The sequence below is a fragment of the Arthrobacter sp. 49Tsu3.1M3 genome, from assembly GCF_900168135.1.
GTDB lineage: Bacteria > Actinomycetota > Actinomycetes > Actinomycetales > Micrococcaceae > Arthrobacter.
The window spans coordinates 1-56,724 of record NZ_FUZD01000026.1 but is presented as its reverse complement, the minus strand read 5'-3'; the positions used below and the strand labels follow the sequence as shown (position 1 = coordinate 56,724).

The 56,724-nt window shown below is 68.2% G+C and carries 52 protein-coding genes and 2 pseudogenes (1 of these 54 only partly in view); 19 read left to right on the top strand and 35 right to left on the bottom strand.

Features of this window, described 5'->3' with window-relative positions; genetic code table 11:
- Positions 1-160: the 3' portion of a hypothetical protein gene (locus B5X90_RS19255; RefSeq protein ID WP_256860340.1), read on the top strand. The gene continues 494 nt to the left of window position 1, outside the view; the window shows 160 of its 654 coding nt (coding positions 495-654); the start codon falls outside the window, past its left edge; its stop codon occupies positions 158-160.
- Positions 161-462: 302 nt separating this feature from the next.
- Here B5X90_RS19255 and ccsB read toward each other — a convergent pair whose 3' ends face one another.
- Genes ccsB through B5X90_RS19230 form a run of 5 tightly spaced genes read right to left on the bottom strand, consistent with a single transcriptional unit; the run spans position 463 to position 5,421 of the window.
- Positions 463-1,578, bottom strand: coding sequence for a c-type cytochrome biogenesis protein CcsB (gene ccsB / locus B5X90_RS19250; RefSeq protein WP_079555517.1), 1,116 nt, complete (start codon positions 1,576-1,578; stop codon positions 463-465).
- Complete coding sequence (locus B5X90_RS19245) at positions 1,578-3,365, bottom strand: cytochrome c biogenesis protein ResB (protein WP_079555516.1); 1,788 nt, start codon at positions 3,363-3,365, stop codon at positions 1,578-1,580. The genes ccsB and B5X90_RS19245 overlap by 1 nt, the downstream gene beginning before the upstream one ends.
- Positions 3,365-4,120, bottom strand: a complete 756-nt coding sequence (locus B5X90_RS19240; RefSeq protein ID WP_079555515.1) for a cytochrome c biogenesis CcdA family protein — start codon at positions 4,118-4,120, stop codon at positions 3,365-3,367. Before B5X90_RS19240 ends, B5X90_RS19245 begins: the two co-directional genes overlap by 1 nt.
- Before the next feature lie 12 nt (positions 4,121-4,132).
- Positions 4,133-4,753, bottom strand: coding sequence for a TlpA family protein disulfide reductase (locus B5X90_RS19235; RefSeq protein WP_079555514.1), 621 nt, complete (start codon positions 4,751-4,753; stop codon positions 4,133-4,135).
- Positions 4,754-4,755: 2 nt separating this feature from the next.
- Positions 4,756-5,421 carry a histidine phosphatase family protein gene (locus tag B5X90_RS19230; RefSeq protein ID WP_079555513.1) on the bottom strand — a complete coding sequence of 222 codons (666 nt, stop codon included), beginning with the start codon at positions 5,419-5,421 and terminating at the stop codon, positions 4,756-4,758.
- Positions 5,422-5,634: 213 nt separating this feature from the next.
- On the opposite strand from B5X90_RS19230, the gene B5X90_RS19225 reads away from it, so the two are divergent.
- From B5X90_RS19225 to B5X90_RS19215, 3 genes are all read left to right on the top strand, one after another.
- Positions 5,635-6,183 carry a YceI family protein gene (locus B5X90_RS19225; protein ID WP_079555512.1) on the top strand — a complete coding sequence of 183 codons (549 nt, stop codon included), beginning with the start codon at positions 5,635-5,637 and terminating at the stop codon, positions 6,181-6,183.
- A 218-nt stretch (positions 6,184-6,401) separates the two neighbouring features.
- Positions 6,402-7,076, top strand: a complete 675-nt coding sequence (locus B5X90_RS19220; RefSeq protein WP_256860339.1) for a hypothetical protein — start codon at positions 6,402-6,404, stop codon at positions 7,074-7,076.
- A 216-nt stretch (positions 7,077-7,292) separates the two neighbouring features.
- Positions 7,293-8,198 carry a Yip1 family protein gene (locus B5X90_RS19215; RefSeq protein WP_079555511.1) on the top strand — a complete coding sequence of 302 codons (906 nt, stop codon included), beginning with the start codon at positions 7,293-7,295 and terminating at the stop codon, positions 8,196-8,198.
- Between the two features lie 62 nt (positions 8,199-8,260).
- On the opposite strand, the gene B5X90_RS19210 is transcribed toward B5X90_RS19215, so the two are convergent.
- Positions 8,261-8,956 (bottom strand): redox-sensing transcriptional repressor Rex, encoded by a 696-nt coding sequence (locus B5X90_RS19210; RefSeq protein ID WP_079555510.1) that lies wholly within the window; start codon positions 8,954-8,956, stop codon positions 8,261-8,263.
- Between the two features lie 74 nt (positions 8,957-9,030).
- The gene (locus B5X90_RS19205; protein ID WP_079555509.1) at positions 9,031-9,303 is read right to left on the bottom strand and encodes a glutaredoxin family protein; all 273 of its coding nucleotides are present in this window, start codon (positions 9,301-9,303) and stop codon (positions 9,031-9,033) included.
- Between the two features lie 130 nt (positions 9,304-9,433).
- On the opposite strand from B5X90_RS19205, the gene B5X90_RS19200 reads away from it, so the two are divergent.
- Positions 9,434-10,252 (top strand): HAD family hydrolase, encoded by an 819-nt coding sequence (locus B5X90_RS19200; protein ID WP_079555508.1) that lies wholly within the window; start codon positions 9,434-9,436, stop codon positions 10,250-10,252.
- Positions 10,253-10,446: 194 nt separating this feature from the next.
- Here B5X90_RS19200 and B5X90_RS19195 read toward each other — a convergent pair whose 3' ends face one another.
- The 3 genes from B5X90_RS19195 to B5X90_RS19185 all read right to left on the bottom strand — a co-directional run bounded on the left by B5X90_RS19195 (position 10,447) and on the right by B5X90_RS19185 (position 12,299).
- The gene (locus B5X90_RS19195) at positions 10,447-10,545 is read right to left on the bottom strand and encodes a 30S ribosomal protein bS22 (RefSeq protein WP_003792170.1); all 99 of its coding nucleotides are present in this window, start codon (positions 10,543-10,545) and stop codon (positions 10,447-10,449) included.
- Positions 10,546-10,750: 205 nt separating this feature from the next.
- Complete coding sequence (locus tag B5X90_RS19190) at positions 10,751-10,972, bottom strand: helix-turn-helix domain-containing protein (protein WP_018775046.1); 222 nt, start codon at positions 10,970-10,972, stop codon at positions 10,751-10,753.
- Between the two features lie 199 nt (positions 10,973-11,171).
- Positions 11,172-12,299 (bottom strand): 3-deoxy-7-phosphoheptulonate synthase, encoded by a 1,128-nt coding sequence (locus B5X90_RS19185; protein WP_079555507.1) that lies wholly within the window; start codon positions 12,297-12,299, stop codon positions 11,172-11,174.
- 396 nt (positions 12,300-12,695) lie between these two features.
- Here B5X90_RS19185 and B5X90_RS19180 point away from each other — a divergent pair, with 396 nt between their 5' ends.
- Positions 12,696-14,039 carry an alpha-hydroxy acid oxidase gene (locus tag B5X90_RS19180; RefSeq protein ID WP_079555522.1) on the top strand — a complete coding sequence of 448 codons (1,344 nt, stop codon included), beginning with the start codon at positions 12,696-12,698 and terminating at the stop codon, positions 14,037-14,039.
- A gap of 106 nt (positions 14,040-14,145) precedes the next feature.
- Here the strand turns inward: B5X90_RS19180 and B5X90_RS19175 are convergent, their stop codons facing one another.
- The gene (locus tag B5X90_RS19175) at positions 14,146-14,709 is read right to left on the bottom strand and encodes an ArsR/SmtB family transcription factor (protein ID WP_079555506.1); all 564 of its coding nucleotides are present in this window, start codon (positions 14,707-14,709) and stop codon (positions 14,146-14,148) included.
- An 81-nt stretch (positions 14,710-14,790) separates the two neighbouring features.
- Positions 14,791-16,014, bottom strand: a complete 1,224-nt coding sequence (locus B5X90_RS19170; RefSeq protein ID WP_079555505.1) for an acetoin utilization protein AcuC — start codon at positions 16,012-16,014, stop codon at positions 14,791-14,793.
- Positions 16,015-16,131: 117 nt separating this feature from the next.
- Between B5X90_RS19170 and B5X90_RS19165 the strand changes: the two genes are divergently transcribed.
- Together B5X90_RS19165 and B5X90_RS19160 are read left to right on the top strand one after the other, a co-directional pair.
- Positions 16,132-17,562, top strand: a complete 1,431-nt coding sequence (locus B5X90_RS19165; protein WP_079555504.1) for a TrkH family potassium uptake protein — start codon at positions 16,132-16,134, stop codon at positions 17,560-17,562.
- A gap of 40 nt (positions 17,563-17,602) precedes the next feature.
- Complete coding sequence (locus B5X90_RS19160) at positions 17,603-18,241, top strand: potassium channel family protein (RefSeq protein WP_026266712.1); 639 nt, start codon at positions 17,603-17,605, stop codon at positions 18,239-18,241.
- An 84-nt stretch (positions 18,242-18,325) separates the two neighbouring features.
- Here the strand turns inward: B5X90_RS19160 and proC are convergent, their stop codons facing one another.
- From proC to B5X90_RS19125, 7 genes and pseudogenes are all read right to left on the bottom strand, one after another.
- Positions 18,326-19,159 (bottom strand): pyrroline-5-carboxylate reductase, encoded by an 834-nt coding sequence (gene proC, locus B5X90_RS19155; protein WP_079555503.1) that lies wholly within the window; start codon positions 19,157-19,159, stop codon positions 18,326-18,328.
- 502 nt (positions 19,160-19,661) lie between these two features.
- Positions 19,662-20,962: pseudogene (locus B5X90_RS19150) on the bottom strand (RNA polymerase sigma factor).
- Positions 20,963-20,984: 22 nt separating this feature from the next.
- The gene (locus B5X90_RS19145) at positions 20,985-21,326 is read right to left on the bottom strand and encodes a YciI family protein (RefSeq protein WP_079555502.1); all 342 of its coding nucleotides are present in this window, start codon (positions 21,324-21,326) and stop codon (positions 20,985-20,987) included.
- Positions 21,327-21,440: 114 nt separating this feature from the next.
- Complete coding sequence (locus B5X90_RS19140; protein ID WP_079555501.1) at positions 21,441-22,445, bottom strand: Ppx/GppA phosphatase family protein; 1,005 nt, start codon at positions 22,443-22,445, stop codon at positions 21,441-21,443.
- A 92-nt stretch (positions 22,446-22,537) separates the two neighbouring features.
- Entirely contained in the window at positions 22,538-22,981 is a 444-nt protein-coding gene (locus B5X90_RS19135; protein WP_079555500.1) for an SseB family protein, read from the bottom strand.
- Positions 22,982-23,097: 116 nt separating this feature from the next.
- Positions 23,098-25,836 carry a type I DNA topoisomerase gene (topA, locus tag B5X90_RS19130; RefSeq protein ID WP_079555499.1) on the bottom strand — a complete coding sequence of 913 codons (2,739 nt, stop codon included), beginning with the start codon at positions 25,834-25,836 and terminating at the stop codon, positions 23,098-23,100.
- Positions 25,837-26,051: 215 nt separating this feature from the next.
- On the bottom strand, positions 26,052-26,753 hold the full coding sequence (locus B5X90_RS19125; RefSeq protein WP_079555498.1) for an ArsR/SmtB family transcription factor: 702 nt from the start codon (positions 26,751-26,753) through the stop codon (positions 26,052-26,054).
- Positions 26,754-26,832: 79 nt separating this feature from the next.
- Between B5X90_RS19125 and B5X90_RS19120 the strand changes: the two are divergent.
- Positions 26,833-28,098, top strand: a pseudogene (locus B5X90_RS19120) (MFS transporter); the annotation flags it as partial.
- A gap of 51 nt (positions 28,099-28,149) precedes the next feature.
- On the opposite strand, the gene B5X90_RS21740 reads toward B5X90_RS19120, so the two are convergent.
- Positions 28,150-29,829: a DUF7059 domain-containing protein gene (locus tag B5X90_RS21740; RefSeq protein ID WP_079555496.1), complete on the bottom strand. Its 1,680-nt coding sequence runs from the start codon at positions 29,827-29,829 to the stop codon at positions 28,150-28,152.
- Between the two features lie 90 nt (positions 29,830-29,919).
- Entirely contained in the window at positions 29,920-30,699 is a 780-nt protein-coding gene (locus B5X90_RS19110; protein WP_079555495.1) for a MerR family transcriptional regulator, read from the bottom strand.
- 191 nt (positions 30,700-30,890) lie between these two features.
- Between B5X90_RS19110 and B5X90_RS19105 the strand changes: the two genes are divergently transcribed.
- Both B5X90_RS19105 and B5X90_RS19100 read left to right on the top strand, forming a co-directional pair.
- Positions 30,891-31,349 (top strand): hypothetical protein, encoded by a 459-nt coding sequence (locus tag B5X90_RS19105; protein WP_079555494.1) that lies wholly within the window; start codon positions 30,891-30,893, stop codon positions 31,347-31,349.
- A 110-nt stretch (positions 31,350-31,459) separates the two neighbouring features.
- Positions 31,460-32,005: a DUF6023 family protein gene (locus B5X90_RS19100; RefSeq protein ID WP_256860337.1), complete on the top strand. Its 546-nt coding sequence runs from the start codon at positions 31,460-31,462 to the stop codon at positions 32,003-32,005.
- A gap of 34 nt (positions 32,006-32,039) precedes the next feature.
- Here the strand turns inward: B5X90_RS19100 and B5X90_RS19095 are convergent, their stop codons facing one another.
- Positions 32,040-32,933, bottom strand: a complete 894-nt coding sequence (locus B5X90_RS19095) for an oxygen-dependent tRNA uridine(34) hydroxylase TrhO (protein ID WP_079555492.1) — start codon at positions 32,931-32,933, stop codon at positions 32,040-32,042.
- Positions 32,934-33,050: 117 nt separating this feature from the next.
- Between B5X90_RS19095 and B5X90_RS19090 the strand changes: the two genes are divergently transcribed.
- Together B5X90_RS19090 and B5X90_RS19085 are read left to right on the top strand one after the other, a co-directional pair.
- The gene (locus tag B5X90_RS19090) at positions 33,051-33,743 is read left to right on the top strand and encodes a GNAT family N-acetyltransferase (protein ID WP_079555491.1); all 693 of its coding nucleotides are present in this window, start codon (positions 33,051-33,053) and stop codon (positions 33,741-33,743) included.
- Between the two features lie 193 nt (positions 33,744-33,936).
- A complete protein-coding gene (locus B5X90_RS19085) occupies positions 33,937-36,363 on the top strand; it encodes a DEAD/DEAH box helicase (protein WP_079555490.1) in 2,427 nt (808 codons plus the stop codon).
- A 212-nt stretch (positions 36,364-36,575) separates the two neighbouring features.
- Here B5X90_RS19085 and B5X90_RS21735 read toward each other — a convergent pair whose 3' ends face one another.
- The 8 genes from B5X90_RS21735 to ssd all read right to left on the bottom strand — a co-directional run bounded on the left by B5X90_RS21735 (position 36,576) and on the right by ssd (position 44,164).
- A complete protein-coding gene (locus B5X90_RS21735) occupies positions 36,576-37,112 on the bottom strand; it encodes an Rv3654c family TadE-like protein (RefSeq protein ID WP_256860341.1) in 537 nt (178 codons plus the stop codon).
- Positions 37,112-37,582: a TadE family type IV pilus minor pilin gene (locus B5X90_RS19075; protein WP_079555489.1), complete on the bottom strand. Its 471-nt coding sequence runs from the start codon at positions 37,580-37,582 to the stop codon at positions 37,112-37,114. Before B5X90_RS19075 ends, B5X90_RS21735 begins: the two co-directional genes overlap by 1 nt.
- Positions 37,579-37,863: a DUF4244 domain-containing protein gene (locus tag B5X90_RS19070; RefSeq protein WP_079555488.1), complete on the bottom strand. Its 285-nt coding sequence runs from the start codon at positions 37,861-37,863 to the stop codon at positions 37,579-37,581. Before B5X90_RS19070 ends, B5X90_RS19075 begins: the two co-directional genes overlap by 4 nt.
- 297 nt (positions 37,864-38,160) lie before the next feature.
- Positions 38,161-39,867 carry a hypothetical protein gene (locus B5X90_RS21320; RefSeq protein ID WP_179129225.1) on the bottom strand — a complete coding sequence of 569 codons (1,707 nt, stop codon included), beginning with the start codon at positions 39,865-39,867 and terminating at the stop codon, positions 38,161-38,163.
- 335 nt (positions 39,868-40,202) lie between these two features.
- Positions 40,203-40,778: a type II secretion system F family protein gene (locus B5X90_RS19060; RefSeq protein WP_179129223.1), complete on the bottom strand. Its 576-nt coding sequence runs from the start codon at positions 40,776-40,778 to the stop codon at positions 40,203-40,205.
- 43 nt (positions 40,779-40,821) lie between these two features.
- A complete protein-coding gene (locus B5X90_RS19055; protein WP_179129221.1) occupies positions 40,822-41,721 on the bottom strand; it encodes a hypothetical protein in 900 nt (299 codons plus the stop codon).
- A complete protein-coding gene (locus B5X90_RS19050; RefSeq protein ID WP_079555485.1) occupies positions 41,718-43,058 on the bottom strand; it encodes a TadA family conjugal transfer-associated ATPase in 1,341 nt (446 codons plus the stop codon). The genes B5X90_RS19055 and B5X90_RS19050 overlap by 4 nt, the downstream gene beginning before the upstream one ends.
- Positions 43,055-44,164, bottom strand: a complete 1,110-nt coding sequence (gene ssd / locus B5X90_RS19045) for a septum site-determining protein Ssd (protein WP_079555484.1) — start codon at positions 44,162-44,164, stop codon at positions 43,055-43,057. Before ssd ends, B5X90_RS19050 begins: the two co-directional genes overlap by 4 nt.
- Before the next feature lie 135 nt (positions 44,165-44,299).
- Here ssd and B5X90_RS19040 point away from each other — a divergent pair, with 135 nt between their 5' ends.
- Both B5X90_RS19040 and B5X90_RS19035 read left to right on the top strand, forming a co-directional pair.
- A complete protein-coding gene (locus tag B5X90_RS19040) occupies positions 44,300-46,042 on the top strand; it encodes a bifunctional 3'-5' exonuclease/DNA polymerase (protein WP_079555483.1) in 1,743 nt (580 codons plus the stop codon).
- A 143-nt stretch (positions 46,043-46,185) separates the two neighbouring features.
- Positions 46,186-46,446, top strand: coding sequence for a YegP family protein (locus tag B5X90_RS19035; RefSeq protein ID WP_079555482.1), 261 nt, complete (start codon positions 46,186-46,188; stop codon positions 46,444-46,446).
- Between the two features lie 33 nt (positions 46,447-46,479).
- Here B5X90_RS19035 and B5X90_RS19030 read toward each other — a convergent pair whose 3' ends face one another.
- From B5X90_RS19030 to B5X90_RS19020, 3 genes are all read right to left on the bottom strand, one after another.
- Positions 46,480-47,160, bottom strand: a complete 681-nt coding sequence (locus tag B5X90_RS19030) for an NUDIX hydrolase (RefSeq protein WP_079555481.1) — start codon at positions 47,158-47,160, stop codon at positions 46,480-46,482.
- Positions 47,157-47,927, bottom strand: coding sequence for an endonuclease III (nth, locus tag B5X90_RS19025; protein ID WP_028278262.1), 771 nt, complete (start codon positions 47,925-47,927; stop codon positions 47,157-47,159). The genes B5X90_RS19030 and nth overlap by 4 nt, the downstream gene beginning before the upstream one ends.
- A 96-nt stretch (positions 47,928-48,023) precedes the next feature.
- A complete protein-coding gene (locus B5X90_RS19020; RefSeq protein WP_079555480.1) occupies positions 48,024-49,451 on the bottom strand; it encodes a hypothetical protein in 1,428 nt (475 codons plus the stop codon).
- Positions 49,452-49,882: 431 nt separating this feature from the next.
- Between B5X90_RS19020 and acs the strand changes: the two genes are divergently transcribed.
- The 3 genes from acs to B5X90_RS19005 all read left to right on the top strand — a co-directional run bounded on the left by acs (position 49,883) and on the right by B5X90_RS19005 (position 53,683).
- Positions 49,883-51,913, top strand: a complete 2,031-nt coding sequence (acs, locus tag B5X90_RS19015) for an acetate--CoA ligase (RefSeq protein WP_079555520.1) — start codon at positions 49,883-49,885, stop codon at positions 51,911-51,913.
- A 228-nt stretch (positions 51,914-52,141) separates the two neighbouring features.
- Entirely contained in the window at positions 52,142-52,618 is a 477-nt protein-coding gene (aroQ, locus tag B5X90_RS19010) for a type II 3-dehydroquinate dehydratase (protein WP_079555479.1), read from the top strand.
- Positions 52,619-52,645: 27 nt separating this feature from the next.
- Positions 52,646-53,683: a DUF2332 domain-containing protein gene (locus tag B5X90_RS19005; protein ID WP_079555478.1), complete on the top strand. Its 1,038-nt coding sequence runs from the start codon at positions 52,646-52,648 to the stop codon at positions 53,681-53,683.
- 48 nt (positions 53,684-53,731) lie between these two features.
- Here B5X90_RS19005 and B5X90_RS19000 read toward each other — a convergent pair whose 3' ends face one another.
- Positions 53,732-54,916, bottom strand: coding sequence for a MarP family serine protease (locus B5X90_RS19000; RefSeq protein WP_079555477.1), 1,185 nt, complete (start codon positions 54,914-54,916; stop codon positions 53,732-53,734).
- Positions 54,917-55,130: 214 nt separating this feature from the next.
- On the opposite strand from B5X90_RS19000, the gene B5X90_RS18995 reads away from it, so the two are divergent.
- The gene (locus B5X90_RS18995; RefSeq protein ID WP_011693220.1) at positions 55,131-55,808 is read left to right on the top strand and encodes a Crp/Fnr family transcriptional regulator; all 678 of its coding nucleotides are present in this window, start codon (positions 55,131-55,133) and stop codon (positions 55,806-55,808) included.
- A 450-nt stretch (positions 55,809-56,258) separates the two neighbouring features.
- Here B5X90_RS18995 and B5X90_RS18990 read toward each other — a convergent pair.
- Positions 56,259-56,724, bottom strand: a 466-nt coding sequence (locus tag B5X90_RS18990; protein ID WP_143264821.1) for an IS3 family transposase, incomplete at its 5' end; no start/stop codon positions are given.

Genomic DNA, 56,724 nt, shown 5'->3' with positions numbered 1-56,724 from the left:
GCATGGCCTGCCCGAACCCCGAATCAACGTGCCCATGTTCGATGAGACCGGCGGTTGGATCCAGGACCCGGACCTCGCCTACGAAGAAGAAAAGATCGCGATACGACGGCGGGCATCACGCCAGTCCGGCCCAGCGTCGCAGCGACATCTTCCGGGATGAGAACGCCAGGGACGCCGGGTGGTGCGTGGTCGTACTGACGCAATGGCACCTGACGCCGCCCGGCCCTGGGATGGAGCCTGCCGCGGTTACCCGCGTGCGTGCGGCGCTAACGGAGCGCGGCTGGACTCCCGGCCCAGGCCGGAAGCCGGTGCGACGTCAACGTCCCCGTCCGCAACCGCACCCACCTGACACCAATGGCCGCTAAGCACGGCGGCATAGCGGCCATCTGTGGCGAATCGATGGGCGCGGGCCCGCACGGCCCGGGAGCGCCCGGCCTGGGTGCGGTTGGGCTGCGGTGCGGCTTACAGTCCCGAGTAGGAGTGCAGGCCGTTGAAGAACTGGTTCACGATCGTGAAGTTGAAGACCACGCACAGGTAGCCGACGATCGACAGCCAGGCGGCACGGGTTCCGGTCCAGCCCCGGGTGGCGCGGGCGTGCAGGTATCCGGCGTAGACCACCCAGATCACGAATGTCCAGACTTCCTTCGTGTCCCAGCCCCAGAACCGGCCCCAGGCTTTCTCCGCCCAGATGGCGCCGAACATGAGCGTAAACGTCCAGCCGACGAACGCGATCGCGTTGATGCGGTAGGACAGGTTTTCCAGGCTCAGGGCGTTCGGGACCAGGCGCATGAAGCCCAGCTTGTCGGCTCCGCCGGCGGCGATGGTCTTCTGCCGGTGCGACTGCACGAGCTGCAGCGCGGACATCGCGAAGGTCAGGGTGAACAGGGCCGAGGACATTACCGCGATGGAAACGTGGATGATCAGCCAGTAGCTCTGCAGCGCCGGCACGAGGTGGCCCACGGGGGTCCAGAAGGCGATGGAGGCGGCAACCAGCATGATGATGGCCAGGCCGATCACAAACGTGCCCAGGAAGCGCAGGTCGCGGCGGATCAGCACCAGCAGGAAGACGGCCACGGCCACGAACGCACCCGTGGTGAGGAATTCGTACATGTTGCCCCACGGCACCCGGCCAGCACCGAGCGCGCGGGTGATCACGCCGGCCGCATGAATCGCGGCGCCGAGGACGGTCAGCGCGACGGCGACGCGGGCGGGGGCACGCCGCTCGCCGGCGTAGCGCATGCTGCCGTCGGCGGTCTGGCCCGCGCCTGCGGCGGTGCCGAGGCGGGAGGTGGCCGACGTCGGACGCTCGGCCCGGCCTGCCGGGCCGCTGACGTCCGCATCGGAGCGGGCGACGTCGGCTCCGGCGGCCCCGGCGCCGACGCCAACGGGAACGCGCGCGGCATTGGCCTCGGCCGCCCCGGAGAGCTCCGCGGCCTTGAGGTCCACCGCACGCAGCGTCTTGCTGCTCTTGGCCAGGTCCCAGGCGAAGGCGATGAACGCCACCGTGTACGTGCCGGCGGCCAGCAGCATGAACAGCTCGCTGTACTGGCCCATTGTTTCGTTGATCGAGAACGGCATTACTGATCCTTCTTCGACTCGGAAGAGCCGGCTGTTGACTGGATGAAGTCTTCTGCGGGTTGTTCAGGAGCGGCGTGCGCGCCGCTGGCACTCGTGCTGCCTGTTGCCGTGCTGGCCTTATCCGCCCGGTCATTATCCGCTGTTGCGCTGGGAGCGGGCTGGGAGCCGGTCGCGGCCTCATCGCCCAACAGCCAATCGTCGGAAAGGAGTTTGCGGATTGCCGCGGCCTCCCCGGCCAGGCGGTGGTCCTCACCGCGGGCCAGGAGACCGTACTCCACCATGGTGCGGCCGTCCTCGTGGGTGCCGGTGCGGACCCAGACGCGGCGGCGGTTCACATAGAGCGAGGTCACGAGCCCGGCCACGGCCAGGAGCGCGAAGATCAGGGCGTACAGCTGGCCGGGGTTGTGGTGGATGTCCACGCCGATGTAGCGCTTGACGCCGTCGAAGCTGATGGAACCCTTGCCGTTCGGCAGCGTGTAGCTGCTTCCGGGCGCCAGGACGATGCCCTTGGTGTCCAGGTTCCTGGCGTTGAGCGGCGTCAGTTTCTTGACGTCGAGCTCGAAGACGTTCTGCGGGGAGCCCGCGTCCAGACCGAGATCGCCGAAGTAGGAGTTCAGGGTCAGCTGCGGGTTGATGAGCTCCGGATCACCGCTGAAGGACACGCCCTTGTCGGTGACGAACGCCGTCGGCAGGAAGAACCCGGCGAAGGCGAGCTGTTCGGGTTTGGCGTCCGGAACCTTGATGACGACGGAGGAGTAGTAGTTCTCGCCCTGGAGCTTGGCGACCACGGGCCCCTGCATGGCAACATTGCCTGCGCCGTCGCGGATCGTGACGACGGGAGCGTAGCCGTTGCCAGTGAGGTACACACTGGTGCCGCCGAGGCTGAGGGGGTCGTTGACTTTCAGCACCTCCTTCTTGGCGGGTGCGTCCGGGTTTTCCTTCGTGGTCACCGCGGCGGTGAAGTCGATGGGCTGACCGAACTTGCCCTTTGATTCACGGTCGAAGGTGATGTCGAACTTGTCCAGCTGGACCGAATAGGGCTGCAGCTGGCTGCTCTGGAAATTGGTGCCGGGGGTGAACTGGTCGTAGCCGACGAGGGTATTGACGAACGTGTCGCCTTCCACCAGGATCCGCTGCCCGCTGTAGCCGAAGAGGCCGCCGGCCGCCACCGAGACCAGCACCCCGATCAGCGCGGTGTGAAAGACGAGGTTGCCGACTTCCTTCAGGAAGCCACGCTCGGCACCCAGGGACGGGCGGGCGCCGTCGCGGTCCCGGACGTCGACGCGGTAGCCGCGCTTTTTCAGCAGCCCGGCGGCGTCGCTGATGGCGGCCGACGCCGGGATCCCGGCGTCGGCCGGAATCACCAGGGTGCCGTATTCGGGCAGCCTGGACAGGCGGGCGGGGGTGCGCGGGGGCTGGGAGCGCATCGCTTTGTAGTGCGCGATGGCGCGCGGTATCACGCAGCCAATCAGCGAGACGAACAGCAGGATGTAGATCGCGGAAAACCAGGCCGAGGAGTAGACGTCGTAGAGCTGCACCGAGTCCAGGATCGAGCCATAGTCCGGGTGGTCCTTGATGTACTGCGTGACAATCGCCGGGTTGGCCGGGCGCTGCGGGAACAGCGAGCCGGGCACGGCGGCGACGGCCAGCAGCAAGAGCAGGAACAGGGCTGTGCGCATGCTGGTCAGCTGCGTCCACGCCCACCGGAGCATGCCCAACGGACCCAGCGTGGGCAGGACGGCCTCGGGCTTCGGGGACTTCTTCTTTTCGTTCACGCGCTCGCTCATCAGATTGGCAAATTCACATCGGTTTGGAACCAGTACTGCAACCCGGACACCCAGGTGCCCCACACACCGCTCGCCATCAGGATTCCAAGCAGGATCAGGATGCCGCCGCCGGTGCGCTGGATGGCGAGCCGGTGGTTGCGGAAGAAGGACATCACGCCGATGCCGCGGCGCACGGCCAGGGCGATCAGCAGGAACGGGATTCCCAGCCCAAGGCTGTAGACGAACGCCAGGAACGCCCCCTTGGCCGCCGAGGAGCCGCCGGAGAGGCTAAGCAGCTGGACGGCCGAGTACGTCGGACCGATGCACGGTGCCCAGCCCAGCCCGAAGGTGATGCCCAGCAAGGGCGCGCCCCAGAGGCCGGCGGGTGGTTTGGCATGGATCTTGGCATCGCGCTGGAGCCAGCCGAAGCCGCCCATGAACACCACGCCCATGACGATCACCAGGATGCCCAGCAGCTGGGTGATCCACATGTTCTGTGAGCCGGTGATGAAGCTGCCCAGCTGCCCGAAGGCGCCGCCGAGCAGCACGAAGATCACGGAGAAGCCCAGGACGAACAGCCCGATGCCGGCCAGCATGCGCCCGCGCCTTTGCTTCTGCAGGTCGACGCCGGTCAGTCCCGTGACGTAGCCCAGGTATCCGGGCACCAGCGGGAGGACGCAGGGCGAGAGGAAGGAGACCAGTCCGGCCAGCAGCGCGACGGGAATGGCAAGCAGCAGCGATCCGTTCAGGATGGCTTCGGCGAAGGGGCTGTTCACGGTGGGGCCGCGCTACTCGGCCACGGCGGCGGCGATGAGGGACTTCAGCGTGCCCTGCTGGATTTCGCCCAGGACCCGGGAGGCGACGCGGCCCTGCTTGTCCAGCACGAGGGTGGTGGGCACGGCGCCTGGCGGCACGAGGCCGGAGACGGCCAGCAGCACGGCGCCGTCCTTGTCATTGAAGCTCGGGTACGTCAGGTTGAAGGTCTTGTCGAACGCATCGGCCGTGGCCTTCTCATCGCGCAGGTTGACGCCGAAGAACTGCACGCCCTTGGTCTTGAATTCCTGGTTCAGCGCCTCGAGGGAGGGCGCCTCGACCCGGCAGGGGGCGCAGGCGGCAAACCAGAAGTTCAGCACGGTGACCTTGCCGGGGAAGTCCGCCGACGTGACGGCCGTGCCGTCGAACAGCGTCCCCTTGAGCGCCACGGGACTCTTACGGTCCGCGACGGCGAACTCGGTCACGGACCCGTCGCCGGCCACGTAGTTTTTGTTGTCCCCGGCCTTGGCCTGTTTGGCGAGGGCGTCGTCCTGGGCGCAGCCGGACAGCCCGAACATGGCGGCCAGCGCGGCCCCGCCGGCGGTCAGGACGCTGCGGCGGGACAATGGATTGTTGTCGCGGCGGTTCGCGGCCATGGTCAGGCTCCCGGGGTGCTGGCGGCACCGGGCAGAAGGGCGGCAGCGGGCTCGCTGTAGTCGACGCGTACGAGGCCGCCGGTGTCGTCGAACACCAGGGACGTCAGGGACGTCAGGGTGCATTCGCGCTTGCGCGGGTCGTGCCACAACGGCCGGCCTTCGGCGCTGAGCCGCGTGGCCCAGATGGGCAGCTGGTGGCTGACAAGGATGGCTTCGGCCCCGTTGCCGCCCAGCTCGATGGCACGGACGCGTGCGTCCTGGACGGCCGCGATGACCCGCGCGGCCTGCTCCTTGTACGGCTCACCCCAGGAGGGCCGCAGCGGGTTGTACAGCCGGGCCCAGTGCTTGGGCCGCAGCAGCTCCGCCTTCGAGACGCGGAGGCCCTCAAAGTAGTTCGCGGCCTCGATGATGCGGGATTCGGTGGCAATCTCCAGGCCCAGGGCGTCGGCGATCGGCTGCGCCGTCTCCTGCGCGCGGGTCAGTGGGGACGCGGCGAGGTGGACGATCCTGGCCCCTTGCGCGGACCGCTCCCTGAAGTGTTCCGCCAGGGTGCGGGCCATCTCCCGGCCGAGTTCGGAGAGGTGGAATTCCGGCAGCCTGCCGTACAGGACACCATCGGGATTGTGGACCTCGCCGTGGCGGAGCAAATGAACAGTGGCTTGGGGCATGTCTACCAGTTTCTCAAAGATGCCGGTCGATCTGAAATCTTCTACGGGAGGTAGAACTGATGAGTTTGGAAAAATGTTCCCTGGAGTTGGAATAAAAGATGCAAATGCATGTTTATACTGGGTGAAGCAGTTAGTTGAGATTTCAACCAATGATGCTTCAACTAGCGATCAGACGAACCACCGCAGTACCAACCCGACTCAAGGAGAACCACCATGGCACTTCCCGCAAACGTCACCACCGGCACCTGGACCCTCGACCCGTCGCACAGCGAGATCGGCTTCACCGTCCGCCACGCCGGCATCAGCAAGGTCCGCGGTCAGTTCACCGACGCCGCCGCCACCCTGGACCTCGCCGAGAACGTCACCGACTCCAAGGTCAACGCCTCGATCAAGACCGCAAGCTTCGACTCCGGTGACGCCAACCGCGACGGCCACGTCCGCGGCGAAGATTTCTTCGACGTCGAGACGTTCCCGGAGATCTCCTTCGTCTCCAACAACATTGTTCCCAAGGGCGACGCCTACGAGCTCCAGGGCGACCTCACCATCAAGGGCATCACCCGCCCCGTGGCCCTCGAGACCGAATTCAACGGCGTGGCCGTCGATCCCTTTGGCAACACCCGCGCCGGCCTGAGCGCCGAAACCACGATCAGCCGCAAGGACTTCGGGCTGACCTGGAACGCCGTCCTCGAAGCCGGCGGCGTGCTGGTCAGCGACAAGGTTGCCATCAACCTTGAACTGGCCTTCATCGCTCCCGCAGCATAGCCAGCATCAAGCACGGTCACGGCCCGGTCACTCCCGTCCGCGCCTGACGGCCGACGCCGGCCAGCCGGCTCCAGCGCCCTGCTTCATCTTCGCGATGAAAGCGGGGCGCTGCTGTTTTCGCCGCTGCCGCCTGCCCCTCTCGGGCGCCGCCGTCGGGCACCGCGACGCGACTGCAGATTCCCTAGATAACGGGGAAACGGCGGTCTACAGTGAGAGCCATGAGCAACCCGAGTGATGTACCTCCGCAGCAGCCGGGCGCCCAGCCGCCGGCGTCGGGCAGCGTCCCGCCCGCCGGCCCACCGCGGCTTCCCGCGAACCCGCCGTCCCCTCCCGGATACCAGGCACCGCCCCCTGGGTACCAGGCACCGCCGCCGGGTTACCAGGGCCAGCCGGCGCCAGCCGGCGGATTCCGCTTCGAGATGCCCGCCGACCGCCCCAGGAACTTCGGCGATGCACTGCCTGCCGGCGGGCTCTCCGGCATGTTCAAGGTTGCTGCAATGCCCACCGAGCTGAAGGTCTCCTACTGGATCTGGCTGATCGGCGGGCTCCTGGGCCTCCTCGGTGGAGTCATCGGGTTGTTCGGGTCCTTCGTCCTGGTCGCCTTCGCGCCGGCAATCGGGCTCCTGGTGCTGTTGCTCGTGATCGTGGCGCTCGCGCTGGCAACCGCTCAGATCCTCCTGGCCATGAAGATGAAGGAAGGCCGGGAATGGGCCCGCTTCGCCCTCACCATCCTTGCCGGCATCTCCCTGGTGCTGGCACTCATCAGTTCCGGCATCGCCGACGGCCGGGCGGGCGGAAACCTCCCGGGCTTCCTCATCAGCCTCGTGGCGACAGTGCTCATGTGGCTGCCGAACGCACAGGCCTGGTTTGTCGCCAACCGGGGCCGAATCTAGGCCTGCCGCCGCACAGGGCACCCGCGGAATCGTGGCCGCGCCGGGGCTTCCCCGCCGCTGCGCGCCGGCCATCGAATGAGGCTTGAGAATACCTCTCCGGAATGATCCACACGGTGGCCAGCCCGCGGTACGGTGGAGCTAAACCATGCTGGGGGCAGGGCAGGATCTCTGGTCCCGGTGGCCGATTCGATCGATCGACACGCAAAGGACCGCTTCATGAGCAATCCCCCAGTCCAGCCCCCGCCTCCCAACGGCTCCGAGCCGGGCGGCGAATCCACTCCGGCCCCGCCGGCATACGGCCAGAACGCCCCGCAGGCACCGCAGTACGGCCAGCAGGCACCCCCGGCATACGGCCAGAACGCCCCGCAGACACCGCAGTACGGCCAGCAGACGCCCCCCGCCTACGGCCAGAACGCCCCCCAGACACCTCAGTACGGCCAGCAGACGCCCCCAGCCTACGGCCAGAACGCCCCCCAGACACCTCAGTACGGCCAGCAGACACCCCCAGCCTACGGCCAGAACGCCCCCCAGACACCTCAGTACGGCCAGCAGACACCCCCAGCCTACGGCCAGAACGCCCCGCAGACACCGCAGTACGGCCAGTCCCCGTACGGCCGATCCCCCTACGCCCAGTACCCGTCCCAGCAGCCGCACGCTCAGGGCCCGGTTCCCCAGTTGGTCAATACGTCGTTCTGGCTAATCATCGCAGCCGGAGCCCTGTGGGTCATCTCCATGCTGGTGTCCCTGGGAACCCTGGACACCCCTGCCGTCAGGGACATGTTCGAGCAGCAGATGACAGCCAGCGGCACGAGCGTCGACTTCGAATCCATCAAGGGTGTCCTGATCGGCACCATCGTGGTGTTTGCCGCCATCAGCGCCGGGCTGTACGCCCTCGTGGCATTCAATGTCCGCAAGGGCAAGAACTGGGCCCGCATCATGGGCACCGTGTTCGCCGCATTGTCGGTCTTCAACATCATCCCGCTCAGCCTCGCCACGCTGGCGGCACTCGTGGGCATTGCGGCTATCGTGCTGCTTTACCTGCCCGCGGCAGCACCGTATTTCCAGAAGCGGCAGTCCTTTGCCAACCCCTATGGACAGCCCGGAGCCCCCTTCGGGAAGTAGCTTCGCCAGGAACCAACCTGTGGGGTACTCAGCGGGCGCGGGAACTGGAGGGCTGGCCGATCTTAGTCGGCGTCTTCCGGGTCCTGCGCCCTCTGTGCGTGGTAGGCCAGAATCTGCAGTTCCGTTGCCATGTCCACCTTGCGGAGGTTGACTCCCGGGGGGACCTGCAGCATCACCGGCGCGAAGCTGAGGATGCTCCGCACGCCGGCGGCTATCACCCGGTCGCAGACGTCCTGGGCCACCGCCGCGGGCAAGGCGAGGACCACCATGTTGGCACCGGTCCGTTGCAGTACCGGCTCAAGGTCGGCGGCGTCGCTGACCCGCAGCCAACCGACTTCACTGCCCACCACCATCTGGTCGGCGTCGAAAATCGCCACAATGTCAAAGCCCCGAGACTCGAATCCGCCGTACCGGGCCAGGGCTTTGCCGAGGTTGCCCGCACCGACGATCGCGACTTTCCAGTCATGCGTCAGCCCGAGGGCAGCGGCGATGTTGCGGTTGAGGTACTGGACCTCATAACCGACACCCCGGGTTCCGTAGGAGCCGACATAGGAGAGGTCCTTGCGCAGCGTCGAGGAGCTGACTCCGGACGCCTCGGCCAGCGACTCGGACGAGACCCGGTCCACCCCGTCAGCCAGCAGTGTGGTCAGGGCGCGCAGATAGATGGTCAGCCGGGCCACGGCCGCAGGCGGAATCTGTTTGGCCGCAGTCCCGGCTCCGCCGGGGACAGGCCCGGGAGATGAATCCAGCGAAGTCACTATCTGCTCCATTGCGTCGCGTTGTGCTTCCCACTCTAGAGCCCCCGCGCATCACCCAACAAAGCACCCCGCCGTCAGGAGGGCTGGTCGAGGACCCGTTGCAGGGTCCGGGTCAGGCGGGCCTCGTCGATCTTCCAGAAATCCCGCTGGACGCCGTTGACCAGCACCACCGGGATCTCCTCGGCAAAGCGTTCCCGCAGCCCGGCGTCGTCGTCCACCGATTTTTCCGACCAATCTATTCCGAGCGCAGCGGTGACCCGGCCGACGGCGGCACGCGCCTCTGTGCACAGGTGACAGTCAGCCTTGGTGATCAGAACGACATCGGGTAACTGTGCGGGTTTGGCCATGCATCCACCGTAGCCCGGCGGCCACTTCGGCGTCGACGCGCGGCGCAGTCCGCCCGGGTCCGGGCCGTCCTGCCGCCGCGTCGCGCATCCAGCGGGCGGCCGGGGGCCCGTCATTGACTAGACTCGTGGCATGCCCGAGGAGAAATACGTCATTGTGGCCAATGAGCCTGCTGCATCGACGCAGCACGGCGAGGCCGCATTCTTCGACGTCGACAACACCCTCATGAAGGGCGCAAGCCTTTTCCATGTCGCCCGCAAGCTTCACCAGCGTGGCGCCTTCACCCTGCCGCAGGCTGCCGGGTTCGCCTGGAAGCAGTTCATGTTCGTGCTGCGCGGCGAAAACATGGATGACGTCCATGCCGTCCGCGATTCCGCCCTGACGCTGGCCGCCGGCATCACGGCGAAGGACATCGAGGCGTTGGGCGAAGAGGTCTACGACGAGATGATTGAGTCGCGGATCTGGCCGGGGGCAAAGGCCCTGGCCGAGCAGCATCTCCGGGTCGGGCGCAAGGTATGGCTCGTCACGGCGACGCCGATCGAGGTGGCTACGGTCATCGCCGCCCGGCTGGGCCTGACCGGGGCGCTGGGCACAGTGGGCGAGATCCTGGACGGCTCGTACACGGGACGGCTTGTGGGCGAGATCCTCCATGGACCGGCCAAAGCGGTCGCAGTCCAGCACATTGCCGAGGAACAGGGCCTGGACCTGAGCCGCTGCTGGGCGTACAGCGATTCCCACAACGACATCCCGTTGCTGAGCATGGTGGGGCACCCCGTTGCCATCAATCCCGACTCCAAGCTGCGCCGCTACGCCCGCGAGCACAACTGGCCGGTCTACGACTTCCGCGCCGGCCGGCGCGCCGCCACTCTGGGCTTCAAGGCCGCGACGGTCGGAGGGGCCATCTACGGGCTGTGGCGGGGGTTCTCCCGCTTCCGCGGCCCCAGCCGCTAGGCCGCCCGCGGCTTTCCGCTGACGTTTCGGACCCGGGTTGCGGTTTCAGACCCGTGCGCCGCAGATCCGGGCCGCCTGTGTCCGGTTCCGTAGCCCTTGCCTCGTCCTGGTGCGAAATCTTCCCACCAGGACGCGGCAAGAAAAATGCCCGCCGCCTGGAAGGCAACGGGCATTTCATGCATTTCGAAGTATTGCTACTTCTTATTGCGACGCTGGTGGCGCGTCTTGCGAAGCAGCTTGCGGTGCTTCTTCTTGGCCATACGCTTGCGACGCTTCTTAATAACTGAACCCACGAAAGTTCCTTACCGGCTAGATGCAGTACCTGCCTGTTGGGAAGGGTCCGCGCGCTAAGCAGCAGACTGAAACAACTGACAGGTTCTTACAATGACGTAAAACGTTCCTTAACAGGGTACCGCCTCTGCGAGGCACCCCACGACCGCGGGCCCCGTGCGGAACCCAAAGCAGTCGATTCACACTGTGAATGTTGCCGCTGACTGATCAGCCAGTTCCGGCGTGGCCGTCATTCCGGTCGACGACGGCACCCTTGAGGTACTGTTCGACGGCGTTTTCCGGCACGCGGTAGGAGCGGCCGAACCGCACGGCCGGCATCTCCCCCGAATGCACCAGACGGTACACAGTCATTTTCGATACCCGCATAAGTTCCGCGACTTCGGCCACGGTCAAAAAACGGGCCTTGGAGAAGTTGGCCTCCGTAGACATTTCCCTATTCCTTTGCTCAAGCGAACGGCAGCCCCACCTGTTGACATGGCGGTGTGCCGATGCTGAGCCATCAAACAACCATGTGTTAGCAACACTAGTTGCTCATGGTGCCAAAGTGAAAGACTTCCTCAGGAATCCCCACACGATTTCCGCAGGAATCTCGAAAGTCACGCAGCACCCTCCTCCTCCTGCTCCTCCCTCAGGCACGGGTCCGCCGGGTGCGGGCCGAGGCGGCCAGCTGGCCCAGTACCGACGCTGTCACGTCCCAGTCCATGCAGGCATCCGTGACGCTCTGGCCGTAGACAAGCTCGTCGCGGCCTGTGCCTGTAACGGCGTTGACGGCTGCGTTGACCTCAAGGGTCTGCGCCCCGCCCACCAGGAAGCTCTCGAGCATGACGCCGGCGATGGCCCCGGCGGCGGCACCGGCATTTTCCAGCTGCGCACCGATTTCGAGGGCGACCTCGGCCTGGCGGTGGTGGTTCTTGCCGCTGTTGGCGTGGCTGGCGTCGACGATCAGACGCGGGTTGAGCTGCTTCGCGGCGAGTTTCGCTGAGGCCGCTTCAACATCGGCGGCTGAGTAGTTGGGGCCCTTGCGTCCGCCGCGGAGGATGACGTGGGTGTCCGGGTTGCCGGCGGTAGCCACAAGCGCCGCCCGTCCGACGTCGTCGATCCCGAGGAACGCCTGGGCGGCGGCGGCGGCGCTGCACGCGTCCAGCGCCACCTGGAGATCGCCGTCGGTCCCGTTCTTGAAGCCGATCGGCATCGACAGCCCGGAGGCCAGCTGGCGGTGGATCTGGCTCTCCGTGGTGCGGGCGCCGATCGCGCCCCAGGCGACGAGGTCCGCGACGTACTGGGGGCTGATGGGCTCAAGGAACTCGGTGGCGGTGGGCAGGCCGAGGGCGGTGACCTGGCGCAGGAAGGCCCGGGCCGCGCGCAGGCCCGCGGCGATGTCGTGGCTGCCGTCCAGCCGGGGGTCGTTGATCAGGCCCTTCCAGCCCACCGTGGTGCGCGGCTTCTCGAAGTAGGTGCGCATGACGATCAGCAGGTCTTCGCGGTGCTTCTCTGCCTGGCTGACCAGCCGGCGGGCGTATTCCAGGCCCGCCTCGGGGTCGTGGATGGAACAGGGGCCCACGATGACGAGCAGCCTGTCGTCCACCCCGTCCATGATGGCCCGGACCTCGTCCCGGCCTCGCCCGACCACCTCGGCCAGGCGGGCCTCCAGGGGCAGTTCCGCCATGAGGTCCTGCGGGGTGGGCAGCGGGGTGAACTCGCTGACGCGCAGGTTCGAGGTGGGGTGTTGGGGGCCGGCGGCTGCTTCGATGCTCATATTCGGGTCCTGTTCCGGGTGCGGAGCGGGCCCTGGTCAGAACCCGCCGAAGAAATGGCGAAGGGCAGAGAATGATCTCTGCCCTGTTGGCTCTGAAGGAAAGTTGGATGCGTGTCAGTTAGACGCGGGCCCCTCCAGAGCCAACGAAAAATACGCATACCAACGGTTAGTCATAGCGTCGACCATAGCCCCGGAGCCGCGGCCGGGGCAAACGCCGGACGTAACAATCCATGGGCGGGCAGTTCCGGGCGGCCCAGGACCAGGTCCGGGGTCCCCGGGCAGGCACCTCGCGGAACGTTCGCCGGCACTGCCGTGAAATGACATCTCGACGCTCCCCGGCACCACCTAGAGTGTGAGGAACCCAGCACAAGCATCCGACCCGCAATGGAGGCAGCCATGACGCACACCGTCCCGCCCGGCAACCCCGAGGCTCCGACCACGCCCGCGGCCACGGCCCCTGGCCCTGCGGCCTCCGCATCCGGGCACGACACAGCCGCGGACCGCGGGCTTCCTGCCGCGCTGAAGCGCCGCGTGCCCAAGTACGCCGACCTTGCTCCCCTGATGCAGTTCAAGAAGCCGGAATTCAGCCGGGCCGCCAGGCTGCGCCGTGCCAGCACCATCTGGGACCTGCGGGACATGGCCAAGCGCCGCACACCCCAGGCGCCGTTCGACTACACGGACGGCGCCGCCGAGGCCGAAATCTCCCTCCGCCGCGCCCGCCAGGCGTTCCTGGACATCGAATTCCGGCCCGGGGTCCTGCGGGACGTCTCCAGCATTGACCTCAGCACTGACATCCTGGGCGGGCCGTCCCGCCTCCCGGTGGGGATCGCGCCCACCGGCTTCACCCGGATGATGCAGTCCGAGGGCGAATACGCCGGTTCCCGGGCCGCCGAAGCCGCCGGCATTCCGTACACCCTCTCCACCATGGGCACGGCGTCGATCGAGGACGTGGCCGCCGCCGCACCCAGGGGCCGCAACTGGTTCCAGCTGTACCTGTGGACGGACCGGGAGCGTTCGCTGGAACTGATCCAGCGTGCCGCCGCGGCGGGCAATGACACGCTCATGGTCACGGTGGACACCGCCGTCGCCGGCGCCAGGCTCCGCGACGTCCGCAACGGCATGACCATTCCGCCGGCCCTGACGCTCAAGACCGTCCTGGATGCGTCCTACCGGCCCGCGTGGTGGTTCAACTTCCTCACCCACGAACCGCTGACCTTCGCATCCCTCTCCCGCTACACGGGCACGGTCGCGGACCTCATCAACTCCATGTTCGACCCCACCCTGACCTACGCCGACCTCGGCTGGCTGCGCGAGACGTGGAAGGGCAAGCTCGTGGTCAAGGGCATCCAGACGGTCGACGACGCCCGCAAGGTGGTGGACCATGGCGCGGACGGGATCGTGCTCTCCAACCACGGGGGCCGCCAGCTGGACCGGGCACCGATCCCCTTCCACCTGCTCCCGGAGGTCTCCGCGGCCTTGAAGGCAGACCGCAGCGACGCGGCGATCATCCTGGACACCGGCATCATGAGCGGCGCGGACATCATTGCCGCCCTCGCCCTCGGCGCCGACTTCACGCTGATCGGCCGCGCCTACCTGTACGGGCTTATGGCCGGCGGCCGGGCCGGCGTGGACCGCGCCCTCCAAATCCTGGAGAAGGACATGGAACGCACCATGGCCCTGCTGGGCGTCAGCCGGGTCGCGGAACTCACCCCCGAGCACGTGCGGATCCTCCGCACCTAGCGCACCGCTGACAAGCCCCTGCGCCCGAACGAGGCCAGGGGCGCAGTTAGGGCTGAGCGGATGGCCGCTGCGCATACCCAGGGCGGCATACGCAGGGCAGGAAAGCCTACTTCTTGCGGCCGAACTTGGGCAGGTTGGCCAGGAGATCGGCGGCCCTGGTGGCGGCCCGGCCCACGGTCCGCCCGATCTGCTGGGGCATCTTGTCCTCCCCCGCCGTTCCCACCGGGATGACGACGGCGGGGCTCAGCGGGCTGCCGGCAGGGCGGCCGGCCAGTGCTGCGGCGGGTTGCGCGGCGACCGGTTGCGGGACGGCAGGTTGCGCAACGGCCGCGGCGGCCAGGCCATCCGGGACGGCGGCGGGGCCGGCTTCGGGATGGAGGGCTGCGGCCGGGTCCGCCGTCACGACGGGGCCGACGTCGAACGACTGCAGCCAGCTGGCGACCCCGGCGAGCGGCTTGGGATTGAGCGTGTAGTACCGCTTCTGGCCCTGGGCGCGCATGCTCACCAGGTCCGCTTCGCGGAGGACTTTAAGATGCTTGGAAATAGTGGGCTGGCTTGCTTCAAGCTCCTGGACCAGTTCCCCCACCGCTTTGTCCCCCTTGCGGAGGGCTATCAGAATGTCCCGCCTGGTTGCCTCAGCAATGACGGCAAATACGTCGTCTGTCACCATGCCCTCCACACTAGCGACATATACGCCAGATGGCATCCACGAATTGGTGCCTTGGTGCAGGGCCCCGAGCCCGGCCCGGATTCAGTCGAACCAGGGGTCCAGTCCGTGCAGGGGAAACACTTCCTTACGGGTGGCCATGATGGTGCGGTCCACCTCGTCGTTGGGGTCGAAACCCACTTCCCAGGACCGCCACCAGAGGTCCACGTCGTCGCCCATCGTCTCGGGGGGCTCCACGCCGAACTTGGCGCTGTACTTGTCTTTGACGTAGTTGCGCCAGTCCTCCGGAACCGGGGTGCGCAGCGGCACCGGGCGGCCGGCGGCGATGGCTATGAGGTGGCTCCAGGCCCGCGGCACCACGCTGACGACGTTGTAGCCGCCGCCTCCGGTGGAAATCCACCGGTTCCCGCAGTAGCGAGCGGCGAGGTTGCCGATCGCCGTGGCGGCCTCGCGCTGGCCATCCACACTGATGTTCAGGTGGGTGAGCGGGTCAAGCCGGTGCGAGTCGCACCCGTGCTGGCTGACGATCACTTCCGGTTCGAACGCACCGATGAGCTGGGGCACGACGGCGTGGAAGGCCCTCAGCCACCCGGCGTCAACGGTGCCGGCCGGGAGGGCGACGTTCACGGCGCTGCCCTGTGCGTTCGGTCCGCCGATCTCGTTGGCAAACCCGGTGCCCGGGAAGAGGGTCAGCCCGGATTCGTGCAGCGAAATTGTCAGGACGCGCGGATCGTCCCAGAAGATGCTTTGCGTGCCGTCGCCGTGGTGCGCGTCGACGTCGACGTAAGCGACCCGCCGGACGCCGCCGTCGAGCAGCCGCTGGACGGCGAGGGCGGCGTCGTTGTAAATGCAAAAACCGCTCGCGCGGTCCCGGGAGGCGTGGTGCATCCCGCCGCCGAAGTTCACGGCCCGCACGGCGCTGCCGTCGAGAACAGCTGCGGCCGCCAGCAGGGAGCCGCCGGCCAGCCGGGCGCTGGCTTCGTGCATGCCGGCAAAGGCGGGGTCATCCTCGGTTCCGAGGCCCCTGGCGTGGTCGGGGGTGTCCGGGTTTTCACTCACGCGCCGCACGGCGGCCACAAACTCCGGGCTGTGGACTGCGCACAGCTCCGCGTCGGTGGCGACGTCGGGAGCCGCTACGGTGACGTGGTCCAGATCCAGCAGACCAAGGCTTCCGGCCAGCTTCGCGGTGAGCTCCATGCGTTCCGGCGCCATGGGGTGGAAGTGGCCAAAGTTGTAGGCAGTCATGGCTGGGGCCCACACCACCGTCGTTGGCAGAGCGGTCTGAGCGAGTCCGGGCAGGAATGTCATCAATCACAGGCTACCCGAGCGGTCCCCGGCTTCCCGCGCGTGCACGTTGGATCCCCGGCCATTAGCCGGTGTTTAGTGGTTTACTACTTGGGGAAGAAGTTTCAACCGAGGAAAAACATGACGCAAAGCCAGTCGAGGTCCACGAGCCCGGCCAACTGGCAGCCAGGCATGCCGGAGCGGGAAGGCCTGTGGATTTTCACACGCCTGCGTGACTTCATCGACGGCATCGCCAACAGCTCGCCGGCCCGCCTGGCTCTCTCGGCGTTCGGCGTCGTGATTCTGGTTTTCACCGCTTTGCTTTCGCTGCCACTAGCTTCCGCGACGGGACAAGTCACGCCACTGCATCAGGCGTTCTTCACCGCGGCGTCCGCCGTCTGCGTCACGGGCCTGACCGTGGTCTCCACGGCGGTGCACTGGTCCTTCTTCGGCCAGCTCGTGATCCTGGTCGGCATTTTCGTGGGCGGCCTGGGTACGTTGACCCTCGCGTCGCTGCTGGCGCTCATGGTCAGCAAGAGACTCGGTGTCCGCGGCAAGCTGATCGCCCAGGAGGCCATGAATGCCGGCCGGCTCGGCGAAGTCGGCACACTGCTCCGGATCGTGATCGTGACCTCCGTGGTGATCGAGGCCGCCCTGGCCCTGACCATGATCCCCCGCTTCCTGGTCCTCGGGGAGAGCTTCCCGCAGGCCGTCTGGCACGGGGTCTTCTACGCCATTTCGTCGTTCAACAACGCCGGGTTCACGCCGCATTCCGACGGAATCGTGCCGTACGAAACCGATCTCTGGATTCTTGTCCCGTTGATGCTTGGGGTATTCCTGGGCAGCCTGGGCTTCCCCGTGGTCATGGTGCTGCACCAGAACGGGCTGCGGTGGAAGAAATGGAACCTCCACACCAAGCTGACCATCCAGGTGTCCTTCATTCTCCTGGCTGCCGGCACGGTCCTGTGGGGCTTCCTGGAGTGGGACAACCTGCGCACCATCGGGGACATGGACCTCGGCGACAAGATCACGCATGCGCTGTTTGCCTCAGTCATGTTGCGCTCCGGCGGCTTCAACCTCGTGGACCAGAACCACATGGAGTCCACCACCATGTTGCTCTCCGATGCCCTCATGTTCGCCGGCGGAGGTTCCGCATCCACGGCCGGCGGCATCAAGGTGACCACCATCGCCGTGATGTTCCTGGCGATCACCGCCGAGGCCCGCGGCGACGCGGACGTGAAGATCTACGGCCGCACCATCCCCGAGGGCACCATGCGCGTGGCCATCTCGGTGATCGTCGCCGGCGCCACCCTCGTCTCGGTCTCGGCCCTCCTGCTCCTGCACATCAGCCATGCCTCCCTGGACCGGGTCCTGTTTGAAACCATTTCCGCCTTCGCCACGGTGGGCCTCAGCACCAACCTCAGTGCAGAGTTGCCGCCGTCGGGGGTTTACGTCCTCGCTTTGCTCATGTTCGCCGGGCGCGTCGGGACGGTCACCCTTGCCGCCGGCCTGGCCCTGCGCCAGCGCAGCCAGCTGTACCACTACCCGGAAGAGAGACCGATCATTGGCTAGTTCCTCAGGCGCCGTCAACCGCCCCGCCCACAACGCCCCCGTGCTGGTGATCGGGCTGGGCCGTTTTGGTGCATCCACCGCAGAACAGCTGGTCAAGCAGGGCCGGGAGGTCCTGGCCATTGAACGCGACCGCACCCTCGTCCAGAAGTGGGCGAGCGTCCTGACGCACGTGGTGGAAGCCGACGCCACCAACATCGATGCCCTCCGCCAGCTCGGCGCCCAGGAATTCAGTTCCGCCGTCGTGGGCGTGGGCACCTCGATCGAATCCTCGGTGCTGATCACGGTGAACCTCGTGGACCTCGGAATCGAACACCTCTGGGTCAAGGCGATCACGCCCTCGCACGGCAAGATCCTGACCCGCATCGGCGCCAACCACGTCATCTACCCGGAGGCCGACGCCGGCGTCCGTGCCGCGCACCTGGTCTCCGGGCGCATGCTGGACTTCATCGAGTTTGACGACGACTTCGCGATCGTCAAGATGTACCCGCCGCGCGAGACCGTGGGCTTCACCCTCGATGAGTCCAAAGTCCGGTCCAAGTACGGCGTCACGATTGTGGGCGTGAAGTCCCCGGGCGAGGACTTCACCTACGCGCGGCCGGAAACCAAGGTTTCCTCGAGGGACATGCTCATTGTTTCGGGCCACGTGGACCTGCTCGAACGGTTCGCTGCCCGCCCCTAGTCCACAGCCGGAGCCGCCCCCGGAACCCGGAGCCCTGGCCTGCTCCGGTGTCCGTCAGCGGCTCCGGGGCCCACCCGGGCCGGCTCAGGCGAGCTGGCGGGTGATTTCTGCGGCGCGCTCGGCCGCCGCGCGGGCGCCGTCGGCAATGATGGCCGGCAGTCCGCGCTCGTCAAAGGTGGCGATGGCCCGTTCCGTGGTGCCGTTCGGGCTCGTGACCGCCTTGCGCAGTGCGGCAGGATCCGCGCCCGGCTCGGCGAGCATGAAGCCGGCCCCGGCGACGGTCTCGCGGGCCAGCAACAGCGACAGCTCCGGGTCCAGGCCCAGTTGTGCCCCGGCCGCGGCCATGGCCTCCGCCAGGTAGAAGGCGTAGGCCGGGCCCGAGCCGCTGATCGCGGAGAGGGCGTCCACCTGCTTTTCCGGGATCTCCACGACCGTGCCGGCGGCAGCGAGGATGTCTTTGGCGCGCTGGAGCTGCCCGGCGGAGCAACTGGTCCCGGGTGAGACGGAGACGACGCCGCGGCCCAGCTTCGCGGGCGTGTTCGGCATCGTGCGGATGACGGGCTGGCCGGCCGGCAGCGCCGCCTCCAGCTGCTCCAGTGACACGGCGGCCGCAACGCTGATGACGATCGTGCCCGGTGAAAGGGACCCGCTGATTTCCCGGGCCAGGTCAGCGATCCCGACGGGTTTGACGCCCAGGATCACGACGGCGGAGCCGGTGGCGGCCTGTTTATTGTTGTCGGGCTCTTCTTCGCCCGCGATGGCGGTGATCCCGTGGTGGCGCTGGGCCAGCTCGGCCGCGCGTTCGGCCCGGCGGACGGTCGCGACAATGTCGCCCGGGTCGACGCCGCCGTCGATCAGCCCCGCCATAATTGCCTCGTTCATTGACCCACAGCCCAGGAATGCGATTCGGTTGCTCATGTCCCCATCATTGCAGTCTGACGTGATTCCCAGCCAGCTCCCACCTTTAGCGCAGTCAGCGCACAACTTTGGAACCTAACGTTGTAAATACCTCATTGAGGGTGCGAGTGATGCAGCAGGCATGCGGATGCCTGCGCGGCACCGGTGGTTGCAGCGGGTTTTCCCATTTTCCCGCAGCGGACCGCCGGTGCCTTTGCCGTTTAATGCCCCCGCCGAAAGCCCCGCGGCGGAGCCTGCCACGGCCCCCGGCGACGCCGTCGGATTGCCAGCGAAAACACAGGGAAAATTCGCTGTTCACCCATGAACGGCCATTACCTTGGAAAGTGCCTCAACAGGTGCGAGTGATGATAGCCGGTTCCCCCGGAGCCGGCGGTGCGCCGGGCGATCTGCAGCAGAGTTCCCCCAAGTCCTGCTCCAGATCGCCCGGCCCTACTCTTTTAACCTGCGCGAACGTTTAACGGGCAGGAACAGGCCCGCAACGGGCGCGGTGCGGCCCAGGTTTCTAACCGTCTACGGCCCCGCCGAACACCGGGCTGCGGAGCTTGCCTTCCAGGAACCGGCGTTCCGCGGCGCTGCCGGCTAGCGCCAGGGCCCGCCTGTAGGCATCAGCGGCCTCCGGATAGCGGCGCAGGCGCACCAGGAAGTCGGCGCGGACGGCGTGGAAGAGGTAGTAGGTGTCCAGTCCCAGGCCCTCGACCGCCGCCAGCCCCGCAACGGGCCCGTGGAGCTCTGCCAGCGCCACAGCGCGGTTCAGCGCCACGACTGGACCCGGCGCGACGGCCAGGAGCTGGTCATACAACTGCAGGATCTGCGCCCAGTCGGTGTCCCCGGCGGTCGCGGCGTCGCTGTGGACGGCGTTGATCGCCGCCTGGAGCTGGTACGGTCCGGGCCGGTTCCGGCGCAGGCACCGGCGCACCAGCTCACGGCCTTCGGCGGCCAGGGCGCTGTCCCAGTGCCCCCGGTCCTGGGCCGCGAGCAGCACTAGTCCCCCGTCGTGCGTGAATCGCGCGGCGCGGCGGGACTCGATGAGCAGCATCAGCGCCAGCAGCCGGCCGCTTCCGGCTCGTCCGGCATCAGCGACGCCAACAGCCTGCCGAGCCGGATGGCTTCCGTGCAGAGCTCCGTACGTTCCGGGCCGTCGGCGGGGCCAGCGGTGTAGCCCTCGTTGAAGATGAGGTAGACCACCGCCAGCACCGATTGCAGCCGTTCGGGCAGGTCGGCGCCCTGCGGGACCCGGTACGGGATCTTGGCGTCCCGGATTTTCGCTTTGGCCCGGACCAGCCGCTGCGCCATGGTCGCTTCAGGGACCAGGAAGGCCCTGGCGATTTCCGCCGTCGTCAATCCACCCAGAAGCCGCAGCGTCAGCGCCACCTGGGCGGACCCGGCCAGGGCAGGGTGGCAGCACGTGAAAATCAGCCGCAAAGTATCGTCGTCCACGTCCTCGACCCCTGACTGCTCCGCCAGGAACTGCTCTTCGGCGGCCGGCGCGGGTCCGGCCCCGGACCGCGCCGCCGCGAGCAGGGCCGCCTGTGCGTGCTTGTCCTCGCGTGAGGCTTCCCGCCGCAGCCGGTCAATCGCCCGGTGCCGTGCCGTCGTGATGATCCAGCCGGCCGGGCTGGGCGGGATACCGGCCGAGGGCCAGTGCTGGACCGCCGCCGCAAAGGCATCCTGGACGGCATCCTCGGCAATATCGATGTTCCCGAACGTCCGCGTCAGAACGGCGACGGCGCGGCCGTACTCGCGCCGGAACACCCGGGCGATGTCCGCGTCGGTCGCTTCCTCATATCCACGGCGCTCACCCACACCAACACCCCCGACCCGGCGGCTAGTGCTGGAACGGACGGACTTCAACGGGAAGTGTGGTGGCGCCGGCCAGCTTCCTTGCCCAGCGAAGGGCCGCGTCCAGGTCCTCGGCCTCGATCACGGTGAATCCGCCGAGGTGCTCCTTGCCTTCGGTGAACGGCCCGTCGGTCACCAGGATCTCGCCGCCGTTGGGCCGCAGGACTGTCGCGGACTCCGCCGGGTGGAGACCCGCGGCGAACACCCAGGCCCCCGCCTCTTGCATTTCATGGTTCAGGGCCGCCAGGTCATGCATGATGGGTTCGAGGAACTCAGGGTCCGGGGCAGGGCCGTCCGGCTGGTAGATGCTGAGCAGGTACTGCGTCATTTCGGGTGCCTCCTTGTCGAATCAGCCGGCGCCGTGCCGGCCTCTCAGCAATTACACGATCGAGGACGCTCCGGATCGACACAGTCTCGACACCCGCCTCTGGCCCAATCCGTCTCAGAGAGCCTTTTCCGGCGCCTGGAGCCGCGCCGGCGGTTGCTCCGCCACATGCGGCGCGGGATCGATCGGCCCCTCAAACACCAGCTGGTCCAGCCGGCGGAGGATGAGTCCCTCACGCAGGGCCCAAGGGCAGGTCACCATGCTGTCGAACTTGAACATTTCCAGAGCCGCTTCCGCGACGAGGGCGCCGGCGAGGACCTGCGGTGCGCGGGCCTCGGAGACGCCGGGCAGGTGGAGCCTGTCCCCTATCTCCATGGCCGAGATCCGCTGCGCCCAGAGCCCGAGGTCGAGGGCCAGCAGCTCCCGCTTGACGTAGGGCCCGGCGCCGCTGGGGGCGGCTCCCGCAATCCTGGCGAGGGACCGGAAGGTTTTGGACGTGCCCGCGACGAGGTTGGGCGGGCCCAGCTTCTCGAATTTGCGCACCGCGGGTTTGAGTGTGGAGCGGATGTAGCGGCGCAGTTCCTTGATGCTCTTGGCCGAGGGCGGGTTCTCGGGCAGCCAGTCGCGCGTCAGCCGGCTGGCGCCGAGCGGAACGGACATCGCCAGCTCGGGCAGCTCGTCCTGTCCGAGGGCCATCTCGAAGGAGCCGCCGCCGATGTCCAGGTTCAGGATGGGCCCGGCGCCCCAGCCGTACCAGCGCCGGACGGCGAAGAAGGTCATGGACGCCTCTTCGCTGCCCGTGAGCTCCCGGAGGGTGACCGTGGTTTCATGTTTGACGCGGGCCAGGACGTCAGCGCCGTTGGTGGCCTCGCGGATGGCCGAGGTGCAGAACGCGAGGAGGTCGTCGGCCTTGTGCTTGGCCGCGAATTCCCACGCTTCTAGGACGAACTCGACCAGTTCATGTTGCCCGTCGTCGTTGATGTTGCCGTCGTCGTCGAGGTACTGCACGAGCGACAGCCGCCGCTTATGCGAGGCGTAGGGGACCGGCCGGGCGCCCGGATGGGCGTCGACCAGCAGGAGATGGACAGTATTGGACCCGATGTCGAGGACGCCTAGACGCATGCTGCCATTATTCCCCCCGCGGCGCGGGCGGCCTAGCTGCGACAGCGGGATTCGCGAAGAATACCGCCGTCGCAGTTTGGCCGGTTAGGGGCCTAAGCCGGGTCGGCAGTGCCGTCAGCGGACTCGTCCGTGGGCTTGAAGTCGCGGCGGATGTTGGCCACGCCCTCCGGGTCGATTTCAAAGCCGTAGGCGGCGCCGGGGTTGATCACCATGCCAAGTTCTGCGCCGAGGTTGCCGATGATCGCGGCGCCCTGCGTGCCCAGCACGTTCGGGGCGGCGGCGAGATACTGCTCGGTGACGCGGCTGGGGTGCGAGAAGACGGCCAGGACGGGCTTGCCGGAGGAGTTGGCGAGGACCAGCGGCTCCACCTGCGAGTCGGGGCCCTCGAGGGCGTCGGAGCTGACCACGTAGACCTCGTTGTTGAGGAAGGCCAGGATCACGTCCACCGGGTTGGCGTCCGGCTGCTCCCCCCGGGCGAGCTGCTCCTCGAGTTCGTTCAGCGGCTGGTTGTCCAGGTGTGCGGGCTGTTCAGTCATATTCCTACTCGATCACGTCCACGGCCGGTCCGCAAACGCGAAATCGCCGGAAACCTGCGGATTCGCCGGTATTTTCCGGCGAATCGGCAGGTTTCCGGCGATTTCGGCGTGCCGGCCTACTTCTTGGCCGGGGCCTTCCGGGCGGGCGCCTTGCGGGCCGTCGTCGTGCGCTTGACCGGGCCCTTGGCCCGCTTTTCGGCGAGGAGTTCGACGGCGCGTTCCCGGGTCAGCTCCTCGATCGAGGTGGTGCGCGGCACCGTGATGTTGGTGATGCCGTCGGTGATGTACGGGCCGAACCGGCCTTCCTTCACCACGATGTTCTTCTCCGAGACCGGGTCCGGTCCGAATTCGGCCAGCGGCGGCACGGCGGCACGGGCGCCGCGCTGCTTGGGCTGCGAGTAGATCTCCAGCGCCGCATCGAGCGTGATCGTGAAGATCTCCTCTTCGGAGCCGATGGAGCGGGAGTCCGTGCCCTTCTTCAGGTACGGGCCGAACCGGCCGTTCTGCACCGTGATCGGGTTGCCCTCGGCGTCCTGGCCCAGCACGCGGGGCAGGCTCATGAGCTGCAGCGCCTCGTCCAGCGTGATGGTGTCCACGCTCATGGATGCGAACAGGGACCCGGTGCGCGGCTTGGCCTTGACGGGCTTCTTCGGCGGCTTGGGCTTGCCGTTCTTGTAGTACTCGACGGGCTGGTTGGCCAGCTGTTCCTCGGTCATCTCCGGGATGATCTCGGTGACGTAGGCGCCGTAGCGGCCGTTCTTGGCCACGATCGTGTGCCCGGTCTGCGGGTCCGCGCCGAGCACGCGCTCCTCCGGGGCGGCGGTCTCCATGAGTTCAACGGCTTTGGCGGCCGTGAGCTCGTCCGGGGCCAGGTCCTCAGGGACGTTGGCGCGGGCCGCCTCAACCACCTCGCCGGTCTCGGGATCCACCGTCGCGGTGGAGCTTTCCAGGTACGGGCCGAACTTGCCGACCCGGAGGGTGATCGCGTCCGTGATCGGGATGGAGTTGATCTCGCGGGCATCGATCTCGCCGAGGTTGTTCACGATGCTCAGCAGGCCGGGCTCGGAGTCCTCACCGAAGTAGAAGTGCTTGAGCCACGCGGGTCCGGCCGCCTGGCCGTTGGCGATCTTGTCCAGGTCCGCTTCCATGTCGGCCGTGAACTCGTAGTCCACGTAGTCGTGGAAGTGCTGTTCGAGGAGCCGGATCACGGAGAACGCGATCCAGCTCGGGACCAGCGCCGAGCCCTGCTTCCGGACGTAGCCGCGGTCCTGGATCGTGGAGATGGTGGAGGCATAGGTCGACGGGCGGCCGATGCCCTTCTTTTCCAGCTCCGCAGTCAGCGACGCTTCGGTGTAGCGCGGCGGCGGCGAGGTCTCGTGGCCGACGGCGACGATGTCGCTGGCAGTGAGCGCGTCGTCCTTGGCCACGTTGGGCAGCCGGCGTGCTTCCTCGGACTCGTCGTCCCCGCGGCTTTCGTCCTTGCCTTCTTCGTAGGCGGCGAGGAAACCGGGGAAAGTGATGACGGTGCCCGAGGCCGAGAATTCGGCGTCGCGGCGGTCGGCCGGGTCACCCACGGTGACGGCGCCCAGGCGGATCGTGGCGGTGGAGCCCTTGGCATCAGCCATCTGCGAGGCGACCGTGCGCTTCCAGATGAGCTCGTAGAGGCGGAATTCGTCGCCGGAGAGCTGCTGGGCCACCTGGGCCGGGGTGCGGAAGGAGTCGCCGGCGGGACGGATGGCCTCGTGGGCTTCCTGCGCGTTCGCTGCCTTGCCGCTGTAGACCCGCGGCGACTGCGGCACGTACTCGGGGCCGTACAGCTCGGAGGCCTGGCGCCGGGCGGCGGTGACGGCCTCGTTGCTCAGCGCGGACGAGTCCGTACGCATATAGGTGATGTAGCCGTTTTCGTAGAGCCGCTGGGCCACCTGCATCGTGCTCTTCGAGGAGAAGCGCAGCTTGCGGCCCGCCTCCTGCTGCAGGGTGGAGGTGGTGAACGGCGCTGCCGGGCGGCGGGTGTACGGCTTGGTGTCGACGGAGCGGACGCGGAAGTCGGCGTCCTGGAGGCCCGCCGCGAGCGAGGTGGCGAGTTCCTCGTTGAGGTGGACCGCGTTGCGGGAGGTGAGCTCGCCGTTGTCATTGAAGTCCCGGCCGCTGGCGACCTTGGCGCCGTCGACGGCGGCGAGTTTGGCTTTGAAGGAGCCGGAACCGGCGCCGAACTGGCCGGTGAGGTCCCAGTAGGAGGCGGCCTTGAAGGCCATCCGCTCGCGTTCGCGGTCCACCACCATGCGGGTGACGACGGACTGCACGCGGCCGGCGGAGAGGCCGCGGGCCACCTTGCGCCACAGCACCGGGGAGATCTCATAGCCGTAGAGCCGGTCCAGGACGCGCCGGGTCTCCTGGGCGTCCACCAGGTCCTGGTCGACGTCGCGCAGGTTGTCCATGGCGCGGTGGATGGCTTCCTTGGTGATTTCACCGAAGGTCATCCGGTAAACGGGAACCTTGGGCTTGAGCACTTCCAGCAGGTGCCACGCGATGGCCTCGCCCTCGCGGTCCCCATCGGTTGCGAGATAGAGAGCGTCGGCGTCTTTGAGCTGCGCCTTGAGCTCGGCGACCTTCTTCTTCTTGTCCGAGGACACCACGTAGTAGGGCTTGAAGTCGTTGTCGATGTCGACGGCGAACTTGCCCAGAGGGGTCTTCTTCAGTTCCGCGGGGAGCTCCGAGGGCTGCGGGAGGTCGCGGATGTGACCAATGGAGGCCTCCACTATGAAGCCTTCGCCGAGGTACTTGGCGATGGTCTTGCTCTTGGCGGGAGACTCCACAATCACGAGTTTCTTGCCGGTTTTGGCCTTGCTTGGCACGGTGCTCCTACAGAAAAAGGTGGCTCGGGCAGATGCGCCCATACCCGCCTAGTTCACCATATTTTGCAGAATCCCGCGCATCCGGCCGGAAATGGCGGCCCGGCGGACGCGGCTTCCGGCCGCAATAATGCCACGTGCCGGCCGGTCCCTGAGCGGACCCCGGATGCGGCTCAGCGCAATGCCCGCGACCCGTTCAGGCCTTCCCGGCGGCGGGCTCAGGCCTTCCCGGCGGCGGGCTTGACGGCGGCGGGTTTTGCGGCGGCGGGTTTTGCGGCGGCCGCCGGGCCGCGGTCGTCCGGAATCATCGACCACATCGTGGCCATGCGTTCGGCACCCTCGGGCAGGCGGTCCGGATCCTCGAGTTCGTAGTCCCGCAGCAGGTCGAAGATCCGCCGCGTCAGTTCGGCCCGCTGGTCCGGCGTCAGGTACAGCAGATTGCTGGCCAGCACCACCGAGGACGGCCCGTCGGCGGTGTCGCCGCTCTCGCGCCGGGCGTTGCGGGCCGTGGCGTAGGCACGGACCCGGCGGCGGTAGGCGTCGAGCTCAAGGTCCAGGACGGCGAGTTCGGGGCTGGCCACTCCCCCCAGCGAGTGGATGGTGAAATCTGTACCGGCGGCCTGCCAGCGCCGCTCCCGGGCATCCCCCGCGGTGGCGGCGGGAATCACGATGCCCCACTTCTGCAGTGCCCGCAGGTGGTAGCTCATGGCACTGGGGGTCAGCCCGGTCTGCGCGGCAAGCTCGGTGGCCGTCCGGCTCACCTGGGTGGAATACAGCTCGGAAATGACCTCGAGCCGGGCGGCGTGGGCCAGGGCACGGATCGCCTTCGGGTCGGTGATTTCCACTTGCTTCTCCGGACGGTGCCGGCGCCTGGCGGCCGGCGGAGCCGTTGACTCCGCCGTCGGGGTTTCTGCGTTCACACCTCCAGTGTATCCAGCCCCGCCAAACTATGAAAGAAATGCTTGACATTTGTTTTGCCGCCGGACTACGTTCCTGTTTATGAAACATACACTTCATAAATTGCCCGCCCCCGCAACCGGGGCGCGGCCCCTGTGGCGCAACCGCGACTTCCTGATTGCCGGCACCGCCCGGTTCGTGGCGACGGCGGGGATGGGCGCCGTCGTCGTCAGCGTCATGCTGCATCTGCAGAACGCGGCCGCCGCCGGCGAAACTCCTGTCGCCGGGCCCTGGCTCGTGGCCGCGTACCTGCTGTGCTCGGCGCTGCCGCTGGTCCTCCTGGCCCCGTGGGCCGGCCGGCTCGCCGACACCATGGATTCGCGCACGCTGGCGACGGCGAGTTCGGCTGTCAGCGCCGCCGCCGTCGCCGGCATGGGGCTTGGCATGCAGTACCTGGAGAACTATCTGCCCATGCTGTTTGCCATGACGTTCCTGCTCGACGCAGCCCAGTCCGTGGCCAGCCCCACCTGGCAGGCGCTGCTGCCCCGGATCGTCGGAGAGGACCGCACTCCCCGGGCCATGGGGGCCATGCAGGCGACCATCATGATCGCGGGCATGGCAGGTCCCGCCGCGGGCGGCCTGCTCAGCGGCTGGGGCGGGACCGGGCTGGTGTTCACCGTGGCCAGCGGCTGCTACGTCGCCATGGGGCTCGGCGCGCTGCTGATCCGCACCCGCCGCGGCACGGCGGCCGAACGGGCCGGCCAGGCGAAGCCCGCGCTGCTGGACGGGCTGCGCCTGATCCGCCGGGACAGCCTCGTCTGGGCCCTGGTCCTGGGGGCGATGTTCTTCATCGTCGTCGGCGAAGCCACCAATGTGCTCGAGGTGTTCCTGGCCCGCAACGAACTTGGCGCCACCGAAATCCAGTACGGCCTCCTGTCCGCAGCCTTCGGCCTCGGCATGGCGGCCGGGGCCGCGATGGCCGGCAGGATCGGGACGCCGGGGGTCCGTCTGCGCGTGCTGCTGGCCTCCATGACCGGAGCCTCGGCGTGCCTGGTCCTCACCGGAATGGTCCCGAGCGTGGAACTGCTCTTTGCCGCCTACACAGGGACGGGCGTGGCCTGCGGCGTCCTGAACGCCTGTTTCGGGGCCATCGCGATCCTGCGGATTCCGGAAAGCGGGCGCGGCCAGGCGATGGCGATTGTCGGCGGGATGACGCGCGCCGTCTCCGTTGGCGCGCTGGCCCTGGGCGGTCTCCTGGGCGCCCTGGTGCCGGTCCGCGTCAGCTTCGTGCTCACCGGCGCCGCCGGGGCCCTGGTCGCCCTCGCGCTCACGGCGTACGTCCTGCCGCGGTTCGGCCGGGAGGACTCCGCCTCCCACACTCCTGCGGCGGTCAAGGCAGCGGGCGCGGCCGCGACGGTATCAGGCAGGCAGCAGGAAGCCGTCGCGGACGAGGTTCCCGACTTCCTCGAGCAGGCCAACGCGGAACTCCTCGCTGTCAAACCCCTCGTAGCCGCCCAGCAGCGCCTCGAGGGCGCCGATGATCTGCCCGACGGACAGGTCGCCGTCGCACGCTGAGACCAGGCCCGCCAGCTCGGTACTGAGCAGGTTGGTGCGGCGCAGCCCGGCACCCTGCCGCAGCAGGATGACGCCGGGGTGTTCCGCACCGGGGCGCTGGTGCCGTTCTTCGGTGACGTCCTCCGCGACCAGCAGGTGCGCGGCGGCCAGATCATGGCCGGCCAGCCAGTCGGCACGCTCGACGGCGGCGCCCAGGTGTGGCCCTACCGGCTGTTCGATCGGGTAGGTAATCTCCTCGAAGCGCGACAGCACCCGCCCGGCGCCGTCGGCAGGCCGCCGCAGCCAGATCATGCCGAAGCCGATTCCGGCCACATTGCGCGCGCCGAAGTCGTCCAGATAGGCCGCGTACGAGTCCTCGTAGAGCCGGCGGTCGCGGCTTTCCGAGGCGTCCTGCAGCCAGGTCTCGGCGTACTGCTCGGGGCCCACCTGCTCGCGCTGGATGAACCAGACGTCGGCGCCCGGGCCGGCCCAGCTCTGGGGCCGGTCTGCCCAGCCGGCGCCGGCCGTGATCTCCCAGTTGCCCAGAAGCTGGGCCGTTCCGCCCGGGGCAAGGACCGAGGGCAGTGCACGGACCAGCGAGGACACAATCTCGTCCCCCGGCAGGCCGCCGTCGCGGTACGTGAACTGGTCCGTGGCGGTCTCCCCCGCGCTGCGGGGCGTAATGACGAACGGCGGGTTGGACACCACCAGCTCGAACTCCTGCCCCGCGACCGGGTCCAGCAGGGATCCGAGCCTGAGGCTGACGCGGGCGTCAAGGTCGGCCGGGTCCAGGTGCAGTTCGGCGGCGTTGAGCAGCAGGTTGAACCGGGTAAACGCCAGCGCGCGTTCGGAGATGTCCGTGGCGGTCACGTGCTCGGCGTGGTGCAGCAGGTGGAAGGTCTGGATGCCGCAGCCGGTGCCGAGATCGAGGGCCCTGGCAACATGGCGGCGGGCGGTGACCTGGACCAGCGTGGTGGAGGCCTGCCCAATCCCCAGGACGTGGTCGTGGCGGAGAACGCCGGCGCGCTGGTGGGCCGCGAGGTCGCTGGCCACCCAGAGGTCCGCTCCGCCGGCACTGGTCCCGTCTTCCCCCACGCTCGGGTCCCAGCCGTACGGCCTGAGGTCCACCCTGGCCTGGACCAGGTCCCCGCCCGCAGGCTCCACGAGCCCAAGTTCCATGAGCCCCTTGGTACGGATGCCGGGGAGGGCGGCGTCGAGCGTCTCCGCGCGCTGCGGTTCGGACAGAAGCCAGAGACGCACGACGCCGGCGAGCGCCGCCGTCGCCGGCTCCCCGAGGGAGCGCCCCGTGACGATCAGCGCCGGGATGAGCTGGTCGCGGCCCAGGGCCGAGTGCGCGGCCTCGCCGAGCAGCTCCGCAACCCCGTCCACGGTGTAGCCAATCGCACGCAGGTCCGCGGCCAGGGTCTCGAGGGGGCCGGGGAGGTCGCTGCGCGGAGCGTCCGGGGTGTTGCCGGACGTGAACGGGGCTGCGGGAGCCTGCGTTGAACGAGAGGGTGCGGCGGGGCCTTGCGCTGAGGAAGTCACCGGACAAGTTTAGTCCCGGGGCCTGCCCGGGGGGTGGGACCTGGGTGGCCCCGTCAGCGCCGGGGCTGGGCCTGGGGCGTGCGGTTCCGGCTAGAGCTCGGTCTCGGCGTAGATTTTCAAGGCGTCCCGGACGAAGGCGGCGCCGTCGGCACCGCCGTAGTTGGCGGCGAACCTGGGATCGGCCACGTACATCTCGCCGAGCCCCGTCACGTACCCCTTGATGCCGCCACCTGCCGCCGGGCTGCCGCCCGCTGCCAGTGACGCCGGCGTGCCCGGGATTCCCCTGAGCCATTCGACGTGGCGCCGGGCCAGGTCCTGCGCCTGCGCGCTGTCTGCCGGGACTCCCGACGCCGCAGCAGCCGTCCAGTCGGCACCGAGCTGCCGGGACTGTTCCGCCCAGGCAGCCTTCTCCCCGGGCCCCATGCTGCGCCACCAGGCGTCGGACTTTGCATAGGCGTCCTTGCCCCACCGCTGCTCGACTTCCTCTTGGTACTTGGTGTGGTCGAAACCGTCGAACATTTCCTCCGCCATGATCTTTCCTCCCGTTTGCAATGCCTCAATGGTGTGACGGACCGCGGCAATCTGCCGCCCCAGCCTGTCCTGTTCCTGCAGCAGCCACGCCAGGTGCCGGCCCAGTGCCGGCTCCGCGTCCGCCTCGTTGCCGAGCACGTCCGCGATCGCCGGCAGCCCGAGCCCCAGGTCGCGCAGGAGCAGGATCCGCTGCAGACGGACCAGGGATTCCTGGCCGTAATACCGGTAGCCGTTGTTGCCGGTGCGGCTCGGCCTGAGCAGGCCAATGTCGTCGTAGTGACGCAAAGTCCGGCCGGTGGTGCCGGCCAATTTCGCGATCTGCTGAACGGACCAGTCCATGCCTCCACCCTTCTGCTTCCTTGTGTCCCGCGTTCCCTGGACCCCCGCCGTTACCGTGCCGACCGGCCGCTGCCGGCCGTCGCTTCGACTCTAAACTTTGACGCAGCGTCAAAGTCAAGGGCCCGCAGGGAAGGGGTCCCCGGGACGTCGGCGGGACCGGAGGGGAACCTGCGAGACGGTAAGTTTGAGGCATGGTTCTCCCTTCCTCCCACGTCCCGGTCGCCCGTCTGGCCCGGCGGACGCTCAGCGGCGTGGCCGCCGCCGTCGTCGTACTGGCTGCAGCGGCATGTTCTCCGGCCGGTTCGATCGAGGGCGCCGACGTCCCGGCGTGGAAGGCCACCGCGCTGCCCTCCGCCCCGGGAACAGTGCTGGAGGATGCCGGCAAAATCCTGAACCGGGATCCGATCGTCCGGACCGCGTCCGGCGTGCCCGCCGGCACCTACACATTGACCATGACCTGCGACGGCGGCGGGAAGGCGTTCTTCGCCGTCAGCCTGGACGGCAGCCAGCTCGCCGAAGCCGGAGCCGCCTGCAATGGCAGCCGCGAAACCGCCCGCATCAAAGTGCCCGCCGCGGGCAAAGTCACGCTCAGCACGTCCAGCGTGGATGCCCCACTTCTCTACGCGTACCACCTGGCGTCGTCCGAGTAGCGCCCGCCGCAGCCCGGTCCGCGGCGTCCAGCCCGGCGCCCCCTAAAGGTCTGTCCGACCCGGACCTTTGGCCTCTGGCGTTTGATCCCGGGCCGCCCTAATCTCAGGGTATGCCAACTGTGCCGGCGAGCAGGGTGCCGCGACGGCGCACCCCGGCGGCCGCCGTGGTGCTTTCAGTTGCGGTATTTCTCGGCACGGTCCTGTCCGGTTGCGCGTATGAATACAGCGCCGACCACTGGGACGATGAATCGACCTCCGCTGCCCCTCCCCCGAGCACTGACGCCGCCTTGCCCCAGGACCCCCATCTCAATGAGCCGGTGACGGGCGAGGAGCTGGATGACTGGGTCGATGCCGTATTGCCCGACGCCGCGGGGCAGGTCTTCCAGACGGGTTTCGGGACGCTGGAGGCCGACGAGGAGCGGAAAGAGACTACAGCCCAGCTGCCCAAGGGTACTTACGCCCTGACCCTGGCCTGCCGGAGTACGCGCCGCGTGTCCTTTTCCATCGAGAATGGTGAGGACGAACTCGTGGACCTGAGTCTCCGGTGCGGGACGTCCAGAGTGAACGTGGTGCAGCTGGCCGCAGATGCGTCGCTCTCCATCAAGGTGGATGCGAACGCACCGGCAAACTTTGCGTACCGGGTGAGCCGTATCTGAGGGTTCCCGGCCGGCCAAAAGTCCGGCCCGCGCCTCAGGCGGCGCAGCCCTCCGGGCACCGCAGGGTGTCGGGGCTCGCGGCGCACCCGGCGCAATAGAGCGTCAGGTTCCGGCAGGACGGATTCGAGCAGTTTTCAAACTTGCTCGTGGGTGCCGAGCAGCGGACGCACTCGCCGATCGTCTTGGCGTCCCCGCTGAACTCGACATGCATGCGCTTGTCGAACACATACAGGGAGCCCTCCCACAGGCCCTGGTCCTTGAAGGCCTCGCCGTAGCGGACAATGCCGCCGTCGAGCTGGTAGACCTCCTTGAACCCGCGGTTCACCATGAGGCTCGACAGCACCTCGCAGCGGATGCCGCCGGTGCAGTAGGTGACAACCGGTTTGTCCTTGAGGGCGTCGTATTTGCCGGAGTCGAGTTCCTTGATGAAGTCGTGGGTGGTGGCGACATCGGGAACGACGGCGTCCTTGAACTTGCCGATCTGGGCCTCGAACCCGTTCCGGCCGTCGAAGAACACGACTTCGTCGCCCTGTTGTTTCTTGGCTTCAATGAGTTCGTGGAGTTCCTCGGGTTTGAGGTGGGTTCCGCCGCCCACCACTCCGCCGGCGTCGACTTTGAGTTCGCCCGGGGCGCCGAAGGAAACGATTTCGTCCCGCACCTTGACGCTGAGCCGCGGGAAGTCTGCCGCGCCACCATCGGACCACTTCACGTCGATGCCTTGGAAGCCCTTGTACTCGCGCGTGGTTTTGACGTACTGCTTCACGGCGTTCAGTTCTCCGCCGACCGTGGCGTTGATGCCGTCCTTGGAAAGGATGATGCGGCCGGTTAGTCCGAGCTTTTCGCAGAGGGCGCGCTGCCAGAGCCGGACGGCGTCCGGGTCAGGCAGGGGGGTGAATCCGTAAAAGAGCACAATCCTGTTCAAAGCCACGCTTTTAAGGGTACTTGTTGGGGCGGGCGGCCGGGCGACAGTCACAATTGGATAAGCAAGCGGCTTCCCCCGACCCGGCCACTGTTGCTTGTGGCACTGCTGGAATACGCTCATCACATGAGTCTTGACGCCATGGTTGAAGACACCACTCACCTGCTGGAAATCTGGGTTGCCGGATGGGCCGGCTGCCGCGGATATGAGACGCGCAGGGAGGGCAGGTTCCCCGCGGCCTTTCGCGGTGACACCACCCACGAATGGGAGTATTTCGCCTACGATCCGTCCGACGCGGAGTTCGAGGCGCTGGCGGCAAAGACGGCCGAAGTGCCGGCCCGGGTCCTCACCATCCTCACGAACGATGTGGCCAGATACGCCCTGCTGGGGCAGCGAAACGGCCTGCATGTCACCTCGGGCTCCCAAACCATGATGATCGTGGACATGGAGACCCAGGATTCGGAGGACCCCTGGCTTTCGGACGACGAACTCAAGCTCGAGACGTCCCGGACCGACGGCGTCCACCACGCAGTGGTCAGCGCCGGCGAGAACGTCGCCGCGAGCGGACGCGTGTTTGTGGTGGGGCATACCGCCATCTTCGACAACATCGTGACGTCAGAGGCCTACCAGCGGCGGGGGCTGGGCAGCTTCATAATGAAGGCCCTGGCGGCCCAGGCGTTCGAACACGACGTCGACTCGGGGCTACTGCTCGCCTCGCTGGACGGCCAAAAACTCTATTCGCACCTCGGCTGGCGCGAGGTGTGCCACGTCCTGATGTTGTCGACGTCCGACGAAGGGGCCGACCTCTCCGTGGGCTGAGGCGCCGCTCCGTGGGTTGGGCGTCGCGAGCTCCGGCCGTCCTGCGGGCGTGAACGCGGGGCAGCAGGTGTGCCGGGCGCGGGCCGCCGCGGGCCGCCGTGCCGAAGCTAGAGCGCGAAGCCGGACCGCCTGCCGGGCTGTGTGCCGTGTGTGCCGGCGAAGGCGATTTGAGGGTGGATGAAAGAATATGTGAGTGAACCCGCATGAGTCCTTGATTCCGTTGCTGGGCCGAGGCCCGGACCCGGAACAGCTGCGTCATGTGCGGACGATCCCCGCCCGCCAGGCCGTCAATGCGCCGTGGCCACAGTGGTCCCACCCGGATCTCGTGGCAGCCTACGGTTCCCTGGGTATCCACGAGCCATACCTTCACCAGGTCCGCGCCGCCGAACTGGCCCACGGCGGCGACAACGTGGTCATTGCCACCGGCACCGCGTCCGGCAAGTCCCTGGCGTATCAGCTGCCGGCCCTGGACGCGATCCACCGTTCCGAGCTCAGGGTCCTGTCCGATCCCGGGAAAATCCACGACGACGGGGCTGTGACCCTGTACCTGTCCCCGACCAAGGCTCTCGCCGCCGACCAGCTGGCAGCTATCAGGGCACTGAAGCTCCCCACAGTCCGGGCCGAAACCTACGACGGCGACACCGACCCCGCGTCCCGGCGCTGGATCCGGGACCACGCGAACTTCATCCTCGCCAACCCGGACATGCTGCACTTCGGCATTCTCCCGAACCATGCCTGGTGGGCCAGGTTCTTCCGGCGCCTCCGCTACGTGATCGTGGACGAAGCCCACAGCTACCGCGGCGTCTTCGGCTCCCATGTGGCAAACCTCATGCGCCGGCTGCGCCGGATCTGTGCCTACTACAGCCCGGGCGGCTCGCATCCCGGACCGGTATTCATCGCGGCGTCCGCCACGGCCTCTGAACCCGGGCAGTCCTTCGGCCGGCTGATCGGCGCCCCCGTGCAGGCCGTTTCCGAAGACAGTTCGCCCCACGGGTCCACCACAGTGGCGTTTTGGGAGCCGGCACTGACCGAACTCCGGGGCGAAAACGGTGCCAAGGAGCGCCGGACGGCCGTCGCCGAGACCGCCGACCTGCTGGCCAACCTGGTGTCCTCCCGGACCAGGACCATTGCTTTCATCAAGTCCAGGCGCGGGGCAGAGTCGATTTCCTCCATCGCCAAACGCCTCCTCGACGAGGTGGATCCCAGCCTGCCGCAGCGCGTGGCTGCCTATCGCTCGGGCTACCTGCCGGAGGAGCGGCGGGCCCTGGAAAAGGCGCTGCGCTCGGGGGAACTGTTGGGCGTCTCGAGCACGTCCGCGCTGGAGCTGGGCATTGACATTTCCGGTCTCGATGCAGTCCTGGTCGCAGGCTGGCCGGGCACCCGCGCGTCGTTGTTCCAGCAGATCGGCCGCGCGGGCCGCGCCGGCCAGGACGCGATCGCGGCCTTCGTGGCCAGCGACGACCCGCTGGACACCTACTTGGTGAACCACCCTGAGGCGATATTCGACGTATCGGTGGAGGCCACGGTCTTCGATCCCTCCAATCCATACGTTCTGGGCCCGCACCTGTGCGCGGCCGCCGCGGAACTGCCACTCGGGTTCGCCGAACTGGAGCTCTTCGGAGCCACCGCTGAGAAGCTGCTGGACCGCCTGGTCCTGCAGGGCTACCTGCGCAAACGGCCGGCCGGATGGTTTTGGACCCATCCGCAAAATGCCGCAGCCATGGTGAACCTCCGGGCCGACGGCGGAGGTCCGGTCAGCATAGTGGACGCGGAGACGGGCTCCTTGCTCGGCACCATGGATTCGCCGCAGACCCATTACCAGGCCCACACAGGGGCCATCTATGTCCACCAGGGCGACAGCTACGTGGTCGAAGACCTGAATGAGGACGATCACTGTGTGGTGGTGCGGCGGGCGAACCCCGACTACTACACGACCGCCCGGGACGTAACCCAGATCGAGGTCCTCGAAACGCAACGCACCACCCAATGGGGCGATGTGGCCGTGCATTTCGGCGATGTGAAAGTGACAACCCAGGTGGTCTCCTTCCAGCGCAAGGCGTTAATTTCGAACGAGATCCTCGGCGAAGAACCCTTGGAATTGGGCGCCAGGGACCTGTTTACCAAAGCGGTCTGGTTTGTCGTGGACAACCGCTCGCTGACCGGCGCGGGGCTGATCGAGGCACAGTTCCCCGGAGCGCTGCATGCTGCCGAGCACGCGGCCATCGGCCTCCTTCCGCTGGTGGCCTCCAGCGACCGCTGGGACATCGGCGGGGTGTCCACGGCCATCCACGCCGACACCGGAGTGCCCACCATCTTTGTCTACGACGGCCATCCCGGCGGGGCCGGCTTCGCCGAACGCGGCTACGACAAGGCGAGGTTGTGGCTGACTGCCACGCGCGACGCCATCAAGGCGTGCGAATGCGAGTCCGGCTGCCCCTCCTGCGTCCAGTCACCCAAGTGCGGCAACAAGAACAACCCGCTCGACAAGGACGCTGCCGTCACACTGATCGATGTGCTGCTCCAGGACGCCACCGACCTCATGCACGCCGGCAACCCCGGCACACCGGCCGCCGCGGCAGGGACCCCGGACGATCAGCCCGCCCAGCCGCTCCGCGCCTGACCACGTCTCAGCGGCAGGTTCGTGGGCGGCGGCCGGCAGAGGTTCGTGGGAGCCGGGCGGCGGCAGAGCGGCACGCTCGGTGCCGGGCAGCGGCCGGTCTGTGACCGTCGGCGGCAGGGCGGCAGGTTCGTGGCAGGACGGCACGCCAGGGGGGGCACGCCAAGCCGCAGACAGTTGCGCGGCTTCTGGCGACACCGGAAATGGAGCATCTTTCACGGTGCGGGCCCGTTCCCGGCCGCAGGGGGCGGTCCGGCCCTGGCCACTCCCGTGGCCGCCCCGAGGAACGGTCCGGCGCTGAACTCGGTGCGCACCTGAACGGTGTCGTCCGGACCTTCAGCACAGGCAGCCAGCGTGGCGTTGTTCTTCAGCGCGACCTCTCGAGCCACAGCGCAGGGCTCGCCGGACGTGATGCCCCGCGCGGCATCCGCCGCAGCCAGCGCTGCCAGATCGGCGGCCGCCGCAGCCCTCGATGCCGCGACGGCCGATTCGGCCAAAAGCAAAAGCAGGGTCAACGCCATGACGACCACCAGCCCGAGTCCCAGGGCCAGGACGGTCCCTGACCCCCGCTCTGAAGACGCACACCGGTGCCGGGCGTGGGCAGGATCCGGGCTTCGGGGTCGCGGCCCGTGGGCCCGGGCACCTGCACCTGTCCGTGCACGTGCACGGACAGGTGCAGGCGCAGGCGCAGGCGCAGGGGCAGGTGCAGGTGCAGGTGCAGGTGCAGGTGCAGGTGCAGGTGCAGGCGACATCATGTGCCGCCCTGCCACGCGGAAAGGGAGACGCCTTTAAGTCCGGGCTCGTCCAGCCCGGGCCGTTGTGCCGCGCCTGGGGCCTCCGCATGCGCCCACACGCTGGCACTGAGGGCCCAGGGAATGAGGGTCCCAACGGCCCCTGGGACGCGGCCGGAAACGGTGACCCTTTGCCACTCGCCGTCGTGCATCACCTCGGAGTCCGCCGTTTCGCCGGCGAGACGGCGGACAATCTCACCGACTTCGCCGGCCGCGGCTCCCCTCGCCAGCGCCCGGGCACCGCCGCGGGCCGCTTCCTCGACGCGGAGCTGCATCACGCCGGCCGCCGAACCCGCGAGCAGCACTGCGAGCAGGAGGACGACCGAGGGCAGCGCGACCGCGAACTCAGCCGTGACGGCCCCGCGGCACTCCGCCGTGGGCGGCGACGCCCTCCCGCAGACGCTCCCCCGGGCGCGCCAGAGACTGTTCATGGCAACGTGAGCGCTGTCCGGATGAGGTTCAGGAGGAACCCGCGGACCTCATCGCTGCGCATGATGAACACGAGGACCCCGGCGAAGCCCACGGCTGCCAGGGTTGCGATGGCATATTCAGCGGTAGCCATGCCCGCCTGCGCGGCCGGCGGCCCTGTGCGTCTCTGCGGTTGAACGGGAACAACCGAGCTGGCGCCGGGGTAGATCTCATAGATCTCGGCGACGCCGCCCTCCCCTGTGTCTATGCGACGTGCAGCGGGAGTGTCCTGATTTGTTGACATCTGCTTTCCTTCCACGGGACACCGGCGTGATCGCCGGCTGATTCGACTCTCCCGGCTTGCACGTCGCGCCATAAGCCCCGATGGCAGCTAAGTGGAAAACGTGCCCGAAGATACCGTCGTGGCGGCCTGTGGAGGAGAAGTGTCTGGCTCTTTCCGGTCGGCCACCGGCCGCCACCCGAAAGCCTTGACCCGCCAGCGCTCCTGCCCGGGCCAAGACAGGGCTGAACCCGAGGGGCTGCGGTCAGTACTGCGACGACAGCCCCTCGGGTTCAGGTGGTGCGGGTCACCCCTGCGTTCCTAGGGGAGGAAGTATCCCGCAAGGTCGGCGATGAGGTGCGAGGATCCAGAGGAACGGTTGAACAACGTCACCTTTCCGTCTGAGCCGACGGGGACCGAGACCAGGTTCGGCACAGTCTGTCCGGCGGAAAAGTTCAGGTTGGACGCGTCCGGACGGGTGGAACCGGAGGGGTAGGCCGTGATGTAGCCGATGGACTGGGGCGACACGACCGTCAGGTTGAAGACCGCCGCCAGGACGCTCGAGGGGATGCCGTTGGCCCCGGCAATCTGGAAGGACACCGTGGAGTCCGGGCGGACAGCCGTTGCGTTTCGGGTGTCAAGGATCCTGGATGGACCCGTGGCCTTGAACGCACCGGTGGCTGACGGCGTGCCGCCGAGGTAGTAGCCGGCAACGTCGGCGATCAGGTGCGAACGTCCGAACGAACGATTGAGCAGTGTGACCTTTCCGTCGGGACCGATGGGGACCGTGACCAGGTTCGGCACTGTCTGTCCGGCGTTGAAGTTGAGGTTAGACGCGTCCGGACGCGCCGAGCCCGAAGCATAGGCCGTAATGTATCCGATCCTTGTTGGCTCGGTCACAGTGAGGTTGAAGACCACAGCGGCGGCACTTGTCGGTATGCCGTTGGTCCCCGCAACCTGCAGGGACACGGTGGAATCCCCTGCAAGCGCCGTCGTGGACCGAGTGTCCAGCAGCCGCTTTGGCGCGAGGCTTTGGAAGGCACCCGGCGTCGCCGGCGTCCCCGTGACGTAGTAGCCGGTGACATCGGCGATGAGGTGGGTTGTGCCGGAGGATCTGTTGAACAGCGCCACTTTTCCGTCCGCACCCACCTTGACCGTTACCAGGTTAGGCACGTTTTGGTTGGCGCGGAAGTTCACATTGGATGCATCCGGCTTTACCGTCCCGGAGGGGTAGGCGGTGATGTAACCAATGGCTTTTGCCTCAGTGACGGTCAGGTTGAAGACGACCGCCGCGACATTTGCCGGGATCCCATTGGCTCCTGCAACCTGGAAGGAGACGGCCTTGTCGGCACCCACGGGCACCGTTTTCCGGGTGTCGAGGAACCGCTGGGGGGCAATCGGGGCAAACGTTCCGGGCAGCTGGGCTGCCGCCTTGCCGGCCTTGATAACGACGTCGTCAATGAAGCTGTCGCCTGCCTGCCGCCGGTGTTCGGCGCCGAGTTGCATCTTGGTGACCGCGGTAAAGCCCGTGGCGATCTGCTTGCTGGAATACAGAAGTTTGCCGTCGAAGATCACCTCGACCGTGGAGGAGGCCCCATTTGCGACGACGTGCGTGACGATATGGTGCCAGGTGCCGAGCGGGACATTGACTTTCATCGGGGTGTAGCGGAGCGTTCCGTCGGGCGCCGCGACCCGCAGCCACATCGGGCCCAGGCCGCCGTTGGATCGGTAGACGTCTATGAACCGGGTAGTCCCGTTGAAGAAGCGGAAATAGGGGACGTTGTTGCCGGCGACGCCCTCTTTGGTGATGTTGAACCAGCCGTCGGCGTAGACCTCATTGTTGCCGGCAGGAAGTGGTGCGGAAAAATTGGCCACCGACCCGGCATCCGTGGTGACGTGAACATAGGCTGAGCAGCGGCCCGAGTGCCGCTGGGCCGAGGAAACATCGGCCGTACCTGTCCCGGCGGTGAATGCGGCGGCGAAGCCTGCCGTGGTGAGGCTTCCGGACTCGAAGTTCGTGGCAATCACCGTTGTGCCAGGGTATTGGTTGGTCGGTTGGGGTGTTCCCGGCTGACAGGTCACGGCGGCGGACGCCGGACTGGCACCGACCGCCAAACCGGTCAACACTAGTAGGTTGAGCGCTGCAATCACGCCCGCTTTATACAGTCGAATCATTGATCTGCCCCCCTGGCATGGCTCCCAGTTAGTACGAGACCCCAGATACTCTGGGATTCGAGGCGCCAAGGAGGTGCTGTGAGAAGCCGACGCACGAGACCGCTCATACTCCGACGGTGCCTGCCCCAAAGGTATCCCCCAGCAACTTGAATAAACCTTGGGCCGGGGTGACCCGCGGGCTGCCGGCATCACGCCGGAAGCAGCCCCAGAAGCACGGGCACGACGCCGAGGCAGACGAACGCCGGCAGGGAGCACAGGCCCAGCGGCACCACGAGCTTCACCCCGAGGGCGGCCGCGCGCTGCTCGGCGGCCCTGTTTCGTTCGCGGCGAAGCCGGGCCGCCTGGGCATAGAGGAGCGCTGAGGAGGGGGCGCCGGTAAGCGCGGCGAAGGAAAGAGCGTCGCGCAGGACCTGAAGTTGGGGCGCCCGGGCACCGGAGCTGCGCCATGCCGTGCCCCAGTCCGCACCGATTGCGAGGGCTGACACAACCGGCCGAAGCTGCCGCCCGAGTTCCGGTGGCATGAGGGCGGCCACGAGGTCGAGGGATCGGCCAAGTCCGGCTCCCGCATCCAGCATGGCGCCGATCAGTTCCAGCATCATGGCGGTGTCGCGCAGGCCCGGGAGGGCGTGCCGGCCGGCGTCGGGGACCGTCGGGCGCCGGGCGGTCCCGCCAGCGGGGGCCCTAAGCTGGCGCCGGAGCCGCCGGCGGACACGTCCCGGGCGGGCGAGGACGACGGCGGCTGCCGCGGCAAGGCTCGCTGCCATGACGAATCCGGCATGCTCGGGCCTCACGACGACGACCGCGGCGTCACGTTGGTGCTTCCGCCGCGGCGCGGACGAGCCTTGCGGACCACAACCGGCCGGCGGCGGTCAGCGCCACGCCTGCGGCCAAGGCCGCGAGGCCCCAGGGGTTTCCCAGCAGAGTCGCCACCGGGTCCACGCCGAGCAGCAGGCCGAGGCCCAGTCCCGACAACGGCAGCCAGGTCAGCAGACGAACGGTTGCACGGGGCCCCGCCAAGGCTGTCTGCCGCGCTGCCTCGGCGTCGTCCTCCGTCTCAAGGTGGGCGGCAAAGCGGGCCAGGACATCGGCCAGGGGGCAACCGCTGGCTTCAGCGGTGTCAAAGCATGCGGCCAGCTCGCCCCACACATGCACGTCGCGGCGGGCCCGGATGCCGACGGCCCCCGTGGTGACCGCGACGACGGTGCCCGCACCGGCAGAGACCGCGGAGACCTCGCGGCGGATGGCTGCGGCCACGGAGGACCCGCGCCGGGCGGCGGCACGCGCGGCTGCGAGAATCCTGCGGGACTCCGGGCCGAGGACCGTTCCCGCGCCGTTTGCGGTGCGGGGCTGGCCGGCGCCGTGAACCGCGGCCTGGGCCGCCGGCCCGTCCCGCGCGGCGTCACCGCCGTACAGGGCCCACAGTTCATCCCACAGCCGGGCGGGAATGCGCCCTCCCTTCAGCAGCGCGGCCAACTGTTGGACCAGGACTGTCATGGGGACGGGCCCGGCAGCGGCGGATCCCCCGCCGCGCCAACGGGCCATACCGCCGACGGACCGTCCTGGGCGGGATCCCGGCGACCCGTAGGCCGCGGGACCTCGCGTGCCCGCGCCGTACAAGGCCCTGCGGGTACGATGGCCGGCCGCCCGCGGGGTGGGAAAGGCCAGCCACACGGCCAGGACCAAAACGACGATGAGGAAGACGGTCATCGCTGCGTCCCGCGCTGGAGGGATTCGCGGCCGGAACCCGGCGGCCGTCCCGCCGGGGGCGCCGCCTGCAGCTCGGCGTGGTCCGCCCCGGCCAACCCGGGATCCAGGCCGAGACGGCACGCCAGCAGCGGCCAGGCTCCGCCGAAGCGGAGCTCGCCGTGTTGGATCTCCAGTGCGGCGGCGACAACCAGGCCCGAGTCTTGGACCTCCATGATTCCAACGCTCGCCACCTGGCGGCCCGATTCGGTCCGCTCGACGTGCACGACGGCGTCGATCGCGCTGGCGGCCTGCAGCCGTACCGCGTCCTGGCCCATGCCGGCGAGCGCGCCGAGGGCCGCCAGCCGGGCTGGCACAGCTGTCGCCTCATTCGCGTGGATGGTCCCGCCGCCTCCGGTGTGTCCGGTGTTCATCGCCGAGAGCAGCTCGCGGACCTCGGCGCCGCGGCATTCGCCAACCACCAGCCGGTCCGGCCGCATCCTGAGGGCCTGGCGGACCAGTTCGCCCAAGTCGACGGCGCCACCGCCTTCCAGGTTTCCGTGCCGGGATTCCAGCGAGACGACGTGCGGGTGGACGGGATTTAGTTCTGCGGCGTCCTCAATCAGGACGAGTCTCTCCCCGGGGTGGCACAATCCCAGCAGCGTCGCCAGCAACGTGGTCTTCCCCGAACCGGTGGCCCCGCTGATGAGGAGGCTCAGCCTGGCCGCCACCATGCGTTCGAGCACGGACCGGACCAGGCTCCCGGACGTCCCGGCCCCGAACATGCCGGCGCGCCTCAGCTCGGGCATGGAGAAGACCGTGGCCCGGCGGATCCGCACGCTCAGGAGCGTCCCGGCAGTGGAAATGGGCGGCAGCACCGCGTGCACGCGGTAGCCGCCGTCGAGCCGGACATCGACGCACGGCGAACCGTCATCCAGGCGGCGGCCGCCGGCTGCCACCAGCCTCGCGGCGAGGGCCCGGATCTGCGGTTCCCCGGAAAAGACGACCGGCGCCTTTTCCAGACCGCGGCCGCGGTCCAACCAGACCGAGTCCGGCCCGTTGACAAAGATGTCTGTCACGGCGGGATCACGGGTGAGCGGCTGCAGGGGGCCCAGGCCGTTCAATTCCGCGCTGATGCTCTCCACTGCGGCCAGGGCGCCGGCCGTGCCGAGCAGCCGCCCGCTCGCCTGGACCGCCGCCGCAACCCTTGAGGGGGTCACCGGGGAGGCATCGGCCATGACGGACTCGCGCACGGACTCCAGCAGCGTCTGGTCGAGAAATCCCTGCGAGCGGCGGCGACCCGGTGCCCGCCGGGCCGGACGTTCCGGTTCGGCCGGTTGTGCGGCCGCGTGGGCACTCATGAGTCGTCTCCGCCGTTCAGCTCAAGGAGTCCGGCCGCGAACCGGCGGACGGCGCGGTGCCGGCCGGTTTCGAGAAGGCGGCCGAGTTCCGTTGCCCCGGCCAGGTCCTTGACGTCCGGCATGATGCCTTGGAGGACGAGCCCCACGGAGCCGGCGATCAGCGGCGCATCCAAAGCGGCGCCGCGACTGGCCCGGACCACGAGCGCGGTGTCCACGGGCGGAAGCTCCTGCAACAGCCAGGCCGTGGCGACGGCGGCCCGCAGCCGGGCAGGCGCCACGACGATAATCCGGTCGCATTCGCCGGCGAAGGCCCGCAAGGCTTCCCGTTCCCGGCCGATATCCAGCACCACCAATTCGCAGCCGCGGCGGGCTGCGTCGAGAACCGCGGCCACGGTGGTCGCGTCGACCCCGGCGGCTTTGTCACGGGTTCCCGGCCACGACAGGAAGGAAAATCCACCGGCGACCGGCAGCGACTCCTCCAGCTGGGCAGGGTCGATACTGCCGCTCACCCCGGCCAGATCCGGCCAGCGGAGCCCGTGGGTTTCCTCGGCGGCCAGCGCCAGTTCCAGGCCCCCGCCCCGGGGGTCGCCGTCGACCAGCAGCACCCGGACCCCGGCCCCGGCGGCGGCCTGCGCGATCCAGATGGCGGCGGTCGTCGCCCCGGCACCGCCGCAGCCGCCGGTGAAGCCCAGCACGAGTCCGCCGGCTTCCGGGGCGCGGGACCGGCTCAGGTATTCCGCCAACCAGGCTGCCGCGTCCGGCAACACCGCGACGCGTTCGGCCCCGACGGCGGCGGCCAGATGCCATAACCCTTCTCCATCACCTTCGAGGCCGAGCAGCACGGCAGGTGTCCTCCGCCGGGGCGGCAACCCGCGGATGTCGCTGCCCACCAGCACGGCGGCTGCGGCGTCCCAGAACGGCGCGGCCTCGGCAACGTCCTGCACCGTCCGCAGCTGGCCCCCGGCCGCTGCGACGATGCGTTCCACCTCGCTGCGCAGCACCCCGGCCCCGGTGACGAGCAGGATTTCCGCGGAATCCCCGGGGGTCCAGGGCTCATGCGCCCGCGGTGGCGGTGAGCCTGGGCCACGGTGCTGGTGCCTGTTCATGCTGCCACTTTGCCCGGGCCGGGACCGCAGCGGAACCGCCGTCGTCGGCTATGTGGACAAGTCCGGCGTCTTTGCTGCACCCGCCGCCGGGGAACGAGCACGGACCACGTCCCGGAGCAGGGCAGAATTGACCCTATGTACCTGCTGCTCGCTGCCCACGCCGACGGCGCGGCACTGCAGCACCTCACGGCAGATGGCGCCCCCGAACCCTCCAACCCGGAACCCCGCGTGGTCAAGGCCGGCGACCTCGCCGGAATTGTGCGCGAGCTTGAGGAGCGGCACCCGCGCTGGATCTGGCACCGTACGCAGGACTGGTATCCCGCGTTGCTGCGCGCCGGGGTGGAACTCGAGCGCTGCTACGACCTCACCCTGTGCGGTTCGATCCTGGCCCACTCGGAGTTCACCGCCCACACCGGCTACGCGCAGGCGGCGGAGAAGCTGACCCAGGACGACGAGCTGCACCAGCCACCGCGGGGGCTGCTGCCTCCTGCCCCGCCGCCGGAACAGGGGGCCCTGTTTGATGCCCCGGCCCCCGGCCAGCGGCCCGGCCAGTCCCTTGAGGCTCTCCGGGCCGAGTACGCCGCGCAGCAGGAGGCTCTTCGGCAGGCCGGACCTGCGCCCGGAACGGCCTCCGGCACGGTCGTCGTCCCTGACGCCGGGCGGCGCCAACGGCTCCAGCTGCTGCTGGCGGCGGAATCCGCCGGAGCCATGATCGCCGCCGAAATGCAGCACACCGGCGTCCCGTGGCGGGAGGAACTCCACGAGCAGATTCTCGCCGAACACCTCGGACCCCGCCCGGCCCCCGGCCAGCGTCCGGCCAAACTCGAATCGCTCACGGCCGAACTGCGGCTGCTGCTGAAGTCGCCTGCGCTGAACCCGGACTCCCCGCAGGAGCTCATGCGCGCCCTGCACCGAAACGGCATCGAAGTTAAAACCACCCGCCAATGGGAGCTGAAAGAATCCAGCCACCCCGTGATCGTGCCCCTGCTGGCCTACAAGAAACTGGCCCGTCTCCACGCGGCAAACGGCTGGGCGTGGCTTGATACCTGGGTGAGGGACGGCAGGTTCCAGCCGGAGTACGTGGTCGGCGGTGTGGTCTCGGGCCGGTGGGCGTCGCGGGGCGGCGGCGCGCTGCAAATCCCGCGCCAGGTCCGCGGCGCGGTCCACGCCGATCCCGGCCACAAACTGATCGTTGCCGACGCCTCGCAGCTGGAACCGCGCGTGCTCGTGGCGCTGGCCCAGGATTCCAAAATGGCCGAGGCCGCCCGGGACAAGGACCTCTATGCCGGCATCGCCGCCCAAGGCTTCGGCGGCGACCGGGCGAAGGCGAAGGTGGCCCTCCTTGGGGCAATCTACGGGGCGACCACGGGCGAGTCCGGCCGGCTGATGCCCCAGCTGGCCCGCACCTACCCCCGCGCCGTGGGCTTCGTCGAGCAGGCTGCCCGCGACGGCGAAGCCGGCAGGACCGTGACTTCACGGCTGGGCCGGAGCAGCCCGCCGCCGTCGGAGCGCTGGCTGCAGAGCCAGCACTCCACCACCGCGGAAGAACAGCGCCGCGCGGACGCGATCGCACGCTCGCGCGGCCGCTTCACCCGGAACTTTGTGGTCCAGGGCTCGGCCGCTGACTGGGCAGCATGCTGGCTCGCGGAACTGCGACGCCGGCTTCGCGCCCTACGGGCGGAAGGCGCAGCCGCCGGCGAACTGGTGTTCTTCCTCCACGATGAGGTGATGGTGCACTGCCCCGAAAGCGCGGTCGCAGACTGCATCAAGGCGATCGAGGACTCCGCGACTGCCGCCAAGGAGCTTTTGTTCGGCCGGATTCCGGTCGAATTTCCGGTCAGCGTGGCCGTCGTGGACTCGTACGACAACGCCAAATGAACGACCGGAGTCACCGCCTGTAACGTACCCGCCGGTAGCGTTGTGTGCGCTCCGTCACCGGGCTACCCTCGGAAAGGCTGGCGAAATTCCCGTACGATCCGCCGGCTATTGCAACGACGCAAGGAAATTGGGGAGGCAGCGGTTTGGCTGGCATTTTTGAGATCGCGCAGGCTGGCGACAAGACATATTTCTTCAGGCTGACGGCGGCGGATGGCACAGTAGTGGCCGTATCCCCGCTCTTCAGCTCCATCAAGAGCGCGGCGGCGGGCATCAACGCCGTGCGCGAGAACGCCGCGACCGGCCTGGTTGTGGATCGTTCCGGTGCTCACCGGCGGGTCGCCTCCAGCAGGTCGGGAGGACGGGCGATGGCTCCCCGGACAGGCACCCCGGTGGCTGCCGGCTAGCCGACCGGCCGGCAGGCCGGCGCCGTGCGGGCCTCACACATCAATCCCGTAGAGCCGCGCGCGGTCCCACGGCACGGCCCAGCCCAGCTGTTCAAAAAGCTGGTTCAGGATCATCCCGGTAAACCCCCACACCACGACGCCGTTGACGGTGAACGCTGGGCTCTGGAATGTCTGGCCGGCCCGGCTGACCGTGGCCATCACCCGGTTGTCCGGGTCCAGCAGGTCCCTGACCGGAACCCGGAACACCTGCGCGGATTCACCGTAGTCGACCACCCGGACCGGCGACTGGGCCGCCCACCAGGCCAGGACCGGGGTCACCAGGAAATTGCCCCGGGGCAGCGCCAGTTCAGGCATCACACCGAGTACGTCCACCCCCGCAGGGTTCAGGCCAGTCTCCTCCTCCGCCTCGCGGAGGGCCGCGTCCACCACGGACTCACCCGGATCGATGCCGCCGCCGGGAAACGCCACCTGCCCGGGATGGTCCTCCAGCGTTTGGGCCCGCTGCAGCAGCAGCACGTCCAAATCGGCGGGAGCCAGCAACTTCTCGGACACCGCGGGTACGTTGTCCAGCGCACCAAAGAGCATCAGCACCGCTGCCCTGCGGACCCGCTCGCCGGGTTCGACGGCGAGTTCCCGCCAGCGCGGATCCGGGGCCGGCGCCGTGCCCGCCTCCACCGCGGCAACGAGGTCGACGAGGTCCTGGCGCGCGGTCACGGCTGTTTCCTCTGCGATTCCATCCGGATTTCCGCGGCGCGGTGCGTCTCGGCCAGCAGCCGGGCCAGCAGTTGCTCCTGGCCCGGGGCGAGCTCGTACTTCAGCAGTTTCTTTGCCTTCTCCGGGTCGGTTTCCCCCATGCCGTAGCTGGGGCACCAATTGGCCACCGCGCAGGCGCCGCACGCCGGCTTGCGGGAATGGCAGACGCGGCGGCCGTGAAAGACGACGCGGTGCGAGAGCATGGTCCAGTCCTTCGGCTCGAACAGCTCAGCGACGTCCGACTCGATCCGGACCGGATCATCCGACTCGGTCCAGCCAAAGCGCCGGGCCAGCCGGCCGAAGTGGGTGTCCACGGTGATGCCCGGAATGCCGAAGGCATTGCCCAGCACGACGTTCGCGGTTTTCCGCCCGACGCCGGGCAGCGTCACCAGGTCCGCGAGCCGGCCGGGCACCTCGCCGTCGTACTCGTCCACCAGCCGGGTGCAGAGCGCCAGGAGATTTCTGGCCTTGGCGCGAAAGAAGCCGGTGGGCTTGATGATGGCCTCCAGCTCGGCCGGATCCGCCTCCGCCATCCGCCGCGCATCCGGGTAACGCGCGAACAGCAGAGGCGTGATCTGGTTGACCAGCACGTCCGTGGTCTGCGCGGACAGCACGGTGGCTATCACCAGCTCGAACGGCGTGCGGAAGTCCAGCTCCGCGTGGGCGTAAGGGTACTGCTCCGCGAGTTCCCGGTTGATCCGGCGCGCGCGGCGCTTGAGCGCCAGCACTGATTCCCCCGACGCCCGCGGCGCACCCGGCTTGGCACTCCCCGGCTTCGGGGTGCCGGGTTCCGTGGCGTCGGATTCCGTTGTCACGGCGGCGGGCTAACCGCGTTCGATGTTGCTCAGGTCCCGCAAAACCCCGAGCCGGCCGTCGGTGTGCTGGACCAGGAACTCGTTACCGCGGTCCTCGAGGGCAAGGACCCAGCCGCCGGGTTCAATGACGAACGCCGGGGCACCGGTGCGCACGTCGACGGCGGTGCGGGGCTGCGCGACGGCAAACCAGAAGGCCTCGTGCGCGGGGTGGACATCGTCCCCCGCGGGCCGGCTGGCGGGGTCAACGGTCGCGCCGATGGGTTCCTGCGGCCGGACCTGGGGGTTGACTGTAGTGGGGGCACTGCCGCCGGTGGCGGCCGGAACGCCGGCGGCCTGGGTCTGTTCCGCGGCGGGGGCGGTCTGTGCAGCGGCTGCAGCGGCACCAGCGGCGGCGGCACCGGCGGCGGCTGCAGGGACGCCGGCGGTCCGGGTCTTGTCCGCGGCGGAGGGAGCAGACCCCGGAGCCGGGGCCTGCGTCGAGGCCGTCGATGAGCCCGTAGATGCCGGGGCAGCCGCGCCGGCGGCCGGCACAACGCCCGAGATCTGGGTCTCCGGTGCGCCGGGCGCCGCAGCGCTGGGGGCTGCGGCGGACGCCGCACCCGCCGATGATGCCCCGGCAGAGGTACCGGCAGGTGTGGTTGCCGCCGGCGTGGCCGCCTGGCCGCCGGTGGCCGGACGCTTGGCCCAGCCCGCGGCCGTGCCGGAAGCGGCCTCCCCGGTTGCGGCCGGGCCGGACGCAACCGGGCCGGATGCGGCCGCCAGTGAGGCGCCCGCCCCGGCTGCGCCTGCACCCGCAGCGTCCTTGGTCAGCTTGGATTCCTTCGGTTGCTTCGTCGCCTTCGGCGCCCGCGGCTTTCGCACCGGGGCTACAGCTTCACGGGCCACGATGTGGGCAGGGGTTTCCTCCCGGCCCAGGAAGTCGCCGGCGAAGAACGGGATCCAGCGGCCCAGCACCGTGGCGGCGAAGAGCCCCAAGGCGCCCAGGAGCGCGATCAGCATGCTTGGCACGAACGCCCCGGCGGCGGCGAGGAAAAAGAAGGCCAGCGTGAAGGACGCTACAACGGAGGCGAACTGGTCGATCGACAGGGACCCGATCCGGATCTTGGTCGACGGGCTGAGGCGGCGGGCCACAAACAACGCGGTGACAATGAGCGGCAGCACGATGCCAAGGCCCAGGAAGAAGAGGCTGCCCAGGTTCCAGAGGTTGTAGGCGAAGGCAAACATCGGAATCAGTGAGGCGATGAAAAGAAGCAGCGTTGAGCCGAAAACGGTGAGGTCACGGATGGTGAACGGGCCGAGGACGGCTTCGTTCTTCTTCCCGGTCTTCTTGTCCACCGTGAAGCGTGGCGCATCCCCGAACCCGGCGGGCCCCGGCTGCGCCGTTCCACCCTGGTTCTGGGCGGGCGCCCGGAGCTGCCCGTTGTCTTGCTCGTTCATTCCGTATCTCCTTAGCATGGCGGCGCCCTGGACAGCGCCGTCTAACGGCAGGCAAGGACAAGACCGCCAGCGGTCCTGTCGCCTCCATCGGATGTCACAACTTCATCTCAGCCTAGCCAAGTGGATGGCCGATCACTAGCTGACAAGCCGAGGGCGGACGCAGCAGAATTCCCCGAATTTCCGAATCCCGGACGCTTGCCCCGGCCCGACGCCCGGCGCCCGCGACAGACCACTCGGCGCTTAACAAACACCGCTCACGGCGCTGTTTGTGACGGGGCGCACGTTTGGTCGGACCGGCGTATTAGTGTTGTTTCCAGACAGCGCTAGCGGCACTGCCGCGGTCTGCCGCCGCCCGACGTCGCACATGCGGCCCGGCGCGGAGGCACCACGAACGGCCGCACAGCCCGGATCGATGAATGATGAGGTTCACCATGTCCCAGCAGACACCCGGCTCCATGGCCACGCAGACGCCCCAGGGCGATGCCTTCGAAAACCTGTCCCAGGAGAACCGCCGTTTCGCGCCGTCCGCCGAGTTCGCCGCGAACGCAGTGGTCACCGCCGCCGATTACGCAGAGGCCGACGCCGACCGCCCCGCCTTCTGGGCGAAGCAGGCCCGCGAGCTGCTGAGCTGGTCCAAGGACTTCACCCAGGCGCTGGACTGGTCGGACCCGCCGTTCGCGAAGTGGTTCGTCGGCGGTGAGGTCAACGCGGCCTACAACGCCCTGGACCGGCACGTCGAGGCCGGCAACGGGGACCGGGTGGCCATCTACTTCGAGGGCGAGCCCGGCGACACCCGCACCTACACCTACGCGCAGCTGACCGAGGAAGTGAAGAAGGCCGCGAACGCGTTCGAGTCCCTCGGCGTGGCCAAGGGCGACCGCGTGGCCGTCTACCTGCCCATGATTCCCGAAGCCGTGATCACCCTGCTGGCCTGCGCCCGGATCGGCGCGATCCACTCCGTGGTCTTCGGCGGCTTCTCCGCCGAGGCCCTGCGGTCCCGGATCGACGACGCCGAGGCCAAGCTCGTGGTCACGGCCGACGGCACCTACCGCCGCGGCAAGCCCAGCGCCCTGAAGCCGGCCGTCGACGACGCGTTGTCCCACGAGGGAGACGGCACCGGGCACACCGTGCAGAACGTCGTGGTGGTCAAGCGCAACGGCCAGGACGTGGACTGGCACGAGGGCCGGGACCACTGGTGGGCCGACACCGTCGGCTCCGCGTCCGCCGAGCACACCGCCGTCGGGCACGACTCCGAGCACCCGCTCTTCATCCTCTACACCTCCGGCACCACGGGCAAGCCCAAGGGCATCCTGCACACCACCGGCGGCTACCTCACCCAGGGCGCCTACACGCACAAGGCGGTCTTTGACCTCCACCCGGAGACCGACGTCTACTGGTGCACCGCCGACGTCGGCTGGATCACCGGGCACTCCTACGTCGCCTATGCCCCGCTCATCAACGGCGCTACCCAGGTCATGTATGAGGGCACGCCGGATTCCCCGCATCAGGGCCGCTGGTGGGAGATCGTGGAGAAGTACAAGGTCTCCATCCTCTACACCGCCCCCACCGCGATCCGCACCTTCATGAAATGGGGCAAGGACATCCCGGCCAAGTCCGACCTCTCCTCGATCCGCGTCCTCGGTTCCGTCGGCGAGCCCATCAACCCCGAAGCCTGGATGTGGTACCGCGAGGTTATCGGCGGCAACGCCGGCAAGAACGGCGAGCGGAAGCAAAACCCCGCCCCGATCGTGGACACCTGGTGGCAGACCGAGACTGGGGCGCAGATGATCGCCCCGCTGCCCGGCGTGACGGCCACCAAGCCCGGCTCGGCCCAGGTCCCGCTGCCGGGCATCGCCGTGGACGTCGTGGACGAACTCGGCGAATCCGTACCCAACGGCCACGGCGGCTTCCTGGTGATCCGCGAACCGTGGCCCGCCATGCTGCGCGGGATCTGGGGCGACCCCGAGCGGTTCAAGGAAACGTACTGGTCCCGCTTCGAGACCATGTACTTCGCCGGCGACGGCGCCAAGAAGGATGAGGACGGCGACCTCTGGCTGCTGGGCCGGGTGGATGATGTGATGAATATTTCCGGCCACCGCCTCTCCACCGCCGAAATCGAGTCCGCCCTGGTCAGCCACCCCGCGGTGGCGGAAGCCGCCGTCGTCGGAGCCGCGGACGAGACCACCGGCCAGGCCGTCGTCGCCTTCGTGATCCTGCGCGCCGACGCCGTGGACTCCGGCGACGCGATCGTCCAGGAACTCCGCAACCATGTGGGCAAGGAAATCGGTCCGATCGCCAAACCCAAGACCATCCTCGTGGTCCCGGAACTGCCCAAGACCCGGTCCGGCAAGATCATGCGCCGCCTGCTCAAGGACGTCGCCGAAGGCCGCGAAGTTGGCGACGCGACCACCCTGGCGGACAACACGGTCATGGCCCAGATTGCGCAGTCGCTGAGGAAATAGCCGGCAAGAATTGCCGGCTGATATGACCGCAGCGTCGGTGTGTTGAACACCGGCACATGCACGACGGCGGCGCTGCCCACTCCGGGGGCCGCGCCGCCGTCGTCGTTGTTCCTGTGTGTCGACGCGACCGCGGCGGAAACATCCGCAGAAGCGAAGAGTGCGGCAGTAACGAACCGATTGGCAGTAACGAACGGCGCGGGCGGGCCGCGGCGCGATAGATTTGCAGACATGACTGAAGCCACCTCCGCCACCGCTGCCGGCCGCGGCACCATCCTGGTTCTCAACGGACCCAATTTGAACCTGCTTGGCACCCGCGAGCCGGAGAAATACGGGACGGCGACGCTGGCCGACGTCGAACAGCTCGCCAAAGACGCCGGCGCCGCGCACGGCCTGGACGTCGAGTGCTTCCAGTCCAACCATGAAGGGGCCCTCGTGGACGCCATCCATGCCGCCCGCGGGAAGGCTGTGGGGATCGTGCTCAACGCCGGCGCGTACACGCACACGTCGGTGGCCATCCGGGACGCCATATCCGCCGTGGCGCTGCCCACGGTCGAGGTGCACATCACCAACGTTCACGCCCGCGAACCCTTCCGGCACCATTCCTACCTTTCGGACATCAGCAAGGCCGTGATCGCCGGCGCCGGGATCCTGGGCTACCGCTTCGCCGTGGAATACCTCGCCGGACTGCACACGGCCAAGGACTGAGCATGTCCCCCCGCGGAGCCCGGAGGAGTGTCAGGGGAACCGGCCACTGATTCGGCCACGGCGCAGTGGTACCGGCACTTCGGCACGATCGACGCGCCGGGTTCCTCCCCGTGCTATGCCGAGTGGACTGTGGGGATCGCCGGGGACGCCGAGCTGATACGGCGGATCGATCAGTGGCCGCACCACAAGCGCCAGCCGTTGCTAATCCTCGCCGCGGCCCGGTTCCTCGGCGCGCAGATCAGCCCATACCGCGACTTCCGGAATTTTCTGGACCAGCACTGGGCCGCGGTCTCGGAAATCGTGCTGTCCCGGTCCACGCAGACGAACGAGGCGGGACGCTGCGCCACCCTGCTGCCCTCACTCGCGCAGATATCCGCGGCCGAGAGCCGGCCGCTGGCCCTCATCGAGGTGGGCGCCTCGGCGGGGCTGGCACTGTTCCCCGACCACTACGGCTACGAGTATGTCCCGGAGGCCGAGGACGCGAGGACGACGCTTGTTCCGGCCGGCGCACAGCCCGGCACCTACCCGGTCCTGCGCTGCGTCACCTCAGGACCGGTGCCGCTGCCGGCCGCACTTCCCCAGGTTCTCTGGCGCGCCGGGATCGATCTGAATCCCTTGGATGTCCGCAACCCGGACGACGTCGCCTGGCTGGAAGCCCTCGTCTGGCCCGAACAGGAGTTCCGCCTCGAACGGCTGCGCCAGGCGATCGCCATCGCCCGGGAACACCCGCCCCTGCTGGTGGCCGGCGACCTCAACGAACAGCTCGCAGCGCTGGCCGCCCGCGCTCCGGAGGACGCCGCCCTGGTGGTGTTCCACAGCGCCGTCACGGCGTACCTCGACGCCGGTGGCCGGGCCCGGTTCCGCCGCACCATGGCGGATCTCGCGGCGGAACGGGCTGCCACTGGCTCTCGAACGAAGGGGCACACGGTGCTTGCCCAGGCCGACGGGTCCACTGTTGTTCCGGAAATGGACGACACCCGGCTCGGCGGCCGGTTCCAGCTGCTGCAGGACGGTCAGCCGGCTGCCATCGCGGGGCCGCACGGCCAGAGCCTGGAGTGGCTGTAGCCCGCCGGAACTGCCTCCTCGGGCGACAGAGCCGCGGGGACTCGACGATTATTTCTTGATGCACTGTCCGGACGAAACGGCACTGCCCAGACCCGGCGCCTGAGCCGCGACGGGGCTCAGGTCATTCATGGTGATCGCAAATCCAAGCGAGGACTCGGTTGTGGCCTTGGCAAAGACCACCCCCGCCACCTGCCCGTCCATGGTCAGGAGCGGGCCCCCGGAGTTGCCCGGCTGCACGTCGCCGGCCAGCCGGTAGACGTCCTCGGGCGACGCATTCTTGCCGTAGATGTCCGGGACGAGCACGGTGGCGATGTCCTGCACTGTGGCCGGTTTGGACTGGAAGGGCCCGCCGTGCGGATAGCCGGCAAAGGCCGCGGCGCTGCCGGACGGCAGGTCGGCGGCCAGCGCCAGGGGTTCCGAGCGCAGACCGTCAACGGCCACGACGGCGAGGTCGTGCTGGGAGTCAAAGTACACAACGCGCCCTGGCAGTGCGCGGCCGCCGGGCGTCTCCACTACCGGTTCGTCGACCCCGGCGACCACATGGGCGTTGGTCACCACGCGCCCGGGGGCGACCACGAAGCCTGTTCCGGTCTGGTTCTGACCGCACTGGTAGGCGGTTCCGGCGATCTTGAGCACCGAAGCGGCGGCCTTGTTCAGCGCCGGCGTGTCCGTGCTGGTGTCCGGAACGGCAACGGGCTGGCTCTGGCCGAAGCCGTCCAGCAGCGTGGGGATTCCCTCGCCGATCACGGCGGAACGCAACTGCGCCATTGATGCCTTGACCGGCATCGGCGTCACGCCGTCGATGAACCTGATGACTTTGGATTCCGCGAGCTGCTGGGACACGAACGGCACACCCAGGGCCCCGATACTGAACGCCAGCATCGACATCACGAGGCCGGACACCACCACGTTCACGCCTCCGCCCACGAGGCGGTCCGCCGCCCGGAGGGGGCTGAACGGGACCACGCTGCGGATGCGCCGTCCGATCATGGTGCCGAGTCCGTTGCCCACGATCATCAAAAGGACCGCCGTGGCAACGATCGCCGTCAGGCGCCAGCCGCTGTCCTCCACGAGGCCGCTGACGATGGGCACGGAGACGAAGGCGGCGACGGCGCCTGCCGCGAATCCCGCGATGCCTCCGAGCGTCACAAGGAAGCCGTTGCGAAGACCGTGGATGAGGTAGGACAAGAGCGCCACCACCAACACCAGGTCCAAAATGGTCAAGCCAAACACCGGGGCTCCTCACAGACAGTTCAGCGACGATTCTACCGGTGTAAGCTGAACGTTTGCCGACCGGCCGCCAGCCTGCATAGGGATCTGCGCGGACTTCCCGAGCCGTGCGCTTTCGGCCCTTCGGGCGTTTCCGTGCCAACTACGTCACAGAAGCTCCAAAATTCTGAAAGAATGGCTGAAGCGCCCCAGCCGACACAGCTAGTCAGGAGATTTCATGGATATCGAGGTATTGCGCCGCGCACCCCTTTTCGCCACGCTCGACGACGAGGCGTTCCGTCTGCTGACGGACGAACTTACCGAGGTGGACCTTTCACGCGGTGCCTCGGTATTCCGGGAAGGCGACCAGGGTGACCAGCTTTACTTCATCGTCTCCGGCAAGGTGAAGCTCGGCCGCACGTCGCCGGACGGCCGCGAATCACTGCTGGCCATCCTCGGCCCGGGCGAGCTTTTCGGCGAAATGGCGCTGTTCGACCCCAGCCCGCGCACGGCCACGGCAACTGCCGTTTCCGAGACGCGTCTCGCCGGCCTGAAGAACGAGAGCCTCAACGCGCTGCTGCGCACCCGCCCCGAGGTCTCGGCCCAGCTGCTGCAGGCCTTGGCACGCCGCCTGCGCCGCACCAACGATTCCCTTTCCGACCTCGTCTTCTCCGACGTGCCGGGCCGTGTGGCCAAGGCGCTGCTGGATCTGGCCGACCGCTTCGGCCGCCCGGCGACCGACGGCGTCCTGGTCGCCCACGAACTGACGCAGGAGGAGCTCGCCCAGCTGGTCGGCGCCTCCCGAGAAACGGTCAACAAGGCCCTCGCGGAATTCGTGCAGCGCGGCTGGCTGCGCCTGGAAGCGCGAGCCGTCGTCATCCTTGACATGCAGCGCCTGCGCCAGCGTTCCCGCTAGGGACCCCAGCAGCAACCACGAAGGCCGGACCCGGAAACGGGACCGGCCTTCTGCCGTTAATCTTCTGCCACTAATTTCCGGAGAGGGCCCCGGCTGGTTGTCCGCGGGACATGTCCAGTGCTGTCGATCAGGGCGGGGCATGTCCCGGGGCATGCACGCAGCACGACGGGACATGCCCAGCCCCGGCCGCAACGACTGGACATAATGCCACTATGTCCACCGGACAGGCCCAGGGCGGGGCATGTCCCGGGCCGGCACGCGGCACGACGGGACATGTCCAGTGCTGTGGAGCAGGGCCGGGCATGTCCCGGGCCCGCACACGGCACCAAGGGATATGTCCAGTGCTGTGGAGCAGGGCCGGGCATGTCCCGGGCCGGCACACGGCACCAAGGGACATGTCCACTGGTTTGGATGAACTGGTCCCCGAAAGTTGGACTGGTTGGTAAGAGCCTAGGCTGCGAGGGCCTGGGTCCGGTATTGCACCGGGCTCAGGCCCTCAAGCTTTGTTGAGATCCGTTCGGTGTTGTACCAGCGGATGTATTCGTGCAGTGCCGCTGCCAGTGCGTCGGTGCTGATGAACCGGACATGGTGGAAGAGCTCTTCCTTGAGGTGTCCGAAGAAGTTCTCCATCACCGCGTTGTCGTAGCAGTTGCCCTTGCGGGACATTGATTGAACCGCACCGGCACCCTCCAGAAGGACGCGCCAGGAGATGTGCCGGTACTGGAAACCCTGATCCGAATGCACCAGCGGCTGCTGTCCGTCCTCGAGCGTGGTCAGGGCCTTTCGCAGCGACGTGTTGGTCAGCTCCAGGTTCGGGGTTGAGCTGATGGTGTGGGAGATGATCTGCCGGTCGAAGAGGTCCATGACCGGTGAGAGGTAGAGCTTCCGGTCGCCGACGCTGAACTCGGTCACATCC

Bases quoted from the DNA above. Each gene is read 5' to 3' on its own strand.
- B5X90_RS21735 (WP_256860341.1), bottom strand. From the start codon at position 37,112: ATGTCGCCTGCACCTGCACCTGCACCTGCACCTGCACCTGCACCTGCA.
- B5X90_RS19180 (WP_079555522.1), top strand. From the start codon at position 12,696: ATGACGCACACCGTCCCGCCCGGCAACCCCGAGGCTCCGACCACGCCC.
- ccsB (WP_079555517.1), bottom strand. From the start codon at position 1,578: ATGCCGTTCTCGATCAACGAAACAATGGGCCAGTACAGCGAGCTGTTC.
- B5X90_RS19090 (WP_079555491.1), top strand. From the start codon at position 33,051: ATGAGTCTTGACGCCATGGTTGAAGACACCACTCACCTGCTGGAAATC.
- B5X90_RS19165 (WP_079555504.1), top strand. From the start codon at position 16,132: ATGACGCAAAGCCAGTCGAGGTCCACGAGCCCGGCCAACTGGCAGCCA.
- B5X90_RS19175 (WP_079555506.1), bottom strand. From the start codon at position 14,709: ATGGTGACAGACGACGTATTTGCCGTCATTGCTGAGGCAACCAGGCGG.
- B5X90_RS19185 (WP_079555507.1), bottom strand. From the start codon at position 12,299: ATGAGCATCGAAGCAGCCGCCGGCCCCCAACACCCCACCTCGAACCTG.
- acs (WP_079555520.1), top strand. From the start codon at position 49,883: ATGTCCCAGCAGACACCCGGCTCCATGGCCACGCAGACGCCCCAGGGC.
- B5X90_RS19140 (WP_079555501.1), bottom strand. From the start codon at position 22,445: ATGCGTCTAGGCGTCCTCGACATCGGGTCCAATACTGTCCATCTCCTG.
- B5X90_RS19050 (WP_079555485.1), bottom strand. From the start codon at position 43,058: ATGAGTGCCCACGCGGCCGCACAACCGGCCGAACCGGAACGTCCGGCC.
- B5X90_RS19075 (WP_079555489.1), bottom strand. From the start codon at position 37,582: ATGAACAGTCTCTGGCGCGCCCGGGGGAGCGTCTGCGGGAGGGCGTCG.
- B5X90_RS19215 (WP_079555511.1), top strand. From the start codon at position 7,293: ATGAGCAATCCCCCAGTCCAGCCCCCGCCTCCCAACGGCTCCGAGCCG.
- B5X90_RS19230 (WP_079555513.1), bottom strand. From the start codon at position 5,421: ATGCCCCAAGCCACTGTTCATTTGCTCCGCCACGGCGAGGTCCACAAT.
- B5X90_RS19170 (WP_079555505.1), bottom strand. From the start codon at position 16,014: ATGACATTCCTGCCCGGACTCGCTCAGACCGCTCTGCCAACGACGGTG.
- aroQ (WP_079555479.1), top strand. From the start codon at position 52,142: ATGACTGAAGCCACCTCCGCCACCGCTGCCGGCCGCGGCACCATCCTG.
- B5X90_RS19145 (WP_079555502.1), bottom strand. From the start codon at position 21,326: ATGACGCAGTACCTGCTCAGCATCTACCAGCCGGACGGCCCTGCCCCG.
- B5X90_RS19205 (WP_079555509.1), bottom strand. From the start codon at position 9,303: ATGGCCAAACCCGCACAGTTACCCGATGTCGTTCTGATCACCAAGGCT.
- B5X90_RS19105 (WP_079555494.1), top strand. From the start codon at position 30,891: ATGGTTCTCCCTTCCTCCCACGTCCCGGTCGCCCGTCTGGCCCGGCGG.
- proC (WP_079555503.1), bottom strand. From the start codon at position 19,159: ATGAGCAACCGAATCGCATTCCTGGGCTGTGGGTCAATGAACGAGGCA.
- B5X90_RS19245 (WP_079555516.1), bottom strand. From the start codon at position 3,365: ATGAGCGAGCGCGTGAACGAAAAGAAGAAGTCCCCGAAGCCCGAGGCC.
- B5X90_RS19100 (WP_256860337.1), top strand. From the start codon at position 31,460: ATGCCAACTGTGCCGGCGAGCAGGGTGCCGCGACGGCGCACCCCGGCG.
- ssd (WP_079555484.1), bottom strand. From the start codon at position 44,164: ATGAACAGGCACCAGCACCGTGGCCCAGGCTCACCGCCACCGCGGGCG.
- B5X90_RS19220 (WP_256860339.1), top strand. From the start codon at position 6,402: ATGAGCAACCCGAGTGATGTACCTCCGCAGCAGCCGGGCGCCCAGCCG.
- B5X90_RS19060 (WP_179129223.1), bottom strand. From the start codon at position 40,778: ATGGCAGCGAGCCTTGCCGCGGCAGCCGCCGTCGTCCTCGCCCGCCCG.
- B5X90_RS19135 (WP_079555500.1), bottom strand. From the start codon at position 22,981: ATGACTGAACAGCCCGCACACCTGGACAACCAGCCGCTGAACGAACTC.
- B5X90_RS19200 (WP_079555508.1), top strand. From the start codon at position 9,434: ATGCCCGAGGAGAAATACGTCATTGTGGCCAATGAGCCTGCTGCATCG.
- B5X90_RS19055 (WP_179129221.1), bottom strand. From the start codon at position 41,721: ATGACCGTCTTCCTCATCGTCGTTTTGGTCCTGGCCGTGTGGCTGGCC.
- B5X90_RS19225 (WP_079555512.1), top strand. From the start codon at position 5,635: ATGGCACTTCCCGCAAACGTCACCACCGGCACCTGGACCCTCGACCCG.
- B5X90_RS19020 (WP_079555480.1), bottom strand. From the start codon at position 49,451: ATGAACGAGCAAGACAACGGGCAGCTCCGGGCGCCCGCCCAGAACCAG.
- B5X90_RS19040 (WP_079555483.1), top strand. From the start codon at position 44,300: ATGTACCTGCTGCTCGCTGCCCACGCCGACGGCGCGGCACTGCAGCAC.
- B5X90_RS19235 (WP_079555514.1), bottom strand. From the start codon at position 4,753: ATGGCCGCGAACCGCCGCGACAACAATCCATTGTCCCGCCGCAGCGTC.
- B5X90_RS19110 (WP_079555495.1), bottom strand. From the start codon at position 30,699: ATGGACTGGTCCGTTCAGCAGATCGCGAAATTGGCCGGCACCACCGGC.
- B5X90_RS19190 (WP_018775046.1), bottom strand. From the start codon at position 10,972: ATGTCTACGGAGGCCAACTTCTCCAAGGCCCGTTTTTTGACCGTGGCC.
- B5X90_RS18995 (WP_011693220.1), top strand. From the start codon at position 55,131: ATGGATATCGAGGTATTGCGCCGCGCACCCCTTTTCGCCACGCTCGAC.
- B5X90_RS19070 (WP_079555488.1), bottom strand. From the start codon at position 37,863: ATGTCAACAAATCAGGACACTCCCGCTGCACGTCGCATAGACACAGGG.